This is a genomic window from Leifsonia aquatica H1aii (assembly GCF_000633535.1).
Lineage (GTDB): Bacteria > Actinomycetota > Actinomycetes > Actinomycetales > Microbacteriaceae > Leifsonia > Leifsonia aquatica_A.
On the sequence record NZ_AYMR01000004.1, the window covers coordinates 57,672 to 115,342 of the forward strand.

Annotated in this window: 47 protein-coding genes (2 of these 47 cut by a window edge); 16 read left to right on the forward strand and 31 right to left on the reverse strand. The window is 71.4% G+C overall.

Features of this window, described 5'->3' with window-relative positions; genetic code table 11:
- Positions 1-898: the 5' portion of a proline--tRNA ligase gene (locus U870_RS0102695; RefSeq protein WP_025155881.1), read on the reverse strand. Its footprint begins 869 nt before the window's first position; the window shows 898 of its 1,767 coding nt (coding positions 1-898); the start codon lies at positions 896-898; its stop codon lies off the left edge, out of view.
- A gap of 43 nt (positions 899-941) precedes the next feature.
- On the opposite strand from U870_RS0102695, the gene U870_RS0102700 reads away from it, so the two are divergent.
- Positions 942-2,414: an RNB domain-containing ribonuclease gene (locus U870_RS0102700; protein ID WP_025155882.1), complete on the forward strand. Its 1,473-nt coding sequence runs from the start codon at positions 942-944 to the stop codon at positions 2,412-2,414.
- A gap of 43 nt (positions 2,415-2,457) precedes the next feature.
- Here U870_RS0102700 and ispG read toward each other — a convergent pair whose 3' ends face one another.
- From ispG to U870_RS0102725, 5 genes are all read right to left on the reverse strand, one after another.
- Positions 2,458-3,597 carry a flavodoxin-dependent (E)-4-hydroxy-3-methylbut-2-enyl-diphosphate synthase gene (gene ispG / locus U870_RS0102705; protein ID WP_025155883.1) on the reverse strand — a complete coding sequence of 380 codons (1,140 nt, stop codon included), beginning with the start codon at positions 3,595-3,597 and terminating at the stop codon, positions 2,458-2,460.
- Positions 3,598-3,726: 129 nt separating this feature from the next.
- Positions 3,727-5,058 carry a M50 family metallopeptidase gene (locus U870_RS0102710; protein ID WP_025155884.1) on the reverse strand — a complete coding sequence of 444 codons (1,332 nt, stop codon included), beginning with the start codon at positions 5,056-5,058 and terminating at the stop codon, positions 3,727-3,729.
- Between the two features lie 77 nt (positions 5,059-5,135).
- Positions 5,136-5,738, reverse strand: a complete 603-nt coding sequence (locus U870_RS0102715) for a hypothetical protein (protein ID WP_025155885.1) — start codon at positions 5,736-5,738, stop codon at positions 5,136-5,138.
- 150 nt (positions 5,739-5,888) lie between these two features.
- Positions 5,889-6,980, reverse strand: a complete 1,092-nt coding sequence (locus U870_RS0102720) for a 1-deoxy-D-xylulose-5-phosphate reductoisomerase (RefSeq protein ID WP_025155886.1) — start codon at positions 6,978-6,980, stop codon at positions 5,889-5,891.
- The gene (locus U870_RS0102725) at positions 6,980-7,951 is read right to left on the reverse strand and encodes an FKBP-type peptidyl-prolyl cis-trans isomerase (protein ID WP_025155887.1); all 972 of its coding nucleotides are present in this window, start codon (positions 7,949-7,951) and stop codon (positions 6,980-6,982) included. Before U870_RS0102725 ends, U870_RS0102720 begins: the two co-directional genes overlap by 1 nt.
- A gap of 94 nt (positions 7,952-8,045) precedes the next feature.
- On the opposite strand from U870_RS0102725, the gene U870_RS0102730 reads away from it, so the two are divergent.
- Together U870_RS0102730 and U870_RS0102735 are read left to right on the forward strand one after the other, a co-directional pair.
- The gene (locus tag U870_RS0102730) at positions 8,046-9,392 is read left to right on the forward strand and encodes an aminotransferase class III-fold pyridoxal phosphate-dependent enzyme (RefSeq protein WP_025155888.1); all 1,347 of its coding nucleotides are present in this window, start codon (positions 8,046-8,048) and stop codon (positions 9,390-9,392) included.
- A 7-nt stretch (positions 9,393-9,399) separates the two neighbouring features.
- A complete protein-coding gene (locus tag U870_RS0102735; protein WP_025155889.1) occupies positions 9,400-10,257 on the forward strand; it encodes a hypothetical protein in 858 nt (285 codons plus the stop codon).
- A 3-nt stretch (positions 10,258-10,260) separates the two neighbouring features.
- On the opposite strand, the gene U870_RS0102740 is transcribed toward U870_RS0102735, so the two are convergent.
- Both U870_RS0102740 and U870_RS0102745 read right to left on the reverse strand, forming a co-directional pair.
- Positions 10,261-10,887, reverse strand: coding sequence for a response regulator transcription factor (locus tag U870_RS0102740; protein WP_025155890.1), 627 nt, complete (start codon positions 10,885-10,887; stop codon positions 10,261-10,263).
- Positions 10,884-12,068, reverse strand: coding sequence for a sensor histidine kinase (locus U870_RS0102745; RefSeq protein WP_025155891.1), 1,185 nt, complete (start codon positions 12,066-12,068; stop codon positions 10,884-10,886). The genes U870_RS0102740 and U870_RS0102745 overlap by 4 nt, the downstream gene beginning before the upstream one ends.
- Positions 12,069-12,230: 162 nt before the next feature.
- Between U870_RS0102745 and U870_RS0102750 the strand changes: the two genes are divergently transcribed.
- The 3 genes from U870_RS0102750 (at position 12,231) to U870_RS0102760 (ending at position 14,837) form a co-directional block, all read left to right on the forward strand.
- A complete protein-coding gene (locus tag U870_RS0102750) occupies positions 12,231-13,301 on the forward strand; it encodes an FtsX-like permease family protein (protein WP_025155892.1) in 1,071 nt (356 codons plus the stop codon).
- Positions 13,298-14,002: an ABC transporter ATP-binding protein gene (locus tag U870_RS0102755; protein ID WP_025155893.1), complete on the forward strand. Its 705-nt coding sequence runs from the start codon at positions 13,298-13,300 to the stop codon at positions 14,000-14,002. Before U870_RS0102750 ends, U870_RS0102755 begins: the two co-directional genes overlap by 4 nt.
- Before the next feature lie 73 nt (positions 14,003-14,075).
- A complete protein-coding gene (locus U870_RS0102760; RefSeq protein ID WP_205288711.1) occupies positions 14,076-14,837 on the forward strand; it encodes a lysophospholipid acyltransferase family protein in 762 nt (253 codons plus the stop codon).
- Here the strand turns inward: U870_RS0102760 and U870_RS0102765 are convergent.
- Together U870_RS0102765 and U870_RS0102770 are read right to left on the reverse strand one after the other, a co-directional pair.
- Complete coding sequence (locus U870_RS0102765; RefSeq protein ID WP_025155895.1) at positions 14,834-15,307, reverse strand: hypothetical protein; 474 nt, start codon at positions 15,305-15,307, stop codon at positions 14,834-14,836. The genes U870_RS0102760 and U870_RS0102765 overlap by 4 nt on opposite strands.
- Positions 15,308-15,365: 58 nt before the next feature.
- On the reverse strand, positions 15,366-15,839 hold the full coding sequence (locus U870_RS0102770) for an OsmC family protein (protein ID WP_025155896.1): 474 nt from the start codon (positions 15,837-15,839) through the stop codon (positions 15,366-15,368).
- A gap of 37 nt (positions 15,840-15,876) precedes the next feature.
- On the opposite strand from U870_RS0102770, the gene gabT reads away from it, so the two are divergent.
- From gabT to ald, 3 genes are all read left to right on the forward strand, one after another.
- Entirely contained in the window at positions 15,877-17,232 is a 1,356-nt protein-coding gene (gene gabT, locus U870_RS0102775; protein WP_025155897.1) for a 4-aminobutyrate--2-oxoglutarate transaminase, read from the forward strand.
- A complete protein-coding gene (locus U870_RS0102780) occupies positions 17,229-18,236 on the forward strand; it encodes an asparaginase (RefSeq protein ID WP_025155898.1) in 1,008 nt (335 codons plus the stop codon). Before gabT ends, U870_RS0102780 begins: the two co-directional genes overlap by 4 nt.
- Before the next feature lie 311 nt (positions 18,237-18,547).
- Positions 18,548-19,663 carry an alanine dehydrogenase gene (gene ald / locus U870_RS0102785; RefSeq protein WP_025155899.1) on the forward strand — a complete coding sequence of 372 codons (1,116 nt, stop codon included), beginning with the start codon at positions 18,548-18,550 and terminating at the stop codon, positions 19,661-19,663.
- A gap of 179 nt (positions 19,664-19,842) precedes the next feature.
- Here ald and U870_RS0102790 read toward each other — a convergent pair whose 3' ends face one another.
- The 10 genes from U870_RS0102790 to U870_RS0102835 form a co-directional block, all read right to left on the reverse strand.
- A complete protein-coding gene (locus tag U870_RS0102790) occupies positions 19,843-20,418 on the reverse strand; it encodes a zinc ribbon domain-containing protein (protein WP_029947101.1) in 576 nt (191 codons plus the stop codon).
- A complete protein-coding gene (locus tag U870_RS0102795) occupies positions 20,415-22,733 on the reverse strand; it encodes a transglutaminase-like domain-containing protein (protein WP_025155901.1) in 2,319 nt (772 codons plus the stop codon). The genes U870_RS0102790 and U870_RS0102795 overlap by 4 nt, the downstream gene beginning before the upstream one ends.
- Positions 22,730-24,073: a DUF58 domain-containing protein gene (locus U870_RS0102800; protein WP_025155902.1), complete on the reverse strand. Its 1,344-nt coding sequence runs from the start codon at positions 24,071-24,073 to the stop codon at positions 22,730-22,732. Before U870_RS0102800 ends, U870_RS0102795 begins: the two co-directional genes overlap by 4 nt.
- Entirely contained in the window at positions 24,070-25,041 is a 972-nt protein-coding gene (locus U870_RS0102805) for an AAA family ATPase (protein WP_025155903.1), read from the reverse strand. The genes U870_RS0102800 and U870_RS0102805 overlap by 4 nt, the downstream gene beginning before the upstream one ends.
- A gap of 73 nt (positions 25,042-25,114) precedes the next feature.
- Positions 25,115-31,054, reverse strand: coding sequence for an Ig-like domain-containing protein (locus U870_RS0102810; RefSeq protein ID WP_025155904.1), 5,940 nt, complete (start codon positions 31,052-31,054; stop codon positions 25,115-25,117).
- Entirely contained in the window at positions 31,051-32,481 is a 1,431-nt protein-coding gene (locus U870_RS0102815) for a serine/threonine-protein kinase (RefSeq protein ID WP_025155905.1), read from the reverse strand. The genes U870_RS0102810 and U870_RS0102815 overlap by 4 nt, the downstream gene beginning before the upstream one ends.
- A gap of 184 nt (positions 32,482-32,665) precedes the next feature.
- On the reverse strand, positions 32,666-33,502 hold the full coding sequence (locus U870_RS0102820) for a PP2C family protein-serine/threonine phosphatase (RefSeq protein WP_025155906.1): 837 nt from the start codon (positions 33,500-33,502) through the stop codon (positions 32,666-32,668).
- Positions 33,499-34,788 carry an FHA domain-containing protein gene (locus tag U870_RS0102825; protein WP_025155907.1) on the reverse strand — a complete coding sequence of 430 codons (1,290 nt, stop codon included), beginning with the start codon at positions 34,786-34,788 and terminating at the stop codon, positions 33,499-33,501. The genes U870_RS0102820 and U870_RS0102825 overlap by 4 nt, the downstream gene beginning before the upstream one ends.
- A gap of 46 nt (positions 34,789-34,834) precedes the next feature.
- Positions 34,835-35,560 carry a cache domain-containing protein gene (locus U870_RS0102830; protein ID WP_025155908.1) on the reverse strand — a complete coding sequence of 242 codons (726 nt, stop codon included), beginning with the start codon at positions 35,558-35,560 and terminating at the stop codon, positions 34,835-34,837.
- The gene (locus tag U870_RS0102835) at positions 35,553-36,353 is read right to left on the reverse strand and encodes a FadR/GntR family transcriptional regulator (RefSeq protein WP_025155909.1); all 801 of its coding nucleotides are present in this window, start codon (positions 36,351-36,353) and stop codon (positions 35,553-35,555) included. The genes U870_RS0102830 and U870_RS0102835 overlap by 8 nt, the downstream gene beginning before the upstream one ends.
- An 89-nt stretch (positions 36,354-36,442) precedes the next feature.
- On the opposite strand from U870_RS0102835, the gene U870_RS0102840 reads away from it, so the two are divergent.
- Genes U870_RS0102840 through U870_RS0102850 form a run of 3 tightly spaced genes read left to right on the forward strand, consistent with a single transcriptional unit; the run spans position 36,443 to position 40,226 of the window.
- Positions 36,443-37,672: a CaiB/BaiF CoA transferase family protein gene (locus U870_RS0102840; RefSeq protein WP_205288712.1), complete on the forward strand. Its 1,230-nt coding sequence runs from the start codon at positions 36,443-36,445 to the stop codon at positions 37,670-37,672.
- A complete protein-coding gene (locus tag U870_RS0102845; protein ID WP_025155911.1) occupies positions 37,669-38,835 on the forward strand; it encodes an acyl-CoA dehydrogenase family protein in 1,167 nt (388 codons plus the stop codon). The genes U870_RS0102840 and U870_RS0102845 overlap by 4 nt, the downstream gene beginning before the upstream one ends.
- Positions 38,832-40,226 carry an aldehyde dehydrogenase (NADP(+)) gene (locus tag U870_RS0102850; RefSeq protein WP_025155912.1) on the forward strand — a complete coding sequence of 465 codons (1,395 nt, stop codon included), beginning with the start codon at positions 38,832-38,834 and terminating at the stop codon, positions 40,224-40,226. Before U870_RS0102845 ends, U870_RS0102850 begins: the two co-directional genes overlap by 4 nt.
- 79 nt (positions 40,227-40,305) lie before the next feature.
- Here the strand turns inward: U870_RS0102850 and U870_RS0102855 are convergent, their stop codons facing one another.
- Together U870_RS0102855 and U870_RS0102860 are read right to left on the reverse strand one after the other, a co-directional pair.
- Positions 40,306-41,826, reverse strand: coding sequence for an APC family permease (locus U870_RS0102855; protein WP_025155913.1), 1,521 nt, complete (start codon positions 41,824-41,826; stop codon positions 40,306-40,308).
- Between the two features lie 109 nt (positions 41,827-41,935).
- The gene (locus tag U870_RS0102860) at positions 41,936-43,366 is read right to left on the reverse strand and encodes a gamma-aminobutyraldehyde dehydrogenase (protein WP_025155914.1); all 1,431 of its coding nucleotides are present in this window, start codon (positions 43,364-43,366) and stop codon (positions 41,936-41,938) included.
- 89 nt (positions 43,367-43,455) lie between these two features.
- Between U870_RS0102860 and U870_RS0102865 the strand changes: the two genes are divergently transcribed.
- The 3 genes from U870_RS0102865 (at position 43,456) to U870_RS0102875 (ending at position 46,834) form a co-directional block, all read left to right on the forward strand.
- Entirely contained in the window at positions 43,456-43,938 is a 483-nt protein-coding gene (locus U870_RS0102865) for an Lrp/AsnC family transcriptional regulator (protein WP_021763306.1), read from the forward strand.
- A gap of 2 nt (positions 43,939-43,940) precedes the next feature.
- Positions 43,941-45,353: an aspartate aminotransferase family protein gene (locus U870_RS0102870; RefSeq protein WP_025155915.1), complete on the forward strand. Its 1,413-nt coding sequence runs from the start codon at positions 43,941-43,943 to the stop codon at positions 45,351-45,353.
- 92 nt (positions 45,354-45,445) lie between these two features.
- The gene (locus U870_RS0102875; protein WP_025155916.1) at positions 45,446-46,834 is read left to right on the forward strand and encodes an NAD(P)/FAD-dependent oxidoreductase; all 1,389 of its coding nucleotides are present in this window, start codon (positions 45,446-45,448) and stop codon (positions 46,832-46,834) included.
- Positions 46,835-46,970: 136 nt separating this feature from the next.
- Here the strand turns inward: U870_RS0102875 and U870_RS0102880 are convergent, their stop codons facing one another.
- The 7 genes from U870_RS0102880 to U870_RS0102910 form a co-directional block, all read right to left on the reverse strand.
- Positions 46,971-47,522, reverse strand: coding sequence for a YceI family protein (locus U870_RS0102880; protein WP_025155917.1), 552 nt, complete (start codon positions 47,520-47,522; stop codon positions 46,971-46,973).
- Between the two features lie 126 nt (positions 47,523-47,648).
- Positions 47,649-48,836 (reverse strand): glycoside hydrolase family 3 N-terminal domain-containing protein, encoded by a 1,188-nt coding sequence (locus U870_RS0102885; RefSeq protein WP_025155918.1) that lies wholly within the window; start codon positions 48,834-48,836, stop codon positions 47,649-47,651.
- Between the two features lie 16 nt (positions 48,837-48,852).
- Positions 48,853-49,848 carry a carbohydrate ABC transporter permease gene (locus tag U870_RS0102890; protein ID WP_025155919.1) on the reverse strand — a complete coding sequence of 332 codons (996 nt, stop codon included), beginning with the start codon at positions 49,846-49,848 and terminating at the stop codon, positions 48,853-48,855.
- Complete coding sequence (locus tag U870_RS0102895; protein WP_025155920.1) at positions 49,845-50,783, reverse strand: carbohydrate ABC transporter permease; 939 nt, start codon at positions 50,781-50,783, stop codon at positions 49,845-49,847. The genes U870_RS0102890 and U870_RS0102895 overlap by 4 nt, the downstream gene beginning before the upstream one ends.
- 70 nt (positions 50,784-50,853) lie before the next feature.
- Positions 50,854-52,230, reverse strand: a complete 1,377-nt coding sequence (locus U870_RS0102900) for an extracellular solute-binding protein (protein ID WP_025155921.1) — start codon at positions 52,228-52,230, stop codon at positions 50,854-50,856.
- A gap of 38 nt (positions 52,231-52,268) precedes the next feature.
- Positions 52,269-54,110, reverse strand: coding sequence for a glycoside hydrolase family 13 protein (locus U870_RS0102905; RefSeq protein WP_052357518.1), 1,842 nt, complete (start codon positions 54,108-54,110; stop codon positions 52,269-52,271).
- A 107-nt stretch (positions 54,111-54,217) separates the two neighbouring features.
- Positions 54,218-55,219, reverse strand: a complete 1,002-nt coding sequence (locus U870_RS0102910; protein WP_029947105.1) for a LacI family DNA-binding transcriptional regulator — start codon at positions 55,217-55,219, stop codon at positions 54,218-54,220.
- A 75-nt stretch (positions 55,220-55,294) separates the two neighbouring features.
- On the opposite strand from U870_RS0102910, the gene U870_RS0102915 reads away from it, so the two are divergent.
- Positions 55,295-56,131: a UbiA family prenyltransferase gene (locus tag U870_RS0102915; RefSeq protein ID WP_025155923.1), complete on the forward strand. Its 837-nt coding sequence runs from the start codon at positions 55,295-55,297 to the stop codon at positions 56,129-56,131.
- Here the strand turns inward: U870_RS0102915 and U870_RS0102920 are convergent.
- Together U870_RS0102920 and U870_RS0102925 are read right to left on the reverse strand one after the other, a co-directional pair.
- A complete protein-coding gene (locus U870_RS0102920) occupies positions 56,110-57,501 on the reverse strand; it encodes an MFS transporter (RefSeq protein ID WP_115644387.1) in 1,392 nt (463 codons plus the stop codon). The genes U870_RS0102915 and U870_RS0102920 overlap by 22 nt on opposite strands.
- A 52-nt stretch (positions 57,502-57,553) precedes the next feature.
- Positions 57,554-57,671, reverse strand: the 3' portion of a protein-coding gene (locus tag U870_RS0102925; RefSeq protein ID WP_025155925.1) for an LCP family protein. 1,181 nt of this gene lie beyond the right edge of the window; 118 of the gene's 1,299 nt are visible here — the last part of the coding sequence; its start codon lies beyond the right edge, outside the window; its stop codon occupies positions 57,554-57,556.

A 57,671-nucleotide genomic window follows, 5' to 3' on the forward strand; every position in this document is an offset into this window, starting at 1 on the left:
CCAGGTGCGTCAGCGCGAGGACGACGTTCTTGAGCGTGTCCGCAGCGGTCCATGCGCGGCCGTCCGGCCGGGGGTGCTTCTCGTTCGCCACGTCGACGAGGGTCTGGATCGTGGGGGTGTCGGGCGTGTCCAGCACCTCGGCCGGGGTGAGCTTCTCGTACCCGCGAGTCGGCGGGGCGATGGTCGTGAACGCCTCGACGTTCGCGGCGTATCCGCCCTCCGAACGCACGAAGGTGTCCTCGCCGACGGCGGTCGGGTGCAGGAACTCCTCGCTGCGCGAGCCTCCCATCGCTCCGGCGTCGGCCTGCACGATCACGTACGACAGTCCGAGACGCTGGAAGATCCGCTCGTACGCGTCGCGCTGCGCGGAGTAGCTCGCCTCCAGCCCGGCGTCGCTCGCGTCGAACGAGTAGGCGTCCTTCATGGTGAACTCGCGACCGCGGAGGAGCCCCGCGCGGGGCCGCGCCTCGTCGCGGTACTTGTCCTGGATCTGGAAGATGGTGAGCGGGAGGTCCTTGTACGACGAGTAGAGGTCCTTCACCAGCAGGGTGAACACCTCCTCGTGCGTGGGTGCGAGCAGGTAGTCGGCGCCCTTGCGGTCCTGGAGGCGGAAGAGCCCGTCTCCGTACTCCTCCCACCGGTTCGTCACCTCGTACGGCTCGCGCGGCAGCAGCGCCGGGAAGTGGACCTCGTGGGCGCCGGCGGCGGCCATCTCCTCGCGGATGATCGTCTCGATGCGGGCCTTGACCCGCAGACCGAGCGGCAGCCAGGCGAAGATCCCCGGCGCCTGGCGCCGGATGTAGCCGGCGCGGACCAGCAGCCTGTGGCTGGTGACCTCGGCGTCGGAGGGGTCTTCACGGAGCGTGCGGAGGAAGTAGTTCGTCAGGCGTGTAGGCACCATTCCATGTTAGGGGGCCGGAGGGGTGGCATAGTGTGGCGGCATGCCCGACCGCCGGACCTCCATCGCCCCGTCCGCGGCGCAGACCGAGCTGGCCCGGTCCCTCGCAGAGCTGCGAGCCTCCCTCGGGCTCCCCGAGAGGTTCGGCCCCGAGGCCGAGGCGGAGGCGGAACGCGAGGCCGCCGGAGTCGTGCTCCCGGCGACGGACCTGACCGGTCTCCCGTTCCTGACGATCGACCCCGCCGGCTCGACCGACCTCGATCAGGCGCTGCACATCGAGCGCGACGGCGGCGGCCACCGGATCCGGTACGCCATCGCCGACGTGCCGGCCCTGGTGCCGCCCGGCGGAGCCGTCGATGAAGAGGCGCGCCGGCGCGGGCAGACGCTCTACGCGCCGGACGGCCGCGTGCCACTGCATCCGTCCGCCATCGGGGAGCACGCGGGTTCGCTGCTGCCGGACGCCGTACGCGGTGCGTTCGTCTGGGACGTCAGTCTGGACGCGGACGGCCGGGAGACCGCCGTCACCGTCGCCCGTGCCCGTATCCGCTCGAGACGCCAATGGTCGTACGCCGAGGCCCAGGAGGCCCTCGACACGGGCACGGCTCCCGAGGAGCTGGCGCTGCTTGCGGAGGTCGGCCCGGCGCGGATCGCACAGGAGCGCGCCCGCGGCGGCGCGAGCCTGAACCGCGCCGACGAGGAGATCGTCTTCCGCGACGGCGCCTACGCCATCGAGCGCCGCGCCACGCTCCCCGTGGAGGACTGGAACGCGCAGCTCTCGTTGCTCACCGGCATGGCAGCGGCGCGCATCATGCTCGACGCCCGCATCGGCATCCTGCGCACGATGCCTGCGCCCGGGACGGAGGCGGTGGCGTCGTTCCGCGCGCAGACGGTCGCGCTCGGCCTGCCGTGGCCGGCCGGGATCGCGTACGGCGAGTACCTGCGCACCCTCGACCATCGCGAGCCGCGCGCGGCCGCGATCCTGCAAGCCGCCGCCGGGCTCTTCCGCGGCGCCGGCTACGTCGCGATGGACGGCACGGCCCCCGCCGATCCCGACCAGTCCGCGATCGCGGCGCCGTACACGCATGCGACGGCGCCGTTGCGTCGACTCGTCGACCGGTGGGTGCTGGTGGTGTGCGAGGCGCTCTGCGCCGGTCGGCCGGTGCCCGCGTGGGCACGCGAATCACTCGGCGCGTTGCCGTCGATCATGGGAGCGTCGACCCGGCTGGCCTCGGCGCTCGACGCCGGTGCGCTGGATCGCGTGGAGGCGGCGCTGCTCGCCTCCCGGATCGGCGCCGTGTTCGACGCGACGGTGCTCGCCGTGCGCAATGGCACCGTCACCGTCCAGGTCGCGGATCCGGTCGTGACCGCGTCGCTGCCCCGGCCCGACGGCGTGCGTCCGGGCGACCGGGTGCGGGTGCACCTCGTGTCGGCGGACATCCCGACCGGCACGGTCCGCTTCGACGCCGTCGGAACAGTGGGAGATCCGGCGCGCGGACGGCGCGATCAGGCGGACTGACAGCGCGCACCGACCTCCGGTGGGCTCCCGCCGCCGCGCGCCGCTAGTGGGCGCCGACGGTGACCACGGGCTCGCCGGACGGTCCGCCCTCCTCGCCCATCTCGGCGGCGATGCGGTTCGCCTCCTGGATCAGGGTCTGCACGATCTCGGCCTCCGGCACGGTCTTGATGACCTCGCCCTTGACGAAGATCTGACCCTTGCCGTTGCCGCTCGCCACACCGAGGTCGGCCTCCCGCGCCTCGCCGGGGCCGTTCACGACGCAGCCCATCACGGCGACGCGGAGCGGGACGCTCATGCCCTCGAGCCCGCTGGTGACGTCGTTGGCGAGCGTGTAGACGTCCACCTGGGCGCGTCCGCAGCTGGGGCACGAGACGATCTCGAGCTTGCGCTCGCGCAGATTGAGCGACTGCAGGATCTGCAGCCCGACCTTGACCTCCTGGGCCGGCGGGGCGGAGAGCGAGACCCGGATGGTGTCGCCGATGCCCTCGGACAGCAGGATGCCGAACGCGGTCGCCGACTTGATGGTTCCCTGGAACTCCGGACCCGCCTCGGTCACGCCGAGGTGCAGGGGCCAGTCGCCGCGCTCGGCGAGCTGCCGGTACGCCTTGACCATCACGATGGGGTCGTTGTGCTTGACCGAGATCTTGAAGTCGTGGAAGTCGTGCTCCTCGAAGAGGCTGGCCTCCCATACGGCGCTCTCGACGAGCGCCTCCGCGGTGGGCTTGCCGTACTTCTGGAGCAGGCTCGGCTCGAGGGAGCCCGCGTTGACCCCGATGCGGAGCGACACGCCCGCCGCCTTGGCGTACGCGGCGATCTTGCCGACCTGGTCGTCGAACTTGCGGATGTTGCCCGGGTTGACGCGCACGGCCGCGCAGCCGGCGTCGATCGCGGCGTAGACGTAGTTCGGCTGGAAGTGGATGTCGGCGATCACCGGGATCTGGCTCTTCTTGGCGATGATCGGCAGCGCCTCCGCGTCGTCCCTGCTCGGGACGGCGACGCGGACGATGTCGCAGCCGGAGGCCGTGAGTTCGGCGATCTGCTGCAGGGTCGCGTTGATGTTCGTCGTCGGCGTCGTGGTCATCGACTGGACGCTGACGGGGGCGTCGCCTCCGACGAGGACCTTGCCGACGCGGATCTGGCGGGACTTCCGGCGGGGTGCGAGGGTCTCGGGGACCTTGGGCATCCCCAGATTGATTGCTGCCACCCGACAATCCTACGCGGGCCGGTGGGAACCGGCTGGGCGTTGCCGGGGAGTGACCTCGCCGCGCGCGTCGCGCCCAGCGGATCTGCGGGCGAGACGTGAGGCCGGGTGCTAGCCGAACAGGTTGACGGGCTTGACGATGTCCGCGTATGCGAGCAGCAGGCTCATCGCGCCGAACACGATCACGACCGCGAAGGTGAGCGGCATGAGCTTGGCGATGTCGACCGGACCCGGATCGCGGCGACGGAAGATCTTCGCGAAGGTGCGCCGGATCCCCTCCCACAGCGCGCCCGCGATGTGACCGCCGTCGAGCGGGAGTAGCGGCACCAGGTTGAACACGAAGAGCGCGATGTTCAGCGAGGCGAGCATCCCGATCATCGTGTACGCCTTGTCGATGACCGGCACGCCGTCGAGCGCCGTGAGCTCGCCCGCCGCGCGGCCGATCCCGACGACGCCGATCGGGCCGTTCGCGTCGCGCTGCCCGGAGCCGAACGCCGCGTTCCAGACGTCTACCATGCGCTGCGGGAGGTGGATGAAGACGTTGAACACGGCGCCGACCTGGGTGCCGACGGCCGGAAGCACCGAGGAGATCGGCTGCGGGACCAGCTCCTGCACCGAGCCGATGCCGGCGAACCCGGCGGCGAACGTGGAGACGCTGCCGTCCGCGGTCTTCACGACCTGACCGTTCTCATCGGTCTTCGCGACCTGGTTCGTCGTGGGCGTGAGGGTGACCGTGCGCTCGACGCCGCCGCGGCGGAGCACGACCGAGAGCGAGCGGCCGGCCGACTCCCGGATGATCGTGGTGGACTGCGCCCAGCTGGTGATCGGCGTCCCGTCGATGCTCACGATGGTGTCGCCGGGCTTCATCCCTGCGACGGCGGCGGGGCCCTGCGGGGCGGTGGCCGAGCAGGTCTGGCTGGTGGTCGTGGCCGGGAGCACGCACTGGCTGACGGAGCCGATCGTCGTGGAGTTCTGAGGGGTGCCGAACCCCATCAGCAGCACGCCGAAGAGAACGACGGCGATCAGCAGGTTCATGAACGGGCCACCGAACATGATGATGATGCGCTTCCAGACCGCCAGCTTGTAGAAGGTGCGCTCCTCCTCGCCGACGGCGACGGTCTCGGCGCTCGCGGTGCGTGCGTCCTGCGCCATCGACTGCATGAAACCGGTGGTGGCGTTGCGTCCGGCACCGCCCTCCTTGTTCGGCGGGAACATGCCGATCATGGAGATGTAGCCGCCGAGCGGGAGCGCTTTGACGCCGTATTGGGTCTCGCCCCGGCGGAACGAGAACAGCGTCTTGCCGAAACCGATCATGTACTGCGTGACCTTGACGCCGAACAGCTTCGCGGGCACCAAGTGCCCGATCTCGTGGAGCGCGATCGAGACGGCGAGGCCGATCAGGATGATGACGACGCCGAGGATGAACAGGAGCACGGATTCCACGGACTCAGGGTACTGTCGCTCAGCTTGGAGTGAGCCGCTAGCCGGCTATGTGCGCAGTCCGCCGCTCGGGCACCCGCTCAGGCACCGCCGAGCTGAGACGGTGCGCTCATCTGCGTGATCGGCCCGGGCCAGGCGGATGCCGCTGCGAGCACGCCCACGGTGATCGTCGTCCCGTCGGGCACCAGGGTGGAGCCGGAGGAGGCCTCCACCAGGATGTATGCCGAGGTCGCGCCGTTCATCGTGAGCGTGTCGAGCCGGTTCGGATCGGCATGGCCCGGCACGTCGTCGATCGAGGAGCCGACCGCGACACCCGTAGCGCTCGCGATGTGCACCTGCCCGATCGTGGCGGCCTTCGTCGAGATCCTCCAGACGGGCGAGACGAGCACGTCGTTGACCACGGACTCCGAGTAGTGCTCTTCGAAGATCGTGAGCGCCCCGAATTCGTGCGCCGTCGAGGCGACCGTATGGTTGGTGGCCGGGTACTCGGTCGTGCCGGTCTGCGGCCCGAGCCCCGCCTCCATCGCCCCCAAGACGTCGGCGATCGGTCCGGCGTAGCCGAACTCACGTTCCCCGCCGGCGGTGTCGACGACGCGGACCGCGTCTGCGCCGATGACGATGGCGGTCGTCGTCGGCTCGGGTGTCGCGGTCGGAGTGCTCGTCGTCGTGGCAGACGGCGACACAGACGGCGACGCAGCCCCGGCACACCCGGCCAATCCGAGAACGACGGCGATCGCGCCCACGAGTACAACCAACTTCTTCACGAATCCCCCGAAACCGGCCCGATCGGCCCTCCTGAAAAGGCTATCAGGTCGCGCGCCGTCGGCCCGCGTTCAGGCTCCGATCAGCACGTCCGCCGTCGCCCGCGCCCATCGCTCCGCCTCGGCGAGGGATGCACGCGTGAGCTCGCTCGCGGGCGCGTGCGCATCCACCACCCGCTCGACGGTCTCGAGGATGTCCAGGTACCCGATGGCTCCGGCGTGGAAGGCCGCCACGGCCTGTTCGTTGGCGGCATTGAACACCGCCGGGTAGGTCGATCCCGCGGTCCCGACGCGCTTGGCCAGAGCGACGGCGGGGAACGCGTCGTGGTCGAGCGGCTCGAAGGTCCAGCTGTGCGACGTCGTCCAATCCAATGGAGCACCCACACCGGGGACGCGGTCCGGCCAGCCGAGCCCGAGCGAGATCGGCAGGCGCATGTCCGGAGGCGACGCCTGGGCGATGGTCGAGCCGTCGACGAACTCCACCATCGAGTGGATGACCGACTGCGGGTGCACGGTGACGTCGATGCGGTCGTACGGCACGTCGAACAGCAGGTGCGCCTCGATCACTTCGAGGCCCTTGTTCACGAGCGTCGACGAGTTCGTGGTCACGACGAGTCCCATGTCCCAGGTCGGGTGGGCGAGCGCCTGTGCCGGGGTGACATCGCGCAGGGAGTCACGGCTGCGGCCCCGGAACGGGCCGCCGGAGGCGGTCAGCACGAGCCGGCGCACCTCGGCCGGCGCTCCCGAGCGCAGCGCCTGCGCGATGGCGGAGTGCTCGGAGTCGACCGGGACGATCTGACCGGGCGCGGCGGCGCGCTTCACCAGCTCGCCGCCGACGATCAGCGACTCCTTGTTGGCCAGCGCCAGGATCGCTCCGGTCTCCAGCGCGGCCAGGGTGGGACCGAGCCCGACCGAGCCGGTGATGCCGTTGAGCACGACGTCCGCCTCGACCGAGCGGACCAGCCGCTCGGAGTCGTCGGCGCCCAGCGCCGTGTCGTGGACGCGGAAGCGCTCGGCCTGGGCCGCGAGCCCCTCCGCATCGCGGCCGGCGCTGAGGCCGACCACCGTGAAGAGGGCGGGGTTCGCCGCGATGACGTCCAGCGCCTGTGTGCCGATGGATCCGGTGGACCCCAGCAGGACGACGCGCCGCGGCTGCCCCGTCATCAGCGGGCGGTCTTCAGGATGTCGATGACGAACACGATCGTGTCCGTGCCCTTGATCGCCCCGCTGCCCGCGTCGCCGTAGCCGTCCGCGGGCGGGATGACGGCGAGAACCTGCGAACCGACCGTCTGGCCCTCGAGTGCCTTCTTGAAGCCGGCCACGACTCCGGTGGTGGGGAACGAGGTCGGCGCGCCACGACTCCAGGTCGAGTCGAACATCTCGCCGTCGCGCCAAAGGACGCCCTTGTACTGCACGGTCACGGTGTCGCCCGGCTGGACCGTCTCGCCGGCGCCCTGCTTCAGGACCTCGACCTCCGTCTGCGTCGGCGGGTCGGACTTCGGGATGGTGATCGAGGGCTCGCCGGTCTTCGACAGCTTCACGGTCGGGAAACCGGCCTTGGGCGCGACCGGCGTGCCGTCGGCGCGCGTCACGGCCAGGTCGATGAGATCGGCGACGAAGACCACCGTGTCGTCCGCCTTCAGGTTCAGCTGGCTGAGGTCCGCGTTGCCGAACGCCTCCTTGGCGGTGCCGGTGAGCACGACGCGCGAGCCCACCTTCAGGCACTCGACGGCCCTGACGAGACCCGGCACGTACTGCTTGTCGTCGACGGTCATCATCTGGGCGGCCTGCCCGTCGAAGCCGGTGGCCGCGGTGAGCTCCTTGCCCGTCGCCCCGTTGTACGTGGCGAGAGCGATGTCGACGCTCGACCCGGCCTTCGCCTCCGCGCCCGTGCCGGCGATGACCACGCTGCGCTCGAGGTCGGTGGCCTTCAGCGGCGTCGCGAAGGTCACCGTGGGCGCCGCGCGGAAGTCGCCCTCCACCTTCACCGCCTTCGAGGCGTCGCCGGCCTTCAGGTTCTGGCACGAGGCCGAGGCCGTCGTGCTCGTGGCGGACGGCTCCGGGGAGGATGAGCTGCAAGCGGCCAGTCCGGCGACCACAAGGGCGGCGGTGACGAGGGAGAGAGATCTGCGCACGATCGAACAGTCTGCCGTATCCGCCTAGGCCTCCGCTGACAGTCGGCTCCGTGGACCGGCGGCGCGGTGAGTCGGCGCCCGGTCGCCGCCTACGATGGAACCCATGACTCGCGAATTCTCCGTTCCCCAGTCCCGCCATGTCGCCACCGCCCTCCCCGGGCCGCGCTCGGTGGAGCTGCAGCGTCGCCGGGAGGCCACCGTGAGCCGCGGCGCGGGGACCCTCGCGAACATCTACATGGAGTCGGGCTCCGGGGCGATCCTGGTGGACGTGGACGGCAACCGGCTCATCGACCTCGGTTGCGGCATCGGGGTGACCACCATCGGCCACGCCCACCCCGAGGTCGCTGCGGCCGCCGCCGAGCAGGCCGGCAAGCTCACCCACACGCTCTTCACCGTCACGCCGTACGAGAACTACGTCCGGGTGGCGGAGAAGCTCGCCGAGATCACCCCCGGCGACTTCGAGAAGCGCAGCATCCTGGTCAACTCCGGCGCCGAGGCCGTCGAGAACGCGGTGAAGATCGCCCGCAAGTTCACCGGTCGGCGCGCGATCGCCGCCCTCGACCACGCGTTCCACGGCCGCACCAACCTGACGATGGCGATGACCTACCGCCCCTGGCCGGAGCGCGCCGGGATGGGCCCGTTCCCGGGTGAGATCTACAGCGTCCCGATCAGCTACCCGTTCCGCGACCCCGAGGGGATGACCGGCGAGGAGTCGGCGGAGCGCACGATCGACTACATCCGCACCCACATCGGGGCGACCGAGCTCGCCGCCCTCTTCGTCGAGCCCATCCAGGGCGATGGCGGCATCATCATCCCGGCGCCGGGCTACTTCCAGCGCCTGTCCGAGTTCTGCACGGAGAACGGCATCGTCTTCGTCGCCGACGAGATCCAGGCCGGGATCGGCCGCACCGGGACGTGGTACTCGATCGAGCATCACGGCGTCGTCCCCGACCTGGTGACGAGCGCGAAGGGAATCGCGGGCGGCTTCCCGCTCGCGGCGGTCACCGGCCGGGCAGAGATCATGGACGCGGTCCAGCCCGGCGGCATCGGCGGCACGTTCGGCGGCAACCCGGTCTCGACCGCGGCGGCGCTCGCGGTCTTCGACGCCTTCGAGAAGGAGGACCTCCTCGCCGAGGCGCGTCGCGTGGAGACGGCGCTCTGGGCCCGCATCGGCGACTGGGCGGAACGCTTCCCGGTCGTCGGCGAGGTGCGCGGCAAGGGCGCGATGTTCGGCATCGAGCTGGTCGTCCCCGGCACGAAGACGCCGAACCCGGATGCGCTGAAGGCCGTGCTCGCCCACGCGACCGCGAACGGGGTCATCCCGCTCGATGCCGGGAGCTGGGAAAGCGTGCTGCGCCTGCTGCCGTCCGTGGTCATCAGCGAGGAGCTGATCGACGACGCGGCGAGCGTGCTCGAAGAAGCGCTGGCGAAGCTCGGCTGAGCGGCCCGTGCTGACCAGGCGCTGGCGCGCGCTCGCGGCGACCGTCCTCACGGCGGTCGCCCTCGCGCTCGTCCCCGCCACGGGTGGTCTGGGCGCGGAACGTGCCGCGTTCGACCCGGGCGACATCATCAGCGACGACAGCTTCTTCAACCCGGACGCGATGACGGCGAGCGGCATCCAATCGTTCCTGGAGGCGCGCAGTTGCACGCCCGAGGGCGGGGTCCCGTGCCTGGCCGACTACCGCGTCGACGTGCCGCGCATCCCGGCGTCGGCCGAGCGCTGCTCCGCCCTCGCCCCGGCGAAGCGGCAACGCGCCAGCAGCGTGATCGCGCGGATCGCGGAGGCGTGCACGATCAGCCCGCGCGTCCTCCTGGTGCTGCTGCAGAAGGAGCAGTCGCTCCTGACCGCGCCGAGCCCGGCCGGCTATCAGAAGGCCACCGGGTACGCCTGCCCCGACACCGCCGAGTGCGACAAGCGCTACTTCGGCTTCGTGAACCAGGTGTACCGGGCCGCCTGGCAGTTCCGCGAGTACACGGTGCATCCGGGTGACTGGCGCTACCGGATCGGAAAGAACGACATCCAGTTCCATCCGGACGCGTCCTGCGGCTCCAGCGCGGTCCGGATCGTGAACCAGGCGACGGCGAACCTGTACAACTACACCCCGTATCAGCCCAACGACGAGACCTTGGCGGCGCCGAGCGGGCCGGCGGGCGACTGCTCGACGTACGGCAATCTCAACTTCTCGCGGCTGTACACCACCTGGTTCGGCGACCCGCTGGCCGACCGCTACGCGGGCTTCGTGCTGCCCTGTCTGAGCTACGCGGGCGGCTTCGGCTGCGAACCGACGCCGGGTCTGCGCGGCTGAGCGTCAGCGCAGGATGCCGCGCTCGCGGGCCGTCGCGACGGCGGCCGTCCGCGAGGTGACGCCCAGCTTGGTGAAGATGTGGGCGAGGTGCGACTTCACCGTCGTCTCGCTCACGAACAGCTCCGCGGCCACGTCGGTGTTGGAGCGGCCGGCGGCGACGAGTCGCAGCACCTCCGTCTCACGCGCGCTCAGGCTGGCCTGGGGTGCGCGCATCCGGTCGAGCAGTCGGGAGGCGATCACAGGGGCGAGCGCGCTCTCCCCGGCCGCCGCCGCGCGCACGGCCGCGACCAGCTCGTGCGGCGGGGCGTCCTTCAGCAGGTAGCCGCTCGCGCCCGCCTCCACCGCGCCGAGGATGTCGGCGTCGGAGTCGTAGTTGGTGAGCACCAGCACGTAGGGCGCGGCGTCGAGCGCGCGGATGCGGCGGGTGGCGTCGGCCCCGCCACCGGTCTCCCCCGCTCCGAACTGCAGGTCCATCAGCACCACGTCCGGGTTCTCCCGTTCGGCGGCGGCGACGGCCTCCCCGGGTGTCGCGGCCTCGGCGACCACCGAGAGATCGGGCTCGGAGGCGAACAGGGCGACCAGGCCGGCCCGGACGATCGGGTGGTCGTCCGCGATCACCAGGCGGATCACGAGGCCTCCCCCGCCGAGAGCAGGACCGTGAGGGCCGTCCCGCGACCCGGAGCCGATTCGACGGTGAGCGCGCCGCCGAGCTGCTGGACACGCTCGCGCACCGCCTGCAGCCCGAACGAGTCGGACGTGGCCGAGGACGCGGCGCCGACGGTGGGATCGAAACCGTCGCCCTCGTCGGCGACCGTGAACCGCACCCCCTCGTCCCCCAGCACCAGCTCGATGACCGCGCGGTCGGTGTGCGCGTGCTGCACGACGTTGGCGATCGCTCCCTGGGCGATGCGCAGCAGAGCGGTCTGCACGTGCATCGGGAGCGGCACCGCGTCGGCCACACGCACCTCGACGTCGAGGCCCTGGGCGGCCCACTGGCTTCGCGCCAGTCGACGCAGCGCACCGCCCAGCCCCTGATCGTCGAGATCCGGCGGGGCGAGCTCACGGATGAAGCGGCGGGTGTCGGCGAGTCCGGTCGCGGCCGTCTCGCGGGCGAGCCGGATGTGCGCGATGCCGGGCCCCTCCGGGTCGGCGCGCTCCGCGGCGTGGAGCAGGAGCTGGATGCTGGAGAGGCCCTGGGCCACGGTGTCGTGGATCTCGCGCGCCAGCCGGGCGCGTTCGGCGAGGACACCCGATTCGTGCTCGGTCGCCGCCAGCTGGTCGCGGGTGTCGAGCAGTTCGCGCATCAGCGCCTCCCGCTCCGCCGCCTCCCGTGCCAGCGCCTGGTAGCCGAGGCCGATGAGCAGGGCGACGCCCGCGCCGACGAGCGGTCCGACCACGCCCCCGACCGTCCAGCCGCCGTGCAGACCGAGCGCACAGATCGCTGCGGCGGTCGCGAGCAGGATCGCGACGGTCCCCCAGCGGCCGCCGAGCAGGTGCAGGAACAGGAAGAAGAGCGGGAACACCAGGTAGGCGGCCTCGGTGCTCAGCCACAGCAGCACGGCCCACTCCACGGTGAGCACGGCGAGCCAGACCAGTCCGTAGGCCCGGCGACCCTCCTCCGGGCGGCGGGCGACCAACGCACCGAGGGCATAGGTCGCCACCAGCAGCAGCGCGACGAGCAGGATGGCCGGGCTGGCGGGCGACGGCGCGACGATCGCGCGGACGACGACGAGCGCCGCCAGCACGAGGAAGAGCACGTGCAGGCCGGTGCGCAGGCCCACGAAGACCGGGGTGAGCGCGGTGTGGGCCATCCCTGGACTCTACGCGGGGCGCCGGCCGGAAGCATCGTCCGAAAGGTGGAGCGCACGCTCGCACCATCGGGCGCCGGACGCCGTCCACCCGGCCGATGCCGTGCGGCCGCCGTTTCGGGAGGCTGGAAGCACCATCCCGACCACCCCATCGAAAGGCCTCCCATGTTCGTCGCGCTGCGCGACCTGCGCTTCGCCCGCGGCCGCTTCCTGCTCATCGGCTCCGTCGTCGCCCTCATCACCGTGCTCGTCGGCTTCCTCAGCGGGCTCACCGGTGGCCTGGCGACGCAGAACATCTCCGCCGTGCTGGCGCTTCCCGGCGACCGGCTGGTGTTCTCCGCGCCGCAGACCGGCGACGCCGGCGCCACGTTCGCGGACTCCGCCATCACCGCCGCCCAAGCCGACGAGTGGGCGCAGCGGTCCGGCGTCACCGCGGTCGAGCCGGTGGGGATCACCCAGTCGCGCGCCGAGGCGGACGGAACCCGCACGGCGGTCGCCCTGTTAGGACTGCCCTCCGGCGACGGGGACGGCGCGCCTCCCCGCGACGGCAGCGTCTCGCTCTCCACCGGCGCGGCCTCCGCCCTCGGCGTGTCGGCGGGCGACCCGATCACGATCGGCACGCGCAGCTACACCGTGGACTCCGTGACCGGGGACGGCTGGTACAGCCACACGCCCGTCATCCGGATGACCCTCCCGGATTGGCGGGCCAACGCCGCAACCACGGGCAACCCGGACGCCTACGCCACCGTGCTCGCCGTCACCGGGGACCCCGATTGGGCCGCCGCCGACCAGGCGAACGGCACGGTGTCCGAGACGGTGATCGGCTCGCTCACCGCCCTGAGCTCGTTCCGGTCCGAGATCGGGTCTCTGCTGCTGATGATCGTGCTGCTGTTCGGGATCTCCGGGCTCGTGGTCGGCGCGTTCTTCACCGTGTGGACCATGCAGCGCAAGGGCGATGTCGCAGTACTGAAGGCGCTCGGTGCGAGCACCCCCACCCTCGTCCGCGACGCGCTCGGCCAGGCGCTCATCGTCCTCCTCGTCGGCATCGGCGTCGGGCTCGCGGTCGTGGTCGGCGTCGGCGCTCTCGCCGGCGGCGCGCTGCCGTTCCTCCTCAGCCCGCTCACGACCCTCCTCCCCGGGGCGATCCTCGTCGTCCTCGGGCTCGCCGGCGCCGCGTTCGCGCTCCGCTCGGTCACCTCCGCCGACCCTCTCACCGCACTCGGGAGCAACCGATGATCCGCCTGGACGACGTCACCCTCACCTTCCCCGACGGCGACACCCGCGTCACCGCCGTCGACCACGTCAGCCTCACCGCCCACCCGGGCACCGTCACCGCGGTGACCGGCCCGAGCGGCTCGGGCAAGTCGAGCCTCCTCGCCGTCGCCGCCACCCTCATCCGCCCGGACTCCGGGACGGTGATCATCGGCGAGACGGAGGCGAGCCGCCTGGGTGCCGCGGAGGCGGCCGAGCTGCGCCGCACGAGCGTCGGGATCGTCTTCCAGCAGTCCAATCTGCTGCCCGCGCTCACCGCGAGCGAGCAGCTGCGTGTGATGGCCGAGCTCGGCGGCCGTCGGACCGCCGGCGCCCGGCAGCGAGCCGCGCGCCGGGCCGACGAACTGCTCGACGCGGTCGGCCTCGCGGCCCAGCGGGACAAGCGTCCGCACCAGCTCTCCGGCGGTCAACGTCAGCGCGTCAACATCGCCCGCGCCCTGATGAACGACCCCTCCGCCCTCCTCGTCGACGAGCCCACCAGCGCGCTCGACCAGGAGCGCGGCGGCGAGATCATCGACCTCATCCTGCGCCTCAGCGCCGAACGCTCCGCCGCGACGCTCCTCGTCACGCACGACGTCGTCCACCTCCCGCGCATGCACCGGGTGGTGCGGCTCGTCGACGGCAGGCTCGAGGGCGCGCGCGCCGTGGCGGCACCGGAGGACTGAACCCAGTCACGGGCCCGTTGCCGGTCCGCCGCCTCGCATGCACGTTGTGGAATATGGGGCGGACTACCCTCGAATGGTGACGATCCACGAACCCGACGACGGGCCGGCCCCGGTGCAGCGGCCCGGCCTCACCTACTATCTCGGGCGCTGGATCATGGTCCCGATCGCCAAGATCGTCTACCGCCCGCGCGTGATCGGCCGCAAGAACGTGCCCCGCCACGGCAAGGTGATCTACGCCAGCAACCACCAGTCGTTCATCGACTCCATCCTCATCCCGCTGATGTCGCCGCGCCGCGTGCAGTTCCTCGCCAAGTCGCACTACTTCGAGGGGACCGGCCTCAGGGGCCGCATCTCCCGCTCGTTCTTCACCGCGATCGGCGCCGTGGGTGTGCGTCGCGGCGCCGGCCAGGCGGCCCAGGAGGCGCTCGAGCAGTCCCGGCGCATCATCGACACCGGCGCCGCGTTCGCCCTGTACCCGGAGGGCACACGCTCGCTGGACGGCCGTCTGTACAAGGGCCGGACGGGCGTGGGCTGGCTGGCGCTCACCACGGGCGCGAAGGTGGTGCCCGTCGGCTTGATCGGCACCGACGAGATGCAACCGGTCGGCGCGAAGTTCCCGCGGGTGCGCAAGGTGACGGTCGCGTTCGGCGAGCCGCTCGATCTCGCCCATTACGGTCCGCCCGAGTCGGGCCGGGCCCGCCGCCAGGCGACCGACGAGATCATGGCCGCCATCCATGCCTTGACCGGGCAGGAGCTCGCCGGCTCCTACAACGAGGCTCCCCCGGCCAACCCCGTGGAGCGCGTCAAGCGCGCGCTCCACCCCGAGCGCCTCTAGCGGCCGTCGTCCTGCCCCGGTTTCGGCGGGGCGGAACGCGGCGGCAGAAGGCGGTCCTCGTCACCGATCCTCACGGTCACAGGCACGCGCGAGGAGACACCGTCCGGCACGCGGATCTCGTAGGTCGTGAACCCCAGATCGGCGGTGCACACGCCGAACCAGCCGCCGGACTGCGCGATCTCGACCACGAGCCGGTCGTGCGCTTCGACGGTGACCGCCCTCGGCTCGACCGGGCAGGTGGACGACCCGCCGAGGGTCACGGCCAGACGGCTCCCGTCCTGCACCCAGCGGGCGTCGGGCCCGAGGTCCGGCGCGGGGAGGTCGACGCCGTTCCCGTCCGACGGGAGGACGGTTGCCTCCGGACGCGGGAGCCCGCCGGGATACGATCGCTCGACCAGCGGGGTGCAACCGCACGCGATCAGGGCGACGGCCGCCCCTGCCGCGGCGAGGACGAGGCGACGGGCTGTCATGCCCCGAACCCTACCGGCTTCCCCGGAACGCCGCAGCCGCTCGTCGCGGTGTGGTCCGTCAGGCCAGCGTGAGGATCTCGGGCTCGTGCCCCACCGGGAAGTTGACGCTGGCCGCGATGAAGCACTTCTCCGACGCCGGGCCGTGCAACGCTGCGGCCAGCTCCCGCTGCGCGGGATCGGCGAGGGTGACCCGGGGGTGCAGCGTCGCCGAGGTGAAGTGCCCTCCCCCGTTCGCGGTCTGCTCCATCGTGCCGGTCGCCGCGTCGGTGTAGCCGACCACGACGACGCCGGCCCGCGCCGCCTCGGCCAGATAGCTCAGCATGTGGCACTGCGCGAGCGCGCCGAGCAGCAGCTCCTCCGGGTTCCAGCGGTCGCGGTCGCCGAAGAAGGCGCGATCGGCCGACCCCTCGAGCGGGTGCTTGCCCTCCGCGGTCAGCACGTGGTCTCGGCCGTAGTCCTTGTATCCGGTCGTCCCGGTCCCGCGGTTGCCGGTCCACTGCAGGTCGATCGCGTAGTGGTGCTCGAGTCTCATGCCTCGATTCTGGCACCGCGGTTAGAATCGATCCATCATGACTGACACCCTCAACGCGCCCGTGTACACCGTTCCGCAGGAACGCCGCATCGTCACCGCCGTCCCCGGACCGGCCTCGCAGGAGCTGCACGCCCGCCGCCTCGCCGTCGTCCCGACGGGTGTCTCCTCCGCGCTGCCGGTGTACATCGCCCGCGCCAACGGAGCGATCCTGGTCGACGTCGACGGCAACCAGTTCGTCGACTTCGGCGCCGGGATCGGCGTCACCACAGTGGGCCACACCGAGACCGCCGTCGTCTCCGCCGCCGCCGAGCAGCTGCAGGACGTCATCCACACGCTCTTCACCATCACCCCGTACGAGGAGTACGTGCGCGTCGCCGAGCTCCTCGCCGTGCACACCCCGGGCGACCACGCGAAGAAGACCGTCCTGGTCAACTCCGGCGCCGAGGCGGTGGAGAACGGCGTGAAGATCGCCCGCAAGCACACCGGCCGTCGCGCCGTCGCCGTGCTCGACCACGCCTACCACGGCCGCACGAACCTCACGATGGCGATGAACTACAAGGCCGCGCCGTACGCCACCGGCTTCGGCCCGTTCGCCGGCGACGTTTACCACGCCCCCAACTCGTACCCGTACCACGACGGGCTGACCGGCCCGGAGGCCGCCGCGCGCACCATCGCGTACCTCGAGAAGGTCGTCGGCGCGTCCGACCTCGCCTGCCTCGTCGCCGAGCCGATCCAGGGCGAGGGCGGTTTCATGGTCCCCGCAGAGGGCTACCTCCCGGCGCTGCAGGAGTGGTGCACGGCCAACGGCGTCGTGTTCATCGCGGACGAGATCCAGAGCGGGATGGCCCGGACCGGCGCGTACTTCGCCAGCGAGCACTTCGGGCTGGTCCCCGACCTGGTGCTGAGCGCCAAGGGCATCGCCGGCGGACTCCCGCTCGCCGCCGTCACCGGCCGGGCCGAGATCATGGACTCCGCCCAGCCCGGCGGCCTCGGCGGCACCTTCGGCGGCAACCCGGTCGCCGCGGCCGCCGCCGTCGCCGTCTTCGCCGAGATCGAGAAGAACGACCTCCTCGCCGAGGGCCGCCGCATCGAGGCGTCGCTCACCGCGGGACTGCGCGGCCTGCAGGAGAAGTACGACATCATCGGCGAGGTGCGCGGCATCGGTGCGATGATCGCGATCGAGCTCGTCCAGCCGGGCACGGCGCAGACCACGAAGGTCCCGAACGCGGAGGCCGTCTCGAAGATCGTCGCCTACGCCGCGCAGCAGGGTGTACTCCTGCTCAACGCCGGTACCTACGGCAACGTGCTGCGATTCCTCCCGAGCCTCGCCGTGTCCGACGCGCTGATCGCCGACGCGATCTCGGTGATCGACGACGCGTTCGCCTCGCTGTGAGCCCGGCCGTGGACGCCGCCGTGTTCTCGGGCGCCGAGGCCGTCGAGCTGGCCGTCGTCGAGCGCAGCGGGTTCGTCGAGTCCCGCCACGTCGGCTCGGCCGTCGTGCTCGGTCCGGACGGCGCGATCTCCCGGAGCCTCGGGGCGCCGGAGAAGCCGATCTTCCCGCGCTCGACGATGAAGCCGTTCCAGGCGGTGGCGGTGCTGGGCGCCGGCGTCGCGCTGGAGGGTGCGCGCGCCGTGCTCGCGACCGCCAGCCACGGCGGAACGCCGGCGCACCTGTCGGTCGTGCGGACCATCCTGGCGCAGGCGCAGCTCACCGAGGACGCCCTGCTCTGCCCGCCCGACTGGCCGCTCGACTCGGCGGCACGGGATGACGCGATCCGCGCCGGCGAGCACAAGCAGCCCCTCTTCATGAATTGCTCGGGCAAGCACGCGGCGATGCTCGTCGCGTGCCGGGTGAACGGCTGGCCGCTCGAGAGCTACCTGGATCCGCAGCATCCGCTGCAGCACCACATCCGCGACACGGTCGAGCGCCTGACCGGCGAGAAGGTGGTCGCGACCGGGATCGACGGCTGCGGCGCGCCGGTGCACGCCATGTCGCTCATCGCCCTCGCCCGCGGGATCCAGCGCATCGCCACCGCCTCCGACGGCTCGCCGTTCGCGCTCTACCGGAACGCCGCACTCCTGAAGAACGCGGTGCTCGCCGACGGCTGGGCCATCGACGGGCCGGGCCGGGCGAACACCGTGGTGATCGATGAGCTCGGCGTCTTCGCGAAGGGCGGCGCCGAAGGGGTCATGGTCATGGCCGCACCCGACGGCACGACCGTCACCCTCAAGATGCTCGACGGCAGCCTGCGGGCGGCCACGGTCGTCGCGCTGTCCCTGCTCGCCGATGCCGGAGCGATCGACCGTGCCGCGGCCGACGCGCTGGCCCCGAAGCTCGACCTGGCCGTCCTCGGCCGAGGCGAGCCTGTCGGCGAGATCCGCGCCGCCTACGTCTGAGCGTCCGCGCGCCTGGCAGCGCACGGGCTCGTCGGCGGTACGTCGACGGACCCGTGCGGCCTCCGCGAGCCTGATGCGTTCTCCCGCGTCGCTGCGCCTGCCGCCCCGCGTGCGGCCGGGCGTCGCGTTTCTGACGACCCGCCCGGTCACGGGCCGACACACCCTGCAGTGCAGGCATGACGGACGATATCCGCGCCGACACTCGGATCGGAATGCGGAATCAGCGGACTCGCAGCGAAACGACTATCGAAATCCTCCGTCGACCCGGCTAAGGTGAGATCGAACCACCACGTCGATGTGAGAGGAACCCCATGAAGGTCGCGATCCCCCGCGAGATCAAGAACAACGAGTTCCGGGTGGCGATCACCCCGGCCGGAGTGCACGACCTGGTCGGCGCCGGTCACGAGGTCTTCGTCGAGGCCGGTGCGGGCGTGGGATCCTCCATCCCGGACGATCTCTATGCGAGCGCGGGAGCCACCATCGTCCCCGACGCAGCGGGCACCTGGGCCGCCGGCGACCTGATCCTCAAGGTCAAGGAGCCGATCGCCAGCGAGTACGGCTATTTCCGCGACGGGCTGGTCCTGTTCACCTATCTGCACCTCGCGGCCGACGAGGCGCTCACCCGCGCGCTCATCGCCTCGAGTGTCACCGCCATCGCCTATGAGACCGTGCAGCTGCCGAACCGGTCCCTCCCCCTGCTCGCTCCGATGAGCGAGGTCGCCGGACGACTCGCACCGATCGTCGGCGCCAACACCATGCTCAAGCCCAACGGCGGCCCCGGGCTCCTCATCCCCGGCGTCCCCGGCACGCACCCCGCGGTCGTCACGGTGCTCGGCGGCGGTGTCGCCGGCACCAACGCGACCTCGGTCGCGGTCGGTCTCGGCGCCGAGGTCACCGTGCTCGACACGAACATCGCCCGCCTCCGCGAGCTCGACGCGCTCTACGCCGGCCGGATCAAGACCATCGCCTCGAACAGCTTCGAGATCGAGAAGGCGGTCATCGCCTCCGACCTGGTCATCGGCTCGGTGCTCGTCCCCGGTGCGAAGGCGCCGAAGCTCGTCAGCAACGACCTGGTGTCGCGGATGAAGGCGGGCAGCGTGCTCGTCGACATCGCCGTGGATCAGGGAGGCTGCTTCGCCGACTCGCACCCGACGACGCACGCGGACCCGACGTTCACGGTCCACCAGTCGCTCTTCTACTGCGTCGCGAACATGCCGGGCGCGGTGCCGCACACCTCGACGTACGCCCTCACGAACGCCACCCTGCCGTATGCGCGAGCGATCGCGAACCGCGGCTGGCAGGAGGCGCTGCGGGCGGATGCCTCCCTCGGACTCGGCCTCAACGTGCACGGCGGCACGGTCGTCAACGCCGGAGTCGCCGAGGCCCACGGCCTGCAGGCCGCGGAGATCGCCGACGCGCTCGTGTGACCCGGCGGCCGGGCCCATCGATGTGACCGCCTGACCGGTCACGGCGCGCGCTGACCCGCACGCCACGAAGGGAGGCGATCTGCGCAGCAACCCGCGCGGATCGCCTCCCTTTCCCGTCGTCCGGTCGGATCAGCGACCGTGGTCCGCCGTCGACGCGCGCGGCCGGGTCGGCGGGCGGCTCAGCTGACGTCGAACCACTGGTCGCCGATCTCGACGCGCGTGCCGCGGGTGACGCGGTAGCGGCGACCCGCCTCGCACTGCCGAGCCGTGTCGCCGAGCGGACGGGCGATGGTGCCGTTGCCGGAGTAGCGGTCGCAGATCCAGAGATCGTCGCCCTCGAGGCCGAACTCGAGGTGCGTCTTCGAGACGCTGCGGGCCGGGTCGGAGACGACGACGAGCTGGTCGACCCGCTCCCCGGGCTGCGTGATCGGGCGACGTCCCACGAGTCCCGACCCGCTCACCGTCACGCTCTCTCCGGTCGAGAAGCTCAGCGTGTAGGCGGGGGCGGCGCTCGGCGCGGGCGGAGCGGTCTCGATGGGGACGATCTGCACGGCCTCGGTGGGGGGAAGACCGTCCTCGTCCAGGAAGACGCCCGCGACCGCCGGCTTCGGCAGACGCTCGACGATCGTCGTGTCCGAGGGACGAGGGTCGGCGACCTCGGGTTCGCGGACGCGCGACGCGGTCACCGAGCTCCCGCATCGCCCGCAGAACAGGGTCCCGTCGCTCAGCTCGGCCCCGCACACCCGACAGTTCATCGCCCGTCTCTCCTCTCGCGCCTTCCTCCACGGTATCCGAGGGAACGCAGTGACACGGCCGCGAGCAGTCTCTTCCAGCGCGTGTCGCGCCGATCGAGCTGTGCGCGGAGGTCGTCCACCGCTTTCCAGACCGAATCCGCCTCGGCCGGCGTGGGGGCGGTCGGGCTGTAGACGGCGCGGTCGGCGACCTTGGCGAGCGCGGCGGCGCGTGCCCCGCCGATCGTCTGCGCGAACTCCGCCCTGGTCGCGGCGGGCGGAGGTTCGTACCCGTGATCGACGGCGGCGTCGGCGAACTCGCGCCAACCGCCCACGATCCGCTCCGCCGAGGTCGGCGCGGCCCGTCGCAGTGCACGGCGACGCCATTTGGCCGCGATCACGGCGCAGAACGGGGCCGCGACGACCGCGATCACCAGCAACGTCCACCCGATCACGACCAGAACGGCGAGGAGGGTCCCCACCAGGGGATTGGGCGGTTGCTGATCGGTGCTGTCCACCTGCGCCTGCGGCGGCTCGTCGTTCTGCTGCGGGTTCTCGTCGACCGGAGGCTGCACGTTGGTCTGCGGACGGGATATCTCGGTCGGCTGCTCGGGCTGCTTCGGCGGGACGGGCCGTACCGGCGGGTTCGGGTCGACGGTCACCCAGCCGCCGGAGGTCTGCACCTCGATCCAGGCCGAGACGTCGGCGCCGGTCAACGTCACCGGGCCGCCGGCCGCGGCCGTGCCCGCCGGCGCCACGAAACCGAACACGACGCGGGCGGGGAATCCGAGCTGTCGGGCCATCAGAGCGGCCGTGACCGCGTACTGCTCCTGGTCGCCGAGCATGGGCACGTCGGTCAGCAGCTCGGTGAGCCGGTCGGCGCCGTGCCCCGACCGGCTCGCGGGCTCGTCCGGACCGATCCCGTGGCTGATGTACCCGTCCTGGGCGAGCCCACGCAGCACGGCCGCGAGTTTGGCTCCCGCGCCGGTCACGCCCGCCGAGTACTTCTGCACCGTCGAGGCGAGCTCGTCGGGCACCACGGTCGGCTTCGGGACGGTGTCGGTGCCCGGCTCGACCGTCCTGAGCTGGTCGGCCGTCAGCGTCGGCTTCGTCACCGAGTCGGTGGTGTAGCGGTCGCCGGAACGCAGGGCGGTCGTGACCGCGCCGGTGCCGGTGACGTCGTTGTAGAAGAACGCGCCCGCGAGCGTCGAGGCGTCCGCCCCGTAGAAGGCGATCTGCTGCAGCTGCCCGGTCCCGGGCAGCCAGGGACCGCGGTAGTCGTGGATCGTGACGCTCACGCTCTCCTCGGTGCCGCGCACGCCGGACTGGTCGAGCCGGTAGGGCACGCGGGCGAACGATCCGGAGGCGCTGGTCGCCCCGTCGCTGCCGACCGAGTAAGTGACGCCGTCGTACGTGTCGAGTGTCGCGATCCGCAGCCGTCCGCCCGACGGCAGGCCGGACACGGTGAGCATCGGCTCGCCGGCGCGGGGATCCTCCAGATACGCCCGGAACCCGCTGAGCGGGCTCGGGTACGCGCGCGGGTCGAAGGGCTGCTCGACCGCCGTCCGCACCACCTGGCGGTCGCCCGCGGGCGGGACGACGGTCGCGGCCGCGATGCCGACCGCTGAGGCCCCGACCAGCATGACGACGGCTCCCACACCGGTGAGGAGCGCGGTCGAGCGGCGCTCCCGCGCGGACTCCACCGCCAGACCGCTCTGCTCGCCCAGCGCCCGCAACGCCGCCGTCCGCCGGCGGAGGCGGAAGCGGATGAGCCAGACGAGCAGCAGCGCGAGCAGCCCGAGCACCAGCCAGAGCGGTACGGCGACCGTCCCCGAGCCGAACGCGATCCCGGCGACCAGGAGCAGCGCAGGCGGGAGGGTCGCGGCCTCCGGGACCCGGGCCCGCAGCGCCACGGATACCGTGATGACGGTGGCGAGCAGGATGAGGATGAACGCCGGAACCAGGAGCGCCTGGTACGAACCGACGGGCACCGAGATCGTGACGAGCTGCTTCCAGCTGAGCCAGGTCCCCTGGACCAGGTCGATGAAGCCGGGCCCGGTGGGCAGCAGGCCGCCGGCGGCCGACTCCGTCGGGACGGCCAGCGGGACGCCCGCCCCCAGGTAGACGACCAGGACGCCGAGGGCGACGACGATGCTGGGCCAGCGGAAGACCGCGCCCACCACCGCGACAGCCGCCCCGAGCACCAGGGTCGACGCCAGAAGGACGACGAACGCTGCCGACTGGTACACCGGCCAGAACGACCAGGCCGCGAGACCGACGGCCGCGATCGCGAGAAGGGTGTCGAGCACGGCCGTCGCCGGACGCAGGCGCGCCCTCATGTCGCGAGCCGTTTCGCCAGACTGTGCTTGAGGTCCTCCAGATAGCCGATGGTGAGCACGCTCAGGTCGGCGACTCGGCGCAGAGACGGCACCGCGCCCGCGTCGCAGACGATGGCGACCACGTCGACGCCCAGCGGGAAGTGCGCGGCAGCGGCCCGCAGCTGGCCCGCAGTCGGGCTGGAACCGGCGATCAGGAATGCGATCGACGTTCCGGCGGCGTCGTCGACCGCCACCCGCGCCAGCTCCGGCAGTCGCAATGCCGAGACGGAGGTCTCCACCCCGGCCAGATCGTCGAGCAGCCGGCCCCGGTTGACCGTGCTGAGCCGCCGGGCGTTGAGCACCATCCGTTTCGCGAAGTCGGGCGTCGCCGCGCTGGCGACGATCGAGACCGTACGCGAATCGAGCATGGCCCGCACGCCGAGCGAACCGGTCGCGCTGACGGCGAGCTCGAACTCCTCGTCCGAGGCGTAGTCCGACGCGGACAGGCTGAGCGCGACGAGCAGATGGCTGCGTCGCGTCTCCTCGAACTGACGCACCATGTAGCTGCCGGTCTTCGCCGTGCTCTTCCAGTGGATGTAGCGGCGCTCGTCCCCGGGCTGGTACTCGCGGAGAGCGTGGAAGGCGATGTCGCTGGCCGTCAGATCGCGCGTCGGCGCACCTTCCAGGTCCCGGACGAACCCCGTGCTCATGCTCGGGATGGCGACGGTCTGCGGGTGCACGAACAGGTCGAGGGACTCGGCCCAGACGACCTCTCGACGCAACAGGCCCAGCGGATCCGCACGGACGGTCCGCACGGGTCCGATCGCGACGACGCCGCGGCGGGCCGTCGGGACGACGAAGACGTCGGCGTGCTCCTCGCCGGCGGCGAGGGCCGGCGACGCGAACTCGGCGAGGCCGTCGCCGACCGGGACTTCGATCCGCACCCCGGGCAACCGGCGTCGGCCGGGGTTGCGCACGGCGACCTCCCCCGGCGCCCGGTCGCCGACGACGACCCGGTTGGACGGCAACGAGAGCCCGACGTCGAACGCGATCCGACCGGCGAGGTACCCCGTGGCGATCACCAGGAGGGCCAGAGCGGTCCAGCCGGCGACGACCGCCTCGGTCCACCCGAGGACGTACCCGCCGACCAGGGCCAGGACCACCACGGCGGCGAGCGACCAGCCGAGGGGCGTGACCACCGTGCCGACACGGCGGGCGACCCGGGCGACGGCGGAGCCGACCATCGACGCGGTGCGCACGATCCAGACGATGGCGTCGGCCAGCACCCCTTCGCGCTCGCCGACGATGCGCGCGCGCGCGTTGGTGAGCTCGGCGGGGGTTCGTGTGACGGTGCTGGTCACACGGCGGCCCGATCGCTCGGCGGCGGCACCTCGATGAGCAGCTGGCCGATCACGCTCGAGGCCGACACGCCCTCGAACTCGGCCTCGGGGTCGAGCACCAGACGGTGCGCGAGCACGGGTTCGGCCAGCGCCTTCACGTCATCCGGCGTGACGTAGTAGCGGCCGCCGGATGCCGCGAGCGTCTTCGCCGTCCGCACCAGCGCGAGGGCGCCGCGCACGCTCACGCCGAGACGGACCTCCTCGGCGCTCCGGGTGGCGTCCACCAGGCGCGCCACATAGTCGTTGATGGTCGCGTCCACGTGCACGCCGCGCGCCATCGTCGCCATCTCCACGACCGTCGCCGCAGACACCACCTCCGGCACGACCACCTCGTGGGCGCGGTGCTCGGCTCCCTCGAGGATCCGCAGGGTCGCCTCGTGGTCGGGGTAGCCGATCGACGCCTTCATCAGGAACCGGTCGAGCTGCGCCTCGGGCAGCCGGTACGTGCCCGCCTGCTCGATCGGGTTCTGGGTCGCGATCACCATGAACGGCGCGGAGACGGTGTGGCGCACGCCGTCCACCGTGACCTGCTGCTCCTCCATCACCTCCAGCAGCGCGGACTGCGTCTTCGGGCTGGCCCGGTTGATCTCGTCGGCCAGGACGATGTTCGCGAAGATCGGCCCCCGGTGGAACTCGAACGCGCCCGAGCGCTGGTCGTAGATGTTCACGCCCGTGATGTCTCCGGGGAGCAGATCGGGGGTGAACTGGATCCGGTTCGTCGAACCGCGCACGCTCTCCGCGATCGCGCGGGCGAGCGAGGTCTTGCCCGTCCCCGGGACGTCCTCGAGCAGCAGGTGGCCCTCGCTGAGCATCGCCGTGAGCGCCAGCCGGATCACATGGGACTTGCCCAGCAGGACGCGGTCGATGTTCTGCACCAGCCGGTCGAACACGCCTGCGAACCAGGTGGCCTGCTCGGGGGTCATCGTCATGCGCGGGCCTCTCTCGGTGAGGGACGGGGAGCGGGCGACCGGGGGGCCCGGACATCAGTATGACGGCGCCGGCTCATTGCATGCCCGAAGCGCTGTAGGAGGAGCTGTACGTGTCCCCGGCGTTCCGGGTCACGGAGATGACGAGTGCGGGATCCGGATCGCTCCCCGGTGCGACGCAGACGGCGGTCGAGCCGGCCGCGGGCATGTCCGCGGCATCCCCGCCGCAGCTGTACCGCACAGCCGAGTAGCCGTCGCCGGTCGGCCAGGCCGTCCAGCTGAACGTGCGCGTCGCGGCGTCGTACCGCTGGCCGCCGATCGCGGTGCTGACGGCGACGCCGAGCGGGAAGCCGCCCCCGGTCTGCGTCGTGCACAGCTGCGAGTTGTCGGAGTAGGTCTCGCAGATCCGCGTGATCCTGATCGCGAGTCTCATGCCGTAGTGGGGCCCGTTCGCCGCAGCCACGGTCCCGACCGTGCCGGAGAGCACCCCGCTGTCGATCGCCGTCCCGTCCTCGGTCGTCAGGGTGTAGGCGACCGAGGTGGTCGCGCCGCTGCCCTGCGCGTAGGAGACCCCGGTGAGGGAGAAGTCGAACAGGCCGGGAGCACTGGAGACCAGCAGCGGGCTGGCAGAGACGCCGGTCACCTGGCCCGGAGCACGGCGCTGGGTGGCGGACACCACGGCGCTCGCGGTGCAGCCCTGGCCGTTGTACGCGTAGACGACGAAGTTGTACGTCTGGTTGGGCTGCAGCCCGCTGAAGTCGACGCTGCTCCCCTGCGTCTTCTTGAACGAGCCGGAGGTCGGGTCGATGTGCGGCACCGGCTGGCCGCTCTCGACGCCGGTGACCGAGCAGCTGGGCTGCGCGGACCCCTGGAACACCCCCGCGTAGTAGGCGGTGATCGCCTTGCCGTTGTCGGCGAAGACGTTCGGCCAGCTCAGGGTGGCCGTGCTGCCGTCCGCGGTGTTGGGCGATGCCGCCGGGGTGCCCGTGACCACGGGCGCACCGGCCGGAACGCCGCTCGACTGCGTCTGGTTCCAGGTGGTGCGGCCCTGGTAGAACGCATTCCGCGCGGCGACGGTGATCCCGACGGAGACCCCGTTGGCGAGGGTCCCGTCGGTCACGTTGAGCGAGTACGCGGTGCCGACGGCATCGGAACCCGAGACCTGGAGCGAGCTGGTCACACCCCCGACGGTCACGAGATACGAGGTGATCGGGCTGGCACCGGCCGCGTCGGCCGGCTTCGTCCAGACCACCCGCAGGCCCTTGTCGAGCGGCGTCGAACCGACGGAGGCGGGCGCGTTCGGGACGACGTCCGACCAGGTCGGCTCCGCGTACGCCGTCGGATCCGAGAGCCCGAGTGCGTTGCGCGCGCGCACGCTCAGCCGCACCGCGTTGTCCGGGCCGTTCCCGGGGGTCTCGATGGCGCACGTCGTCGTCGTGCAGGTGGTGGTCGACAGCGGCGCGCCGGTCGCGGCGGAGGTCATCGCGACCTCGAACCCGGTGATCGGCGCATTGTTGAAGGCGCCCGGGATCCAGCTGAGCGTCAGGCTGCGGTCCCCGATGGCGGAGATCTGGACATTCGACACCGCCGCCGGCCGGTCCTGCACCGAGATGGTGATCGTTCCCCAGGTGTAGCGGTCCGGATCCCCCGTGGCGTCGGCGACCTCGTACTGCAGGGTCGTGTCCGTCGGCGCCGCCGTGGCGGAGACCGTGACCGCGAGGGTCGAGTTGTCCGCGCTCGGGACGATGCTCACGCCGTCCGGCAGCGATCCGCCCAGTCCACGGACGGCGAGCACGCGCAGCGGCTTCCCGGGGAACGGGTTCGTCGCGGCGTCGTTGGCCAGCACGTCCACCCGCGTGGTCTGCCCGCGCGGCGCGACCACCCGGTCCGGCTGCGGGCTCGCGAGCGGTCGGGTCGAGGGCACGACGTTGATGTCGATGCGCCCGGCCTGGCCCGGATTGACGGCGTCCTTGACGCCGATCGAGATCGAGGGGGTCGCTCCCTTCGGCGTCCCGGCGGCGACCGAGATCGTCAGCTTCTGCCCGCTGAGGGAGGTCGAGACCCCCGCCGGCTGCGGGTTCTGCACCGAGAACGTGAGCTCGCCCTGGTCCTTCGCGTAGGGGTAGCTCGTGAGCTTGGTGAGGTCGATCGTCTTGCTCTGCCCGGGCTCGAAGTCGATCAGGGCCCCGGTGAACACCGGCGGCTGGTTCTCTCGCGGTGTCACCTCGATCGGCAGGACGATCGTCGCCACGTTGCCCTGCGGGTCCGTCGCGCTCGACCCGTCCGTGACCTGGAACGAGATCGACGCGGGGCCGAAGTAGCGCGACGAGGAGGTGTACTGGAGGGCGTCCCCGCTGAGCACGAGGTCGTCGCCGTTGGCGTGCGTGGCGCGCACCGTGGCCGCGTCGGTCAGGCGCACCTTCCGCCCTCCGACCGCGACGATGTAGTCGTTGAGGCGGATGGTGAGTGACTTCTCGCTCACCACCGTGAGCTTCGGCGCCCCGCGCTTGACCTGCGGGAGGGCGTCGTCGTACCCGGGCACGTGCACGAACCCGTAGGCGACGACGGAGGGGTCCTCGGGGTTGGCGACCGCGAACGGCACGATCTGGCTCTTCGCACCGATGGTCACCCGCACCCACTTGGCCGAGGTGACCTGCGCGCTGTCGCCGTAGCCGGGCACCACGGACAGCTTCAGCGTCGAGACGGCGCCGTCGGCGAAGAAGACGTTCGCGAGCACGTTCACGTCGACGTGGTCCTTGCCCAGGATGTCGGACAGGCCGAGGGTCGTATCGTCGACGATCGGGCGCGCGGGCGGGGCGTTCGGGTCGACCGTGACCCGGAGGAACGCCTGACTGGTGCCGCCCCGCTCGTTCTGGATCGTGTACAGGAAGCCGTAGACGCCCTGCTTCTGCGGAGCAGCGACGACCACGATGTCTCCGCTGACCTTCGCCTTCGCTGCGCCGTCGAGCGAGGTGACCGCCGTCACCGACAGCGGGCTGCCGTCGGGATCGCTGTCGTTGGCGAGCACCTGCACGCTGAGGGTCTTGCCGGGACGGGTGGTGACGTCGTCCTCCACCGCCACCGGGTTGCGCGCGCCTTCGACCCGAGCCGCGATGCCCACCCGGACGGTGCCCGTCGCCCGCGCGCCGAGCGCGTCGACGACGGCGTACGTGAACGAGTCGGTGCCGGCGGCGTAGTCGCCGGCCTGGAAGTCCATCCAGTCGGGGCCGGAGGCGATCACCGCCCCCTTCTGCGGGTTGGTCTCCTGCCCGACGAACTGCACCGAGTCACCGTCCGGGTCGATGCCGGAGAGCGGGATGGTGATCCGCACCACGTCGCCGGCGAGCACGCGCGCCGTCACCGTCTTGGGCACCGGCGGATTGTTGGTGGCGGCGTCGCGCTCCCGCACCGCGATCGTCACCTGAGCCGTCGCCCACTGGCCGTCCTCGCCGAACACTTTGTAGGCGGCCGTGTAGTTGCCCGGCTTCGTCGGCGCCAGGTAGCGCAGGTGATCCCCGCTGGCGAAGAGCAGACCCGCGCCGGCGGGCAGCGGCGAGGCCAGCGTCGGGTCGAGGGTGAGCTTGTCGCCGTCGGGTTGCACGTCGTTGGCCAGCACCGGGATGTCCACCACGTCGCCCACGCGCACCGCGACCGAGTCCGGGGCCGCGATCGGCGGCTGGTGGACCGTTAGCGGGGGCAGCTGCACCACGGTGACGGTCCCCGTGGTGTCGGCGAGACCGTTGCTGAGCCGGTAGTGGAAGTCGACCGGGGCGGCCAGCGGACGGCTCAGGGTGACCCGCAGCGTGCGCTGCTGCAGCACCTGCACGTGCACCCCGGTGCTCGCGTCGGGCTCGGTGGACCCGGTCACCAGGAGCACGCCGCCGGAAGGGTCGATGTCGGTCGAGAGCACGTCCACGTCCTGGGTCGACTGCTCCCGGATGAACGCGGTGTGCGGCACGGCGATGGGAGCGGTCTTCGCTCCGGGCGGTGCCTTCACCTCGACGCGGACCAGCCCGGTCGTGGTGACGACCCCATCCGTCACCGAGTACTCGATGTTGTGCGTGCCCGGTTGATCGGAGTCGAATCGGAACGTCCCACCCTGGTAGTCGGGCGTGATCGTCGCGTCCGCCTTGGTCGGCACCGTCGCCAGGCGCACGGTCCCGTTCCCGCCGCGCACGTGGTCGAGCGGCCGGATCGTCACCTCCTGTCCCTCGTACGCGAGCACGGCGAAGGGATCGGCGATGATCGGCACCTGCCCGGGCGGGCGCACGGTGACGGCGAGCAGCCCGGTGCCCTCGGCGCGGCCGTCGGAGAGCACCAGGGCGACGTCCTTGAGGTCTCCCCCCTCCCCGTGGTCCGAGAAGGCGACCTGGCCCTGGGGCGTGTACGTGACGGTGTCCGGGGCGGGGACGCTCGCACCCGCCAGGTAGAACGAGTCGCCATCCGGGTCGTAGCAGTCGCCCAGGACGGAGGCCGTCACCCGGCCTCCGGTCTGCACGACGGCCTTGGCGTTGCGGACGCACACCGGGGGCGAGTTCTCCTCCGGTGTGCGCACCGTCACCACCACGTGCGCCGTCGCCGTCCCGCCGCGTCCGTCCGAGATCGTGTAGTCGAAGCCGATCGTGCCGGTGGCGGTGTCCGGGAGCGAGATCTGCAGCTGCTGGTCCGCGTTGGTCAACTGGATCACGCCCTGGTCCGGCGGGATCGCCGTGAACGAGTCGATGGTCAGCACGTCGCCGTTGGGGTCGTAGTCGTTCAGCAGCACCGGCAGTGGGGTCACGCGACCCGGGCGCGCGCCGAACTGGTCGTCGACGGCGACCGGAGGCTGCTCCTGCTTCTCGAACTGCGGGGCCGTGTCCTGCTTCGACTGGTCGACGAGCTCCTGGGTGGTCTTCTTGGCGACCAGCTCGTCCCAGTTGTCGATGCGGGTGTTCCCGCTCTGCACCGCCCAGGAGACTCCCGAGCGGATGTCGTTGAGCAGGACCCGGTCGCCGTTCGCCCGGAAGGCGAGCGTCGCGGCCGCCGGGACGTCGCCGAGGGTGGAGGCCTCGCCCGCACCGCCGGAACCGCACGACCGCCAGGACCGGCCGCCGTTCCAGCCCGCGTAGGTGCAGTCTCCGACGGTCACCGGGGCGGCCGCCGCTCCGCTCGCCGACGCATACGGGGTGCTGCTCGCGCCGCCGTCCAGCGGCACGCGGACCACACCGCTCGTGGTGCCGATCCAGACGGCGTCGCCCGTGGACGACGGCTGCTGCAGCACCGGGTCCGAGCTCGCGTCGAGACGCGAGGACAGGCTCACGGACCGGCCGTCCAGCCAGAGCCGTCGCTCGTCCGGGTCGAGCAGCGCCCAGTGCCCGGCGACGGAGGTCACCGAGACGTTCGCACCGTCGCCGCTCGTCGCGACCTTCGTCGTGGTGGTGGACGGTTCGTTCCCGCTCAGCTCGATCCGCACGACGGAGCGGGTCGAAGGCTGGTAGGTGACGAGCGCGCCGGACGGATCCATCGCCGCGACGGTGCGCCCGCCGAGGTCGACCGTGGCCGCGGACCCGGAGTTGAACTGGTCGAGCTGTCCCACCGTGGTGAGCCAGAGCTGTCCGGTCGTCTGCGAGAGGAGCGCGACCCGGTCACCGGCGAGGAAGACCTCCGGCGACCGCGGCGGCAGCGCGACCGACTTGCCCGCCTCCGCCGTCGCCGGGTCGACGACGGCCACCGTGTTGGCCTCGCGGTCGATCAGCAGCACGTTCTCGCCGTCCTGCACCACATCCAGCGCCTCGCCGGTCCCCGCGACCACGGAGTTGAGCTTGTCGATCTCGGTGTTGGCGCGCCCGACCGCCTTCTTCGTGTCGCTGGCGACCCACACCGACGCGTCGTCGAGCTGCAGGTGCTGGGCGCTGTAGCCTCCCGACACCACCGCGAGAGTCGTCACCAGGGCGGCCACCACCGTGCCGCTCAGCGCCGTGGCGGCGATCGATTTGTGGGCCGCGACCCACGTCCAGGCGGCGCCGAGCCGGCTCACGACCCGCCGCCCCGCTCGACGCACTTCTGCCCGCTGGGGGACCCGGTCCTGCCGTCGCGGTTCACCGTGACGGTCACGCACACCGTCTGCCCGGCGCGGGCATCCACCCGGAACTCCGTGGAGCGCTGGCTCGACGGCGGCTGGTCGTCGACCGCGACCTGGTACACGTCCCCGGATTGCAGTCCGGGGTCGCTCCAGCCGAAGACGATCGTGCTGCCGTCGACCCGGCCGCTGAGATCGCGCACCGCCGGGATGTCGTCGGAGGCGCCGGCGCGCACCAGCACGATGGACGCCATCACTCCGAGCACGACGACGAGCACCGAGCACGCGACGAGCGACAGGACCAGGGCGCGCGAGGTGCGACGCGGCGTCACCGGACCCGTGCCCGGAGCGCTCCCGGCGCTCTCCCGTCCACCGGTGCGGATGGGCGTGCGTGTCGACGCCGTCGCGGCGGGGGCCCGCCGACGACGCCGCGTGGTCCCCGACGGGTCGACGGCCACGACTCCCTTGACGCGCGTCCGGTCCTCCGGGTTCCCCGCGATCGCGAGGGCCCAGTCGTCCGTCGCGACCTCGATCGGTGTCTGCGGCAGCCCGAGCTCCTGCTCGACCGCCTGGAGCTCGCGGATGAACTCGAGCACGCTCCGCTGCCGCTGGGAGGGGCGTCGCGCCATCGAGCGCAGCAGCAACTGCTCCAGCCGGGGCGGGACATCCGGACGATCCAGCGGCTGCGGCCGCCCCTTGGTGATGCGGTGGATGAGCTCCGCCGAGGTGTTCTCCTTGCCGGGAGCCTCGAACGGCGAACGCCCGGCGACGAGCGAGTAGACCGTCGAGCCGAGCGACCAGACCTCGCTCGCGATCGTCCCGCTGGTCTCGTCGAGGAGGACCTCGGGTGCGGACCACGGGATGGAGAGGCCGATCGCCTCGGTGACGTCCGCCTCGCTCAGGGTCGCGGCGATGCCGAAGTCGCTCAGCACGGGGTGGCCGTAGGCCGTGGTCAGGATGTTGGAGGGCTTGATGTCGCGGTGCAGCACGCCGGCGCGATGCGCGGTCTCCACCGCGCTCGCGATGCGCACCCCGACGCTCAGCGCCTCCGCGACCGGGAGGGGTTCGCTCCGGTAGCGTTGCCCGATCGCCGACGAGCACAGCTCCATCACCAGGTAGGGGCGCCCGTCACCCGAGACGCCGGCCTGGTAGACGGTGAGGATCGACGGGTGGGTGCTGAGTTGGGCCATGAGGTTCGCCTCGGCCTGGAACATCTGCTTCACCTGGCTGGTGACGACCTCGGCGAGCATCACCTTCACCGCGACCTGACGGCGCGGGAGGTTCTGCTCGTACAGGAACACGTCGGCGAAGCCGCCGGACCCGAGCACCCGGACGTACGAGAAGCCGGGGAGGTTCGGCGGCTGGGACGGCAAGCGCCGGGCCAAGTGGCTCCTCCGTTCAGCGTCGAGGACGTCCGCGGGTGCGAGCGTTTCCCAATTGTAGGCAGCGCGATGGGACGCACGACGGCCAGGACCGGTGCCGGTGCTCCCGCCGCACCCCCACTCCGGGGGTCAGGTGGACGCCGGGCGACGAGGTCGGCGCGAAGCCCTGGGTGGGACGCGGCGTCCCTCAGTGCCGACGGGCGGAGCGCCGCGACGTGCCCTCGCGATGCGCGCCGCTCTCGGGCGTCGCCAGCACGTCGACGACGACGACCGTCACGTTGTCGCGGCCGCCGTTGCCGAGAGCCGCGTCCATCAGCTGCTGGGCGGCGTCGAGCGGCGAGGACCCCTCGCCGAGGAAGTACCGGATCCCGTGCTCGGTCAGCTCCTTGGTGAGCCCGTCGGAGCAGACCAGCAGCCGCGAACCCGCGACGATCGGGAACAGGAAGAAATCCGGGACCGGGTCCTCGTTGAAGCCGACCGCGCGGGTGATCACGTTGCTGTGCGGGTGAACCTCCGCCTCGGCTGGTGTGATCGCGCCGGCGTCGAGCAGCTCCTGCACGATCGAGTGGTCGACGGTGAGCTGCTCCAGCGTTCCGTCGCGGTAGCTGTAGACGCGGGAGTCGCCGATGTTGAAGACCAGCCAGTACGGCGCGCCGTCCACCAGGGTGAGCGCGACGCCCGTGACCGTGGTGCCGGTGCCGAGGTCCGTGTGCCCGACGCCGCGTCCCATGTCGTCCACGGCCGAGCGCAGAGCGCCGGTGAGGGCCTCCTCCCCGACGAACGTGGTCGAGACCTGTTCGGCGAGCCGGGTGACCACCGCGGTCGACGCGAAGTCGCCGGCGGTGTGCCCGCCCATGCCGTCCGCGACCGCGAAGATCGGGGAGCGGGCGAGGAGGCTGTCCTCGTTGACGCTGCGCCGGTAGCCTTTGTCGCTCAGCGCCGCCCAGGCGAGGCTGATGCGCGCGTCCGGCGTCCCGGGGACGTCCACGGTATGGCGCCTGTTGCTGCGACCGATCTGGGTCACTCGCGTCCTTCTTCGTCTCGGTGCCGGTCCGTCCCCCCGGATCCGCCCGGCGCAGCGGTGATCTCGATGATATTACCGTCGCCGATCTCGACGGTCGTCCCCGCCAGCGCGACGGTGGACGCCCCGGGACGCAACCGGAAGCCGGTGCCGTCCGCGCCGACGACGCGCGTGCCGTTGGTCGAGCGGAGGTCGGTCACCACCACGGCGTCCCCCGACTGCTCGATGCGCACATGGGTGCCCGAGACCTCCTGAGTCGGCGAGATCACGGCCACCAACCGCGGGGCGACGCCCGACTCCACGCGCGACGGCGACGGATGCCGCCCGAACACGATCGGCGTGTCGAGCGTCAGGATGTCCCCCGCTCCGAGCCGGACGCCGAACGTCGCGGGAGGCGGCGGGAGGACCAACGGCTCGGTGGGCGGCTGCGCCGCCTCGGCCGTGGCGAACGTCAGCGCGCCCGGCGTGTCGGGCGCGGGACGCGGGGCCTCGATGTCGACGGCGCCGGGGAGCTCGTGCGCCACGGGATGCTCGGCGGCCGGAGCCAGCTCGGCGTCCGGGACGGTCGGGGCGGCGGGCGTGGCCGGCGGCACGTGACCGAAGAGCCCGGCGCCGCGTTGCGGGATGATCGTCTCCCCCGCTGCCGCGTCGAGGTCCCCGATCGGCGTCGACGGCATCGCGGTCGGGGAAGCGCTCGGCGCAGCTGCTGCCGCGCTCGGGGTGGCGCCCTCCGCACTCCGCTCGACACGCTCGATCGGCGAGAGGGACCAGGTCAGCAGCTCGCCGTCGACGACGCCGAGGCCGAGCGGGAGCGAGCCGATGGACAGCCGCGCGACGGGCCCGGTCGGCGCGTCATCGCCGCCGAGCACGAGACCGGTCACGCTGCGGAACTCGGCGAGCACCCAGGGCTGGACCCCCGCGGAGGCGAACCGCCGCGAACCGCCGACGGAGAAGACATCGATCGCCGCCGAGCCGCGGACCACCGCGGTCACGACCACGTCTCCGGTCGCGCCAGGACGCCCGATCTCGGCGACGGCGAAAGAGCGCACGCTGTCCGGCCCCGCCAGGGGGAAGGCGCCGACGACGGATTCGATCGTGGCCAGCTCCGAGCCCGCGAGCCACCAGACCGTGTCGATGATCGCGTCCGCGACCGTGCTCTCGACCGCGGCGACGAAGCGACGTCCTGCGATGAGCAGCCACCGGGACGGGCCGGCCGTGGGCGCGTAGCGGACGTAGCCGTTCGCGGCGTCGGTCGCACGCGCGTCCGCCGACGTCGGATCGGAACTCACGCGTCGCCCCCTTCTCGTCGTCGCGGCGGCGCTCTGCCGCGGCGACCTATCCGAGTGTAGTCGTCGGGACGAGCCGGAACGGGGTCCCCGGGCACGCGAGCGCCCGGCCGTGGCCGCGATCGGGCGCGAAGACCGCTCCCGGCAGCACCGCGGGGTCGGTCGACACCAGCACCCGGCCGTCGGCGTTGACCAGGACGAGCGGGACACGTGTCGCGAGCAGCGCCGGCAGCAGCTCGCGCTCCAGCCGCTTGACGAAGACATCCACGCCGACGACGCCGATCATCCTCCCCCGCCGCTCGACGGGAGCGGTCACGGTGACGATGTAGTCGCAGGTGCAGAGATGGTCGACGTACGGCCCGGTGACGTGCGTCCGATGGGTCGACTGGGGGACGCGGTACCACTCCAGGGAGCGGAAGTCGCTCAGGTAGTCGGTGTACGAGCGCGTCCCGAGGTCGAGCTTCGTCGGCGCGGTCGTCGCCCCGTACACCGGGTTCTCCTCCAGCGGCCCCAGCCACCAGGAGAAGTGCACGGCGTCACCGCCAGTCAACTCGGGCGCGGCGATGAACCCGGCGCCGATCGTCAGCGCGTCCGGCTCCTCCCACTCGGGGAGCACCAGTGCGCCGACCAGCGCATCGAGCGCGGCCGTCGTCGGCCGCTCGGGCGTGTCGGCCAGCACCGCATCCCGCCAGCGGCCCAGTGTCTGCTGGAGACGGCCGAACAGGGCGCCCACCTGCTCCGCCGCGCGTGCCGGGGTCGGGACCGCCTCAGCCATCGAGCGTGCCTCCCTGCTCGAGCCGCGCCTTCGCCGCGAGCACCCACTCGGTCACCGACGCGATCAGGACGGAGACCGCCTCCCGAGCGCCCGACCGGTCGCCGGCGGCCACCGCCCCCGCCGCGTGATGCATCGCCCGGCCCACGCGATCGCGCAGCGCCGCGTCGCCGAGGCCGATCCAGAGGACGGGTCCGTACTCCGCCTGGAGACGGATCTGCTCGCGGACCAGCCGTGCGGATTGGCTGAGGACGGCGAGCTCCAGCAGGAATCCGCCGGCGTTGCGGCGCGCGTCCGCCGCCGAGGCGAACGAGGCGGCGTCCAGCCAACCGGCCAGCCGGGCGCCGTCGGCGGGTGTGGCCCGCTCCGCGGCGCGATCGGCGCACCCCGCCGCGATCGCGGTCACGTAGACGGCGAGATCGGCGACCTCCACCTGGGACAGCCCGCGCAGGCGTGCCGCCAGGAGTGTGCTTTCGCCACCGTGGCCGTCCGCGGGAGCGACGACGAAGCTGCCGCCGTCGCGGCCCCGCCGGGTGTCGACCAGGCCCGCCTCGCGGAGCATCCCGAGTCCCTCGCGGGCCGTCACCAGCGCGACTCCGAATCGCCGCGCCAACTCCGCCTCGCTGGGCAGCCGCTCGCCGGGCACCAGGACCCCCAGCACGATCGCGTCCGCGATCCGGCGCGACACCTGCTCCGCGCGACCGACGTCGGCGAGTTGCGCGAAGACGGCGTCGCGGGCGCCCGGGGACACCCGGGCGGGTCCGGGCCGCCGGGCCGGTTCGGTCGCGCTGCTCACCCGCCCACGATATCCCGCGCGAATCATTCGGTATAGGATGAATCACGATCGAGGCGCGCGGAGGCGCCCGGAGCGGAACGGAGCGCAGCATGGCCGACGGAGTGCTCGCCGGGCTGCGCGTCGCGGACTTCTCCCGCGTGCTTGCCGGACCCTACGCCACGATGATGCTCGCCGATTTCGGCGCCGACGTCGTCAAGATCGAGTCTCCCGCCGGCGACGACACCCGCGCCTGGCTCCCGCCGGTGGACGCGGCGGGCGAGTCCACGTATTTCGCCTCCGTGAACCGCAACAAGCGCTCGGTCGTGTGCGACCTCCGCACGCCGACGGGGCTCGCCGACGCCCGGCGGCTCGCCGCCACCGCCGACGTGGTGGTGGAGAACTTCCGCCCCGGAGTGATGGAGTCGTTCGGCCTGGACGAGGCGACCCTGCGCGCCACGAACCCGGGCGTCGTCTTCTGCTCCATCACCGGGTTCGGCCGCGATGCCGGCGCGGCGCTGCCCGGGTACGACCTGCTCGTGCAGGCCGTCGGCGGCCTGATGTCGATCACCGGCGCCCCCGACGGCGAGCCGAGCAAGGTCGGCGTCGCCCTGGTCGACATCCTGACCGGCCAGAACGCTCTGGCAGGGATCCTGCTGGCGCTGCGCGCGCGCGACGACTCGGGTCGCGGGTCCCGGGTCGACGTCGACCTGCTCGGCTCCCTGCTCGCCGCCCTCACGAACCAGGCGTCGAGCACGCTCGCAACCGGGATTCCGCCGACGCGGCTCGGCAACGCCCACCCGAGCATCGCCCCCTACGAGCTCTTCCGCGCGGCGGACCGCGACCTCGTCGTCGCCGTCGGCAACGACCGCCAGTTCGCGGCCTTCGCCGACGTCCTCGGCCGGCCGGAGCTGGCGGACGACGCGCGCTTCCGCACCAACGAGGCCCGGGTCCGCCATCGCGCCGACCTGCGTGCCGTGCTGGAACCCGCTCTCACGAGCCGCCGCGCCGCGGAGTGGGTCGCGGCGTTCGGCCGCGCGCGCGTCCCGGCCGGGCCGGTGAACTCCGTCCCCGAGGCGTTCGCCTTCGCCGACGGGCTCGGACTGTCACCGGTCGTGGAGACCCACGACCCGGCGACCGGACGCACCAGCCGGCAGCCCGCCACCCCGATCCGCCTCGACGGCGCTCCCGCGGTGCATCGCACACCGCCTCCGCTCCTCGGTGCGGACCGGCCGCTCTGGCGGGACGAGGCGCCGACGGACGACGCCACCGACGCCACCGACCCCACCGCCGCCACCGAGACCACGACGCCATCCGCCACCGACGACAAGGACACACCGTGACCGCATCCGCCCTCGACGAGGCCTTCAGCATCGACCACCTGCTCAGCGACGAGGAACGCGGGTGGGCGGCGAAGGCCAGGGCCTTCGCCTCCGATCGCATCCGCCCGGTCATCGAGCAGGACTTCGAGGACAAGCACTTCCGCCGCGAGCTCGTCGCCGAGCTCGGCGCGCAGGGCTTCCTCGGGATGCACCTGACGGACGAGGGCTGCGCCGGGGCCGGCGCGGTCAGCTACGGCCTGGTCTGCCACGAACTCGAGGCCGCCGACAGCGGCTGGCGGACGTTCGTCTCGGTGCAGGGCTCGCTCGCCATGAGCGCGATCTCGAAGTTCGGCTCCGACGAGCAGAAGGCCGAGTGGCTTCCGCCGATGGCCCGCGGCGAGCGGATCGGCTGCTTCGCCCTCACCGAGCCGGACGGCGGCAGCGACCCCGCCGCGATGACCACCCGCGCGCGCCGCGACGGCGACGACTGGCTGATCACCGGCGTCAAACGCTGGATCGGCCTCGCGGCGCTCGCCGACATCGCAGTGGTCTGGGCGGCGACCGAGGACGGCGTGCGGGGCTTCCTCGTGCCGACCACGACCCCCGGGTTCTCGGCGACGGCGATCGACGGAAAGCTCTCGATGCGCGCGTCCGTGCAGTGCGACGTGGTCCTCGACGAGGTCCGCGTGCCCGCCTCCGCCCAGCTGCCGGGCGCCCGCGGGCTGTCCGGGCCCTTCTCCTGCCTCAACGAGGCCCGCTACGGGATCGTCTGGGGCGCGATGGGGGCCGCCCGCGACTGCCTCGAGGTGTCGATCGCGCGGGCGACCACGCGGCAGGTCTTCGGCCGGCCGATCGGAGCGACCCAGCTCATCCAGGAGAAGCTGGCGAACATGCTCGTCGAGTACGAGAAGGGCGTGCTGCTCGCGCTGCACCTGGGACGGCTCAAGGAGGCCGGACGGCTCACCCCGACGCAGATCAGCGTCGGCAAGCTCAACAGTGTGCGGGAGGCGCTGGCGATCGCACGGGAGGCACGCACCGTCCTGGGCGGCGACGGCATCACCAACGCGTTCCCGGTGATGCGCCACATGGCGAACCTGGAGTCGGTCCGCACCTACGAGGGCACGGACGAGATCCACACGCTCGTGCTCGGTCGCGCGCTCACCGGTCTGGCGGCCTTCGCATGACCGCCGCGGTCGATGCGGCCGCCACGGCCGCCACCGTCGCCGCCCGGTCCGTCACCACACGTGCGGAACGCGCCGGATGGCTGGAGGCACTCGCGCTCGAGCTCGAGGCCGACCGTGCGGAGCTCGTCCGCATCGCCGCGGCCGAGACCGGCCTCTCCGACGCCCGGCTCGACGGCGAAGTCACCCGGACGGCCGCTCAGCTGCGGTTCTTCGCCGACGTCGTGCGGGAGGGCGCGTATCTGGAGGCGACGCTCGACTCCCCCGACCCAGCACTCATCCCTCCCCGCCCCGATCTGCGCCGGATGCTGCGCCCGCTCGGGCCGGTCGCGGTGTACACGGCCTCCAACTTCCCCTTCGCGTTCTCGGTGCTCGGCAACGACACGGCCTCGGCGCTGGCGGCCGGCTGCCCGGTCGTCGTGAAGGCGCACCCCGGGCACCCGGAGCTCTCCCGCCGCACCGCCGCGATCGCGCAGAGCGTGCTCCCGGCCGGGATGTTCACCCTGGTCGAGGGGATGGAGGAGGGCGTCGCGCTCGTGCAGCATCCGGCGATCACGGCGGCGGGCTTCACCGGCTCGGAGCACGGCGGGCGGGCGCTCTTCGACCTCGCGTCCGCGCGCCCGGCGCCGATCCCCTTCTACGGCGAGCTGGGGAGCATCAACCCGGTCGTCGTGACGGCGGACGCCGCCAGGGTGCGCGGCCCGGAGATCGGCGCGGGCCTGGTCGCCTCCTTCACGCGCGACGCCGGCCAGTACTGCACCAAGCCCGGCCTCGTGCTGGTCCCGGCCGGCGGCTCCGTCGAGGACGCCGCGCGGGAGGCCCTCGCGGGCGCTCCGGCCTCCCGCCAGCTGACCACGGGCATGAGCGACGCCTTCTCCGCCGGAGTGGAGGCATTCACCGCCCTCCCGGGGGTCGAGGTCGTCCGCGGCCCGGCGACGACGGACGGCGCCTCCGCGCCCGCGCTCGTCCTGACGGACGCGGCCGTCTTCCTCGCGCATCCCGAGACCTTCCTCGCCGAGTGCTTCGGCCCGGTCAGCGTGCTCGTCCGCTACCACGACGCCCAGCTGGACACGCTGGTCGCCTCGCTCGGCCCGTCCCTGACCGCGACCATCCACCGCGCACCCGGCGAGGACGCCGGCGCGCTCGCGACGGCGCTCGGCCGCATCGCGGGCCGTCTGCTCTTCGACGGCTGGCCCACAGGTGTGGCGATCGGCTGGGCGCAGCACCACGGCGGATCCTGGCCGGCGACGACGGCCTCCGTCCACACCTCGGTGGGGGCGACGGCGATCCGACGATGGCTCAGCCCGATCTCCTACCAGGACGCGCCGCAGGACGTGCTGCCCCCGGAGCTCCGCGACGGCAACCCGCTGGGAATCCCGCGCCGCGAGTCCTGATCGGCGTCCGCGCACGACGAGGGGTCGCGCTCTGTCGCTCCGCCGGGGCGGGAACGACAGAGCGCGACCCCTGTGCGCGTCAGGCGCGCGGCGCGCCCGCCCCCGAGCGATGCACCCGCAGCAGCTGTGCCACGCGGATCGCGTCCCCCTCGGGAGCGTCCGACGTGCGGTCCGGCCGCGCGATCAGCAGGTACAGCCCGCCGGCGACCACGACGATCCCGAGGCCGATCAGCACGATCCAGTCGTTGAAGGCATTGCCCGTGGACGTCGGCCAGGCGAGCAGGATCATCGCGCCGATGCCGTAGAGCAGCGCGATCGCATTGATCACGATGCCCGCGCCGCCCAGCGTGAACGGGCCGGCCGGCCGCCACCCGCGCAGTCGCTGGCGCAGCGACGCCAGCACGACGGACTGGAACGCCAGGTAGATCCCCAGCACGGCGAACGCCGTCACCTGGGTGATCAGCCCGTCCGGCCCGACGTAGACGATCAGCGTGATGATGACCGGGATCGAGCAGGCGACGATCAGCGCGTTGACCGGCACCTTGCTGCGCGGCGAGACCTTCGCCAGCCAGCGGTGCGCGGGCACCATCCCGTCGCGTGCGAACGAGAACAGGAGGCGGCTCGCGGCGGCCTGGAGGCTGAGCACGCACGAGAGGAAGGCCGTGACCGCGACGACCAGGAAGATCTTCGCCCCGACCGGGCCGAGCGACGACTGCAGGATCTCCGGGATGGGATCGACGTCGTCCCCCGCGACGATCTTCTGGAGGTCGGGGGCGGCGAGCACGTAGCCGCCGAAGGCGAACAGAGCAGAGACCCCGCCGACCAGGATCGTCATCATCATCGCGATCGGGATGCGCTTGGCCGGGTTGGCCACCTCCTCCGCCACGTCGCCGCAGGCCTCGAACCCGTAGAAGAGGAACAGGCCGGCCAGTGCCGCGCCGAGGAAGGCGACGAGGTACGAGCCGTTCCCCTGCACCCCCATCGAGTCGAAGAAGACGGAGAACTCCTGCTTGCGCTGGAAGATCAGCAGGTAGAGCCCGACCGCGATCACGCCGATGAGCTCCGCCGCCAGGCCGATCCGGGCGACCGTCGCCAGCGTCTTCGTGCCGGTGAAGTTCAGCGCGAGCGCGACGATCAGCAGCAGCACGGTCAGCCCCAGGGTGACCTCCTTGGTCGCGGGGAGGCCGAACAGGCTGGCCAGGAACCCGCTGCCGTACGACGCCACTGCGGTGATGGTCACGATCATCGCCCAGATGTAGACCCACGCCGCCATCCACGCGTACCGCCGTCCCCAGAGCCGGCGCGCCCAGGGGTAGATGCCGCCGTGGATCGGGTACTGCGAGACCACCTCACCGAACACCAGCGAGACGGTGAACTGCCCGGCGCCGACGATCACGATCCACCAGATCGACGGCGGGCCACCCGTCGCCAAGGCGGTCGCGAAGAGCGAGTAGACGCCGACCAGGGGCGAGAGATAGGTGAAGCCCAGGGCGAAGTTCGCCCACAGGGTCATCGAGCGGTTGAACGAGTCCTCGTAGCCGAGGACGGCGAGGTGCTCGCCGTCCCCCAGCTCCGACGACGTGGAGGGTTCTGCGGACATCGGATGCCTTCCGGATCAGCTCCACACGACGATGTGTGTGGAGGCAGCGTAACGGACGGCGGGGCCGAATACCTATAGGACAGGATGATTAATTCTCGTCCGGTCCTCGTCACTCCCCGATGTAGCTCATGACGTGCTTGACGCGCGTGTAGTCCTCGAAGCCGTACTGCGAGAGATCCTTGCCGTAGCCCGAGTGCTTGAAGCCGCCGTGCGGCATCTCGGCGACGATCGGGATGTGCGTGTTGATCCACACGCACCCGAAGTCGAGGCCCTTGGCGAAGCGCATCGCCCGGCCGTGATCCTTCGTCCAGACCGAGGAGGCGAGACCGTACTTCACGTCGTTCGCCCAGCGCAGCGCCTCCGCCTCGTCGGTGAACCGCTGCACGGTCTGCACGGGCCCGAAGATCTCGTTCTGCACGGCGTCGTCGTCCTGGCGGAGTCCCGACACGATGGTCGCCTCCCAGAAGTAGCCGCGGTCGCCCTGCCGCCGGCCGCCGAGCTCGACGTGCGCGTGGTCCGGCAGCCGGTCGACGAAACCGCTGACCTGGGCGAGCTGGTTGGCGTTGTTCAGCGGGCCGTAGAGCACGCCGTCCTCGCGCGGGCCGCCGGTCACCGCGTTGGCCCGTGCGTACTCCGCCAGGGCGGCGACGAACTCGTCATGGATGCCGGCCTGCACCAGGAGGCGGGTCGCCGCGGTGCAGTCCTGGCCGGCGTTGAAGTACCCGGCGGCAACGATCCCCGCGACGGCCTTCGGGATGTCGGCGTCGTCGAACACGATGACCGGCGCCTTGCCGCCGAGCTCCAGGTGCACGCGCTTGAGGTCGAACGAGGCGGCGCGGGCGACCTCCATGCCGGCCCGCACCGATCCGGTGATCGAGATCAGCTGCGGGATGGGGTCGTCCGTCATCGCGACACCGGTCGTCCGGTCGCCCAGCACCACGTTCAGCACACCCGCCGGGACGAACTCGGCCGCCACCTCCGCCAGCAGCAGCGTCGAGAGCGGCGTGGTGTCCGACGGCTTGAGCACCGTGGTGTTGCCCGCCGCCAGCGCCGGCGCGAACTTCCACACGGCCATGTTGAGCGGATAGTTCCAGGGCGTGACCTGCCCGACGACGCCGATCGGCTCGCGCCGGATGAACGACGTGTGGTCGCGCATATACTCGCCCGCCGAGCGGCCCTCGAGATTCCGCGCGGCGCCCGCGAAGAAGCGGATCTGGTCGACCGAGAGCAGGATCTCGTCGTCGACCAGTGTGGAGCGCGGCTTCCCGGTGTCCTGCGATTCGGCATCGGCGAACTCCTCGGCCCGCGCCTCCATCGCATCGGCGATGCGGAACAGCGCCAGCTGCCGCTCGGCCGGCGTGGTGCTCCCCCAGGTCTCGAAGGCGGTCTGCGCCGCGCGGTAGGCGTCGCCCACATCCTCCGCCGTGGAGACCGGCGAGGTCGCGTAGACCTCCTCGGTCGCCGGGTCGATCAGCGGCAGGGTGGCCTCCCCGCGCGCGTCGACGTGGGTGCCGTTCACGAAGTTCCTCAGCTCGGTCATGGCCGGGAGTCTACTGATTTCGTCAGAGAATGCGCCAGGAATGTGCGGAATCGCTTGCCAGAAGGTACTCCCACTGACAGAATCGCTCCATGAGTACCCCTCGGGCAACGAACGGCGCGAAGGCTCCGCAGATCGACGACGTCTCCAAGGCGATCATCGAGCAGCTCCAGGTGGACGGCCGCAAGTCGTACGCCGAGATCGGCAAGGCCGTCGGTCTGAGCGAAGCGGCGGTGCGCCAGCGCGTCCAGAAGCTGACCGAGTCGGGTGTGATGCAGATCGTGGCCGTGACCGACCCGATGCAACTCGGGTTCTACCGCCAGGCGATGATCGGCGTCCGGGTCTCCGGGGACACACGCGTGGTCGCCGACAAGCTGGCAGCGATGCCCGCCGTCGACTACGTCGTCCTCACCGCCGGGACGTACGACATCCTCGCCGAGGTGGTGTGCGAGAACGACCTCGACCTGATCACCATGCTCAACTCCGAGATCCGGACCCTCGACGGCGTGCTGTCGACCGAGACGTTCGTCTATCTCAAACTCCACAAACAGTTCTACAACTGGGGAACACGATAACCATGACAACCGTAGAAACGTTCGGCGAGCCGATCACCTCCGACGAGGCGACGCTCCAGGCCAAGGCCAAGGACCACCTCTGGATGCACTTCGCCCGCCAGTCGGTGATGGAAGACGGCCAGGGTGTGCCGATCATCACCCGCGGCGAAGGCCACCACATCTGGGACTCGAAAGGCAAGCGCTACTTCGACGGCCTCTCGGGGCTGTTCGTGGTCAACGCGGGCCACGGGCGCAAGCGCCTCGCCGAGGTCGCCGCGAAGCAGGCCGAGCAGTTGGCCTTCTTCCCGATCTGGTCGTACGCCCACCCGAACGCGATCGAGCTGGCCGACCGGCTCGCCCACTATGCGCCGGGCGACCTCAACCGCGTGTTCTTCTCCACCGGCGGCGGCGAGGCCGTCGAGACCGCGTTCAAGCTGGCCAAGTACTACTGGAAGCTGCAGGGCCGGCCGACCAAGCACAAGGTGCTCTCCCGCGCCGTCGCGTACCACGGCACCCCGCAGGGCGCGCTGGCGATCACGGGCATCCCGGCCATGAAGGAGATGTTCGAGCCGCTGACCCCGGGTGGGTTCCGTGTCCCGAACACGAACTTCTACCGTGCCGGCGAGATGGGCGCACCGACCGACAACATCGAGGACTTCGGCGTCTGGGCCGCCAACCGCATCGAGGAGATGATCCAGTTCGAGGGCCCCGAGACCGTCGCAGCGATCTTCCTGGAGCCGGTGCAGAACTCGGGCGGCTGCTTCCCGCCGCCCCCCGGTTACTTCCAGCGCGTGCGCGAGATCTGCGACAAGTACGACGTGCTGATGGTCAGCGACGAGGTCATCTGCGCGTTCGGCCGCATCGGCCACATGTTCGCGTGCGACCAGTACGGCTACGTCCCCGACATGATCACCTGCGCCAAGGGCATGACCTCCGGGTACTCCCCCATCGGTGCCACGATCATCAGCGACAAGGTCTACGAGCCCTTCAAGCGCGGCAACACGTCGTTCTACCACGGCTACACCTTCGGCGGTCACCCGGTCTCCAGCGCCGTCGCGCTGGCGAACCTGGACATCTTCGAGGAGGAGAAGCTCAACGAGCGGGTGCGTGAGAACTCGCCCCTGTTCCGCGCCGAGCTCGAGAAGCTGCTCGCCCTGCCGATCGTCGGCGACGTGCGCGGCGACGGCTACTTCTTCGGCATCGAGCTGGTGAAGGACAAGAACACCAAGGAGACCTTCGACGACGACGAGTCGGAGCGGCTGCTGCGTGGATTCCTCTCCAAGGCGCTCTTCGACGCTGGCCTGTACTGCCGAGCCGACGACCGTGGGGACCCCGTCGTGCAGCTCGCCCCGCCGCTGACCATCGGCCCGGACGAGTTCGTCGAGATCCGCCAGATCCTCGAGTCCGTCCTCACCGAGGCGAGCAACCACCTGTAAGACGCAGTACCCGACTGCATGAGGCGGGTCCGGCCTCCGCACCAGCGGAGGCCGGACCCGTTTCTCACACCAGGACACCCCCAGGGAGACGCATGGAGTACCGCAGCACCGGATTCTGGTTCGACTCCATCGCCGCCGCCGAGGACGGTTTCGCGCCGCGCCCCGGGCTGGCCGACGACACCGTCGCCGACGTCGCCATCGTCGGCGCCGGCCTCACCGGGCTCTGGACCGCCTACTACCTGCTACAGGCCGACCCGTCACTACGGGTCGTGCTGCTGGAGAAGGAGGTGGCCGGTTTCGGGGCCTCCGGCCGTAACGGGGGCTGGTGCTCCGCCCTCTTCCCCTGGTCTGCGTCCAAGCTCGAAGAGCGCTACGGCTTCGACGCCGCGGTCGCCCAGCGCCGGGCGATGGTCGGGACCGTGCACGAAGTCGGCCGTGTCGCGGAGGCGGAGGGCATCGACTGCGACTACCGCCTCGGCGGGACCGTGACCTTCGCCCGCTCCCGCCCGCAGCTGGACGCCGCGCGCGCGGAGTTCGCGGAGTCGGAGCACTTCGGCGTCGACCGGGTGGCGCTGTGGGGCACCGCGACGGTGCGCGACCGGTTCGGTGTCCCCGACGCCGCGGCCGCCACCTACACCCCCGATTGCGCCCGCATCCATCCGGGCAAGCTCGTGCGCGGTCTCGCCCGCACCGTCGAACGGGCGGGGGCGACCATCGCCGAGGGCACCGAGGTGCTCTCGTGGCGCGACGGCGTCGTCCAGGCCCGCTCCGGCGGCGTCGCGCGGACGGTCCGCGCCGGCGTGGTGGTCAACGCGACCGAGGGATACGGCTCGCAGCTGCCGCAGGTCGGCCGCCGCATCCTGCCGCTCTATTCGCTGATGATCGCCACCGAGCCGCTGTCCGACGAGACCTGGGATCGCATCGGCATCGAGCACGGCCAGACCTTCGCCGACTTCCGCAACCTGATCGTCTACGGCCAGCGCACCGCAGACAACCGGTTCGCGTTCGGCGGCCGCGGGGCGCGCTACCACCTGGGCAGCGCCATCCGTCCGGCGTACGACCGGTCGCACACGGTTCGCGATCACCTCGTCCGGACCCTGTTCGAGCTCTTCCCGGATGCCGCAGGCGCGCGCATCACCCATCACTGGGGCGGCCCCCTCGGCGTTCCGCGGGACTGGCACGCCGGAGTCGGCCTCGACTCCGCGCGCAAGGAGGCGTGGGCGGGTGGCTATGTCGGCGACGGCCTCAGCACCACCAACCTCGCGGGTCGCACACTGGCCGACCTCATCGGGGGCCGCGCCTCCGCCCTGACCTCCCTCCCCTGGGTCGGCCACCGCTCGCGCCCCTGGGAACCGGAGCCGCTCCGCTTCGCGGGCGCCAACGCCGGTCTGCTCGCGATGGAGGCCGCCGACCTCGAGGAGGCGGCCACCGGCCGCGCCTCCCTCGTCGCCCGCGCCCTCGGGCCACTCATCGGCCACTGACCTCGCTGCGATTCGGCACGAATCGCGGGAATCGACCGGCCATTCGCGCGATTCGTGCCGAATCTTCGCCTCCCGATACGCGAAAAAGCCGCCGAGGACGCAGGGTGCGTACGGGGCGGCTTTCGCGCGGAGGAGGTCAGGCCTGCTGCAGGACCGCCTGGAGCTCGAGGGTGATGGTGACGTCCTCACCGAGGAGGACACCGCCGGTCTCGAGGGCCGCGTTGTAGGTGAGGCCGAAGTCCTCACGGTTGATCTTGGTCTTGGCGGTGGCGCCGGCCTTGTAGTTGCCGTACGGGTCCTGACCGAAGCCGCCGAAGTCGAACTCGAACGTGACCGGCTTGGTGACGCCCTTGATCGTCAGGTCGCCGTCGACGAGGAAGTCGCCGTCTTCGTGACGGACACCGGTCGACACGAAGTCGATGGTCGGGTGCTCCTCGGCGAGGAAGAAGTCGCCGGTGCGCAGGTGGGCGTCACGGTCGGCGTTCTTCGTGTTGACGGAGGCGACGTCGGCCTTGGCCGTGACGGTCGACTCGAGCGGGTTCTCGGCGGTCACGAACGTGGCGTCGAAGTTCTCGAACGTGCCCTTGACCTTGCTGATCATGAGGTGACGGATGCTGAAGCCGACCTCGCTGTGCACGGGGTCGATGGTCCAGGTGCCCGCCTTGTAGCCGGGGATGTCGATGGTCATTCGCTGATCTCCTTGAGAATCGGTGGTCTCGCTTGCGGAGCGGCGGACGATGCTACGCCCCGCTCGAGTACATGCAAGCGCATGGAGTGCGGCGATATTCCGATTTCGCGAAAAAAAGTTGACGCGTCACTGTTTCAGCGCGATGGAATGCCGCAGCACGAGCAGTGCGCGGGCGTCGGCGTCGATCCGGGCGGGAGGGATGCGCCCCGATCGGACCGCCGCGACGACGGCGTCGATCAACACGTCCGGGTCGGAACCGGTCGGGATGACATCGAGCACCATCGTGTTGCCGGCGGCGATCGCCTGCACCGCGTTCTCGCCCGGATCCTGGTACTGCGGCAGCCCGGTGTCCTGCAGCATCCGGAGGTCGTCGGTGATCGTGACGCCGTGGAAGCCGACCTCGTCCGCCAGGATGCGGTGCCAGGTCGGCGAGAGCGACGCCGGGAGCGCGTCGACCCCGCTGTAGATCAGGTGGCCGAACATGACGACGTCGGCACCGGCCTCGATGCCCGCACGGAAGGAGGGCAGATCGCGGGCCTCCCAGTCGGCGCGCGTCGTCGGAGTGGTCGGCACGACGTGGTGGGAGTCCGCGTCGGTCTCCCCGTGGCCGGGGAAGTGCTTCAGGGTGCTGAGCGCCGTCCCGCGCTCCCCCGCGACCGCCGCGGAGACCCGCGCGGAGGCGGACGCCGGATCGGTGCCGAGGATGCGATCGGCGATGAACGAGCCGGGATCCGCGGTCACGTCCGCGACGATCCCGAAATTGACGTTCACCCCCGCCTGCTTCAGCAGCGCCGCCCGGGCCGCAAACGCCTGCCGGGCGGCGTCGGGACTCTGCCCGCGCAGCTCGTCACCGCCGGCCTGGCCGTCCCAGGGCAGCCGGGTGACGTCCCCGCCCTCCTCGTCGATCCCGATCAGCGGAGGCAGGGTCGCGTCGGAGGCGCGCATGCTGGCGGTCTGCGCGGCCAGCGCCTCCGGCGTGGCGGGGATGTTGTCGCCCATCAGGATCATGCCGCCGAGCCCGTAGCGATCGACGAATCCGCGGAGCGCGGCCGCATCGGTGCCGGGGGCGTGCAGCATGAACAGGCTCGCGACCTTCTGCCGCAGGGTCATGTTCGCGAGGCGCGCGTCGGCGTAGGCGGCGACGGGGTCGGCGCTCGCGGTCGGCGTGGGCGTCGGAGCCGGTGTGCCGCTGGCCGTCGGGGTCCGGTCGGCGGCGCCGGCCCCGGCGGATGCGCAGCCGGCCAGACCGCCGACCAGGGCGACGACGAGACCGGCGGCGACGCTCAGCACCGCCCACCGTCTCGTCGTCCGCATCACACGATGCTAACCGTCACCCCTTGACGGCGCCTCCGAGCCCGGCGCTGCGCAGGAACAGCCCCTGGAAGACCAGGAACAGCACGATCGGGATCAGCGTCGAGATCGCGAGCGCCGCCAGGTATACGTCGAGCTGGATCGCCGCCTGCAGCGTGGGGAGCCGCACGGACAGCGGCTGGATGTTCGGGTCGCGCAGCACCAGCAGCGGCCACAGGTAGTCCTTCCACGCGGCGATGATCGCGAACACCGACACGACGCCGAGGATCGGCTTCGACATCGGCAGCACGATCGACCAGAACAGCCGGAACGGTCCGGCGCCATCGGTCCGCGCCGCCTCGAACACCTCGCGCGGCAGGTTGTCGAAGAAGCGTTTGACGAGCACGACGTTGAAGGCGCTCGCCCCGGCGGGCAGCCAGACCGCCCAGAAGGTGTTGATGAGGGACTGCCCGAGCAGCGGCGGGTTCAGGATGGTGAGGTACAGCGGCACCAGCAGGACGACGGACGGCACGAACAGGGTGCACAGGATCATCCCGTAGAGCACCTTGCCGTACTTCGGCTGGAGCACGCTCAACGCGTAGCCCGCCGTGGTCGCGACGAGCACCTGGGCCGCCCAGGATCCGGCGGCGACCCAGATCGTGTTGACGAACTGCACGTCGATGTGGACCGTCGACCACGCGGTCGACAAGTTCGCCCAGTCGACCCCGTTCGGGAACAGTGCCATCGGCGTCTTCAAGGTGTCCGCCGTCGGAGTGATCGCCGACTTGGCCAGCCAGAGCAGCGGACCGAGCCCGAAGACGATGAGCAGGACCAGGAGCACCACATTGATCACGCGCGTGCTCCATCGGACGCTGCGCTTGCGGCGATCGGAGACCGACAGGATGCCGCGATCGCCCTCGTCCGCGGGACGGCGCCGCCGCCGGCGGCGGCGGGGAGGCTCCGGGCTCGCGCCCTCCTCGACGACGGCGGTCACCACCGTGGTGACCTCGGGCGGAAGCTGGGTCGACGTGCTCAATTCTGGCTCCAGGACTTGGTGAGGCGGAAGTACACGAGGGAGAGCACCGCGAGGAAGGCGGCGAGCATCAGGCTCAACGCCGTCGCGGCGCCGTAGTCGCCCCCGAGGGAGTTCTGGAAGGCGTAGCGGTAGATCAGCAGCAGGATCGTCACCGTCGAGTTGACCGGGCCTCCTGCGGTGAAGAGGAACGGTTCGAGGAACACCTGTGCCGTCCCGATGATCTGGAGGATCAGGGTGATGAGGAGCACCCCCCGCAGCTGCGGCAGGGTGACGTGCCAGATCTTGCGCCAGATGCTGGCGCCGTCCACTTCGGCGGCGTCGTAGAGCTCGGGCGCCACACCGGTGATCGCCGCCAGGTAGATGATGATCGTCCCGCCGGCGGCGGCCCAGGTGGCCTCGACGACGAGCGAGGGCATCGCCTGCGTCGCGTCCTGGATCCAGGGCTGGGGTGGGATGCCCACCCAGCCGAGGATCGTGTTGAAGACGCCCGTCGGGCGCGCGTCGTAGAAGAACTTCCACAGCAGCACCGCCACCACGGGCGGCACGACGACCGGCAGGTAGGCGAGGGCGCTGTACAGGCCCTTCGCACGCTTGACCTCGCTCATCAGGACCGCAGCGATCAGGGGGATCGGGTAGCCCAGGATGAGCGCGAGGAGCGCGAACCAGGCGGTGTTGCCGACCGCGGTCCAGAACAGGGGGTCGTTCACCACCTGGACGAAGTTGTCCCAGCCGACCCAGGTGGGCGGGCTGACGAGGTTCGTGTGCTGGAAGCTCATCACCACGCTGCGGACGATGGGCCACCAGGAGAAGATGCCGAAGATCAGCAGCATCGGCAGCAGGAAGAGCAGGGTGCTCAGGCCACCGCCGCGGATCCAGGTCAGGGGTGTGCGCCGGGTCCGGCGGACGGCCGGGCGGCTTCGGTCGATCGCGGTCATGCGCGGGTCACTCTCTCACGTCGTGCGGGCGGCCGGCGGCGCAGAGCGCGCCGCCGGCCTCCCGTCGCTGTCACTTGTCGGCGTCGACGAGCTTCTGGATGTCGGAGTCGACCTTCGTCAGCAGCTGATCGATGTCGGCGTTCTGGTCCGTCAGCACGGCCTGGACGACCGTGTCGAGCGCGCCGTACAGCTCCTGGGTGTGCTTGTTCGGCTCCGGGACCAGGTTCGCGTCGAAGATCTTGTCGGTGAACGGCGCCACGTTCTCCTGCGGCACGTTGATCTCGTCCTTGATCCACTCCATGTTCTGGTCGTAGGTGGCCTTGTCGAACACGGGGAGCGTCGGCACGCCGACCGGCTGGCCCGACTTCACCAGCACCTTGGCGTCGGCGACGGCCTGGTCCTGGTTGAGCAGCTTCTGCATGTAGTAGAAGTCGATCCACTTCACGGCGGCGTCCTTCTGCGCCTGCGACGACTTCGGGCTGACCGCGGCGACGTTGCCGCCGGCGAGCACGCCGGCGTCCTTGTTGCTGGAGTCGATCGGCAGCATCGTCAGGCCGTAGCTCTTCGGGTCGACGGCGTTCTGCTGCACGAGGGAGGTGAGCACGTCGGAGCCGGACGGGTACATCGCGATCTGGCCCGCGCCGAACGCCTGGTTGATGCCGGACCAGTCGAGCAGGAAGTTGCTGCCGACCGAGTCGTCCTTCCAGCGCAGGTCCTTCAGCCACTGCAGGGCTTCCTTGGTCACCGGGTTGTTGGTGGTGACCTTCGTCTTGCCACCCTCGGTGGTCTCCATGCGGCCGCCGCGCGCGTACACGGTGGTGGTGAGTTCCCAGCCGCCGGTGTTGCCCTGCGTCATCTGCATGTAGCCCGCGACGCCCGGGACCTTCTCGGAGATCGTCTTCGCGTCGGCGCGCACCTCGTCCCACGTCGTCGGCGGCTTGTCGGGGTCCAGCCCGGCCTTGGTGAAGATGTCGCGGTTGTACGACAGGCCCATCGCGTATGGGCCGTAGGGGATGCCGTAGATCTTGTCGCCGTCCTTGGCGACGGCGAGGACGTTCTCGTTGAACTTCGACGCGTAGGGCAGCTTGTTCACCTCGGCCGTGATGTCGGCGAGCTGGCCCGCCTGGATCAGCGACTGCGAGTCGGTGAACGGCACGTTGAAGACATCGGGGAGGGTGCCGCCGGCGAGCTGGGTCGCGAACGTCGGACCCGTCCACTGGTACTCCTCGGACTTGACGACGATGTCCGGGTTGGCCTTCTCGAATTCCTTGACCCGGTCGTCGAAGGCCTTGAAGGCGGCCTTGTCGCTGCCCGGGATCAGGCTGGCGACGGTGATGTGGGTCTTGCCGTCGCTCGAGTCGGAGCCGGCGGACGAGCAGCCCGCCAGGACGCCGGCCCCGGCGAGGGCGACCGCGGCGACGGCCGCGATCGTGCGTGGTGACTTCATTGTCGATGTTTCCTTCCAGTGAGTGGTGAGGGTCTCTCTCAGTGAGTGGTGCGGATGGTGCGGGTGGTGCGGGACTCCGGCGGCCGGTGCTGTGTTCGTAGCCACGCCGTGGAGTCGGGAGGCAGCAGGCCGCGGTCGAGCGGGCTGCTGCTGAGCAGGATGGCGACGTTGTCCGGCAACGGCACGGATTCCGCCGACAGGTTGGTGACGCTGACGAACCGGTCGCCGCGGGCGAAGGCGAGGACCCCCTCGGGCGCGGCGACCCAGGCGAACGGTCCGTCGCCGAGGCCCGCCTCCTCGTGACGGATCCGGAGCGCCTGCCGGTACAGCCAGAGCATCGAGGCAGGGTCGCTCTGCTGCGCCTCCACCGTCAGCCCGGCCCAGGAGGCCGGCTGCGGCAGCCAGGGCTCGGCACCAGCGTCCGCGGGGCTGAATCCGAACGGAGCGCTCGCACCGCGCCAGGGCAGCGGCACGCGGCACCCGTCGCGCCCCGGGTCGACACCTCCCGAGCGGAAGTGCATCGGGTCCTCGAGCCGGTCGTCGGGCAGGTCCTCGACCTCCGGCAGCCCGAGCTCGTCGCCCTGGTACAGGTAGAGCGAACCGGGCAGCGCCGCCGTCAGCAGAGCCGCCGCCCGCGCTCTCCGGCGCCCGAGCTCGAGATCGGTGGGAGTCCCGCGGCGCTTCTTGACGAAAGCGAACGAGGAGTCCTCCCGCCCGTAGCGCGTCACCGGCCGGGTGACGTCGTGGTTCGACAGCACCCAGGTGCTCGGCGCCTCGACCGGGGCGTGGGCCGCGAGCGTCTCATTGATGGAGGTGCGCAACTGATCGGCGTCCCAGGGGCGGGCGAGGAAGTCGAAGTTGAAGGCGGTGTGCAGTTCGTCCGGACGCAGATACATCGCGAATCGGTCGATGTCGGGCAGCCAGATCTCCCCGACGAGCACGCGGGTGCCCGGGTAGGAGTCGGCGATCGAGCGCCACGAGCGGTAGATCTCGTGGAGCTCGTCCCTGTCCTGGTTCGGGTGCTCCCCCGCAGCCGGATGCTCCGGGACCTCGGGCAGCGCCGGGTCCTTCACCAGCAGGGCTGCGGAGTCGATCCGGACCCCGGCCACGCCCCGGTCGAACCAGAACCGGAGGATCTCCTCGTGCTCGCGTCGCACGTCGGGGTGGTTCCAGTTGAGGTCGGGCTGCTCGGGGCTGAACAGGTGCAGGTACCACTCGCCCGGTGCCCCGTCCGCATCCGTGGTGCGCGTCCAGGTGTCGCCGGAGAAGTTCGAGACCCAGTCGGTGGGCATCCGGTCCCCGCCGGCCCCACGACCGGGCCGGAACCAGAACCGCTCGCGTTCGGGCGAGCCCGGTCCGGCGGCCAGCGCGGCTTGGAACCAGGGGTGCTGGTCGGACACGTGGTTCGGCACGACGTCGATGATCGTGCGGATGCCGAGTACGAGCGCCTCGGCGATCAACGCCTCCGCCTCGGCCAGATCGCCGAAGGCCGGATGGATGCGGCGGTAGTCGGCGACGTCATAGCCGCCATCGGCGAGCGGCGAGACGTACCAGGGCGTGAACCACAGGGCGTCGACGCCGAGCTCCTTGAGGTAGTCGAGGTGCTGCCGCACGCCCGCCAGGTCGCCCACACCGTCGCCGTTGCCGTCCGCGAAGCTGCGCGGGTAGATCTGGTAGATCACCGCGCTCCGCCACCACGAGGGGTCGTCGCCCGCGGGCGCCGTCGGCGGCGTCTGCGCAGGGGCGCCGGCCGTGGCGGCCGGTTCGGCGGTGCGGTGCCCGGCATCGGAGCCGGTCAGCACGGAGAGGTCCACAGTGAGCCCTTCGCATCGGGCGGCCCTCTGGTCGGGCCGCGTCGGTCGCGACGCTGCCCTCGGCATCGTCGCTGCTCACCGAAATGTAGCGAACGCGACAAGATGATGCAAGAACTCAACACTGAGTAATTCACTTGCGTACTTTTGCAGCGGATTGCGCTGCCGCACCGGACTCAGGCCGGGCCGGTCGACCCCCGGACGACCAGCTCCGGTTCGAAGAACAGCTCGTCGCGGATCGCCGAGTCGCTGGAGATCTGCCGCAGCAGCAGCTCGATCACCGTGCGGCCCATGGGCTCGATCGGCTGACGGATCGTAGTGAGCGGAGGCTCGGTGCAGTTCATCAGCGCGGAGTCGTCGTACCCGACGATCGACACGTCGCGCGGCACGGAGAGCCCGGCGCGCCGGGCCGCGCGGATCGCGCCCAGCGCCATCGGGTCGCTCGCGCAGACGATGGCGCTCACTCCCGCGGCCAGCAGCCGGGTGGCGGCCGCCTGCCCGGCTTCGAGCGAATAGAGCGAATGCACGACCAGCCCGTCGTCCAGCGGCGTCCCCCACTCCTCCGCCAGCCGCCGCGCCGCCGCCAGCTTGCGCGTCGACGGCACGTGGTCCCGAGGCCCCAGGAGCAGACCGATGCGCTCATGCCCCAGCGAGCGCAGATGACCCAGCGCCTGGGCGGTGGCGACCGAGTCGTCGCAGGATACGGTGGCGAAGTGCAGCTCGTCGACCGGCGCGTTCACCAGCACGGTCGGCAGGTGCAGGTCGCGCAGGCGGGCGTAGTGCTCGTGCGACGCGCCGACCTGCGCGTACGCGCCTCCCACGAAGACGACACCCGACACCTGCTGCTGGAGCAGGAGGTCGACGTAGTCGGCCTCCGAGATGCCACCGGCCGTCTGGGTGCACAGCACCGGCGTGTAGCCGTTCTGTGCGAGCGCTCCCCCGATGATCTCGGCGAAGGCCGGGAAGATGGGGTTCTGCAGCTCGGGCAGCACCAGGCCGACGAGGCGGGCGCGCTCGCCGCGCAGCTTGGTCGGGCGCTCGTAGCCGAGCACGTCGAGCGCCGTGAGCACCGCCTGCCGGGTGGCGTCGGACACTCCCGGCTTGTCGTTGAGCACGCGACTGACGGTGGCTTCGCTGACTCCGACCTTGCGCGCGACCTCGGCGAGACGTTTCGACATGCCGCGATTCTACGCAAGACCTTGCAGGATCACGCAAGGATTGCGCAAACCCGCCTGCGGTCTACGATGACGACCATGGCGACCCGCGTGACCTCCCTGCTGCTCGCCTCCCATCCCGGGCCGACCCTGGTCGTGACCGGTGTCGCCGCGGGGCTCGGCATCGGGCTCGGCTACCCGCCGGGGCGGCTCGTCGTGCTCGCGGGGGCGATACTGCTGGGCCAGCTCTCCATCGGTTGGTCGAACGACTGGCTCGACGCCGCCCGCGACCGGGCGGTCGCCCGCGCCGACAAGCCGGCCGCGCGCGGCGACATCCCGATCACCGCCGTGCGGGTCGCCGCGTTCACCGCACTGGTGCTCGCCCTCCTGCTGACCGCCGTGCTCGGCCCCGCTGCCTTGAGCGCGCACGCCGTCGCCATCGCGGCAGGGTGGGTCTACAACCTCGGCCTCAAGGCGACGGTGTGGTCGTTCGTGCCGTTCGCCGTGAGCTTCGGTCTGCTGCCCGCGATCGCGACGCTCGGGCAGGAGGTCCCGGCCCTTCCCGCGCCCTGGGTCCTCGCCGCCGGAGCTCTGCTCGGGGTCGCCGCCCACATCACCAATGTCCTGCCCGATCTGGCCGACGACGCGGAGACCGGCATCCGCGGGCTGCCGCACCGGCTCGGTGCGCGCCGCAGCGGACTCGTCGCCTTCGCCTGCCTGGCCGTCGCCACGGCGCTGGTCGCGTTCGGGCCGGGCTGGCCGGTCCGTCCCGTGCTGCTCGTCGGGCTGCTGCTCGGCCTCGCCGCCGTCGTCCTGGGCGTCGTGCTCCTCCTGCGGCGCAGCCCGACCCGCCTGCTCATGCAGCTGATCATGACCTGCGCCCTGATCGACGTGGTAATGCTGGCCCTCGCGGGTCAGTCGGTCGTGACCGCCTGAACCGGCTCGGCCACCGGCTCCTTGTTGCGGATGCCGATGGCCGACACGATGCCGCCCGCCAGCAGGAGCGCCGCCGTCGCGATCATCGCCCGGTGCAGCCCGTCGACGTCGAGCTGCTCACCGATGATCAGCCCCGCCAGGGCGACCGTGATCAGCCCGGCGATGCGGGAGACGGCGTTGTTCGCGGCGGACGCGATCCCGGCCTCCGCGGGGTGGATGGCGCCGAGGATGGCGCTCGTCAGCGGCGCGACGGTCATCGACAGGCCGATGCCGAAGAGCAGCACGGCCGGCAGGAGCCCGGTCCAATAGCTCACGTGCGCGTCCGCCAGCAGCAGCCAGAGGAAGCCGACCGAGGCCACGATCGGCCCGACCGCCATGAAGAACCGCGGCCCGTACTTGCCGGCGAGTCCGCCGAAGAACCCCGATAGCAGGAGCATGCAGAGTGTCGACGGGATGAACACGAATCCGGCCGCGATGGCGGTGAACCCGGCGACCTGCTGCAGGAACAGCGTCACCATCAGCGGACCGAACGACAACGCGCCATAGACGAAGGCCGTGGCGATGTTCCCCACCCAGAAGTTGTGCACGCGGAACAGCGCCAGCGGCAGCATCGGCTGGGCGACGCGGTTCTCCGCGACGAAGAAGGCGGCGAGGGAGAGCACACCCACGATGAGCGGGATCCACACCCGCGGGCTCCCCCAGCCGAACGCACCCTGCTCGATGAGGGCGAACACGGTGCCCGCGAGCCCGACGGACCCGAAGATCGCTCCGAGGATGTCGACGCGGCCGCCCGTGCCGTGGTCGTCCTCCTTCAGCGTGAGCATCAGGGCCAGGGTGATCGCGATGGGGACCACGTTGATCACGAAGACCCAGCGCCAGGAGAGCGTGTCGACGAAGACGCCCCCGATGACGGGCCCGGCGATCATCGCGATGCCGGTCCAGGCCGTCCAGCGACCGATCGCCTTCGCCTGGGCCGCGCCCTCGAAGCGGGAGATGATGATCGCCAGAGAGCTCGGCACCAGCAGGGCGCCGGCGACGCCCTGGAGAGCGCGGGCGACGACCAGGAACACGCCCGTCGGGGCGAAGGCGCAGAGCAGGGAGGTGATGCCGAAGCCGATGAGGCCCGCGTAGAGCACGCGTTTGCGCCCGAAGACGTCGGAGAGCGAACCGGCGAGCAGGATGAAGGACCCGAGGGTCACCAGGTACCCGTCGACCACCCACTGCTGCAGCGGCAGGCCGCCGCCGAGCTCCTTGTCGATCGCCGGCAGAGCCACGTTGATGACCGCACCGTCGAGGAAGGCCACGAAGCTCGCCAGGATCGCGATGATCAGGACTCTCAGCTGGAGCGAGCTCATGCGTTCGGTGGCCATGTGCTCATTCAACGGCCCCCGGGACCGCCGGTGCAAGCACGCACATCGGCGACTAGTCGTTTCCCTTGGTGCAGGTCTGCTGCGCGGCGGTCTGACCGGTGATGGTCGACGGCAGTTCCACGGCGGACGAGGTCGGATCCGGTGTCGGGGGCACGGCGCCGTCGGTGGCG

Excerpts from the sequence above, each read along its gene's own strand:
- U870_RS0102860 (WP_025155914.1), bottom strand. The coding sequence starts at position 43,366 with ATGACCGAGCTGAGGAACTTCGTGAACGGCACCCACGTCGACGCGCGC.
- U870_RS0102840 (WP_205288712.1), top strand. The coding sequence starts at position 36,443 with ATGGCCGACGGAGTGCTCGCCGGGCTGCGCGTCGCGGACTTCTCCCGC.
- U870_RS0102765 (WP_025155895.1), bottom strand. The coding sequence starts at position 15,307 with ATGACAGCCCGTCGCCTCGTCCTCGCCGCGGCAGGGGCGGCCGTCGCC.
- U870_RS0102720 (WP_025155886.1), bottom strand. The coding sequence starts at position 6,980 with ATGACGGGGCAGCCGCGGCGCGTCGTCCTGCTGGGGTCCACCGGATCC.
- U870_RS0102915 (WP_025155923.1), top strand. The coding sequence starts at position 55,295 with ATGGCGACCCGCGTGACCTCCCTGCTGCTCGCCTCCCATCCCGGGCCG.
- U870_RS0102855 (WP_025155913.1), bottom strand. The coding sequence starts at position 41,826 with ATGTCCGCAGAACCCTCCACGTCGTCGGAGCTGGGGGACGGCGAGCAC.
- U870_RS0102795 (WP_025155901.1), bottom strand. The coding sequence starts at position 22,733 with ATGAGGGCGCGCCTGCGTCCGGCGACGGCCGTGCTCGACACCCTTCTC.
- U870_RS0102770 (WP_025155896.1), bottom strand. The coding sequence starts at position 15,839 with ATGAGACTCGAGCACCACTACGCGATCGACCTGCAGTGGACCGGCAAC.
- U870_RS0102910 (WP_029947105.1), bottom strand. The coding sequence starts at position 55,219 with ATGTCGAAACGTCTCGCCGAGGTCGCGCGCAAGGTCGGAGTCAGCGAA.
- U870_RS0102885 (WP_025155918.1), bottom strand. The coding sequence starts at position 48,836 with ATGCGGACGACGAGACGGTGGGCGGTGCTGAGCGTCGCCGCCGGTCTC.
- U870_RS0102755 (WP_025155893.1), top strand. The coding sequence starts at position 13,298 with ATGATCCGCCTGGACGACGTCACCCTCACCTTCCCCGACGGCGACACC.
- U870_RS0102870 (WP_025155915.1), top strand. The coding sequence starts at position 43,941 with ATGACAACCGTAGAAACGTTCGGCGAGCCGATCACCTCCGACGAGGCG.
- U870_RS0102730 (WP_025155888.1), top strand. The coding sequence starts at position 8,046 with ATGGAACCCATGACTCGCGAATTCTCCGTTCCCCAGTCCCGCCATGTC.
- U870_RS0102880 (WP_025155917.1), bottom strand. The coding sequence starts at position 47,522 with ATGACCATCGACATCCCCGGCTACAAGGCGGGCACCTGGACCATCGAC.
- U870_RS0102745 (WP_025155891.1), bottom strand. The coding sequence starts at position 12,068 with ATGGCCCACACCGCGCTCACCCCGGTCTTCGTGGGCCTGCGCACCGGC.
- U870_RS0102750 (WP_025155892.1), top strand. The coding sequence starts at position 12,231 with ATGTTCGTCGCGCTGCGCGACCTGCGCTTCGCCCGCGGCCGCTTCCTG.
- U870_RS0102875 (WP_025155916.1), top strand. The coding sequence starts at position 45,446 with ATGGAGTACCGCAGCACCGGATTCTGGTTCGACTCCATCGCCGCCGCC.
- gabT (WP_025155897.1), top strand. The coding sequence starts at position 15,877 with ATGACTGACACCCTCAACGCGCCCGTGTACACCGTTCCGCAGGAACGC.
- U870_RS0102865 (WP_021763306.1), top strand. The coding sequence starts at position 43,456 with ATGAGTACCCCTCGGGCAACGAACGGCGCGAAGGCTCCGCAGATCGAC.
- U870_RS0102920 (WP_115644387.1), bottom strand. The coding sequence starts at position 57,501 with ATGGCCACCGAACGCATGAGCTCGCTCCAGCTGAGAGTCCTGATCATC.
- U870_RS0102805 (WP_025155903.1), bottom strand. The coding sequence starts at position 25,041 with ATGACGATGACCCCCGAGCAGGCCACCTGGTTCGCAGGCGTGTTCGAC.
- ispG (WP_025155883.1), bottom strand. The coding sequence starts at position 3,597 with ATGCCCAAGGTCCCCGAGACCCTCGCACCCCGCCGGAAGTCCCGCCAG.
- U870_RS0102905 (WP_052357518.1), bottom strand. The coding sequence starts at position 54,110 with ATGCCGAGGGCAGCGTCGCGACCGACGCGGCCCGACCAGAGGGCCGCC.
- ald (WP_025155899.1), top strand. The coding sequence starts at position 18,548 with ATGAAGGTCGCGATCCCCCGCGAGATCAAGAACAACGAGTTCCGGGTG.
- U870_RS0102700 (WP_025155882.1), top strand. The coding sequence starts at position 942 with ATGCCCGACCGCCGGACCTCCATCGCCCCGTCCGCGGCGCAGACCGAG.
- U870_RS0102850 (WP_025155912.1), top strand. The coding sequence starts at position 38,832 with ATGACCGCCGCGGTCGATGCGGCCGCCACGGCCGCCACCGTCGCCGCC.
- U870_RS0102895 (WP_025155920.1), bottom strand. The coding sequence starts at position 50,783 with ATGACCGCGATCGACCGAAGCCGCCCGGCCGTCCGCCGGACCCGGCGC.
- U870_RS0102900 (WP_025155921.1), bottom strand. The coding sequence starts at position 52,230 with ATGAAGTCACCACGCACGATCGCGGCCGTCGCCGCGGTCGCCCTCGCC.
- U870_RS0102830 (WP_025155908.1), bottom strand. The coding sequence starts at position 35,560 with ATGGCTGAGGCGGTCCCGACCCCGGCACGCGCGGCGGAGCAGGTGGGC.
- U870_RS0102790 (WP_029947101.1), bottom strand. The coding sequence starts at position 20,418 with ATGAACTGTCGGGTGTGCGGGGCCGAGCTGAGCGACGGGACCCTGTTC.
- U870_RS0102760 (WP_205288711.1), top strand. The coding sequence starts at position 14,076 with ATGGTGACGATCCACGAACCCGACGACGGGCCGGCCCCGGTGCAGCGG.